The sequence below is a fragment of the Caloramator proteoclasticus DSM 10124 genome (genome assembly GCF_900129265.1).
GTDB classification, from domain to species: Bacteria; Bacillota; Clostridia; order Clostridiales; family Caloramatoraceae; genus Thermobrachium; species Thermobrachium proteoclasticum.
Genome location: NZ_FQVG01000005.1, coordinates 1 through 56,718, shown reverse-complemented (window position 1 = coordinate 56,718; position 56,718 = coordinate 1). Strand labels below are relative to the sequence as shown.

Here is a 56,718-nt window from a genome sequence, read left to right as displayed (position 1 = left end):
CCTTTACATAATTTAAATATTCTTCTACGCTGTCTAATCCCATATAGGGATTTAGTGTTATAAAATCCCCCTCAAAGTCCCCCTCAAAGTGTGCCTTTGCATACATTCTTGCTGTACTTGATATATCGCTTCTTTTTATGTCACATATTGCAATTAGTCCCTTTTCCTTTATATATTTTAGTGTTTCTTTATAAACCTTAAGTCCCTCCACTCCAAGCGCCTCATAGTATGCTATCTGCACCTTATAGCAGGCAGATATATCATAAGTTGCGTCAATTATACTTCTGTTGAATTCAAATAAAGCACTATACTCATCCTTATGTTTTTTTATAAATTCTTCTGGTATATAGTGGATTGAAGTATCAAGTCCTACACACACAGGGCCTCTTTCTTCTACAAATTTATATAACTTGTCTATTATCATCCTCATCACCTCTTTTATAAACAACCCTTCCTGCCTTTATTGTCATTACAACTTCTCCAAACAGTTCCATACCATCAAAGGGTGTATTTTTGCCCTTTGAAACAAATCCTTTAGAATCCACCCTATATTTTTTATTTAAATCCACCAAAATAACATCTCCATCAAATCCTGCATCTATTTGCCCCTTATTAAATCCCATAAGTTTTGCAGGATTTTTAGACATAAGCCTGCTTAATTTTTTTAAATCTATGTGTCCATTTTTTACAAGATATGTGTAGCAAACTGAAAAGGCAGTCTCAAGGCCTGAAATGCCTGGTGCTCCTTTTTCTTTATCCTCCCTTGTATGGGGTGCGTGGTCAGTTGCAATTACATCTACATAATCATTCTTTATAGCATATATTAATCTATCTACATCCTCCTTTTCTCTAATTGGAGGATTAACCTTGTAATCATTATCATATAATGCTATATGATGCGGAGTAACCTCACAGGTCACATTTACTCCCTCCTCCTTTGCCCTTATTATCTCATTTATTGATTCCTTAGTACTAACGTGGGCAATGTGGAGAGGTGTTCCTGTAAACTTAGCAAGGGATATGTCTCTAATAGTCATTATGTTTTCTGATAGCCTCGTATCAATCTTTGAAATTTCCTCATCCTCTGCGTGGGAAATTACAGTTATGCCCATCTTCTTTGCCTTCATCATAGCATCCAGCATAACCTTACTTCTTAATACTCCCCTACCGTCATCTGATATAAACCTTGTTGGGAACCTTAATTCATCAAGATGTGAAATATCTTTGCCTTCCATATTTCTTGTAATCGTAACAGTTTGATGTATGTCAATTAGATTGACTTCCTTAGCCTTTGATATGACGTATTCTAAAATATTGCTATTTGAGCAGGGCGGGTTTGTGTTCCCCATTAAGTTTACCCCTGTATATCCTCCCTTTACAGCAGCTAAGCTTCCTGTTAATATATCTTCTTTATAGGTAAACCCAGGATCTCTAAAGTGACAGTGCATATCCACAAAGGAGGGAAGAAGCACAAGGCCCTTCCCATCAACAACTTTACAGTCCTTCTCAATATTTATTCCAACTTCCTTAATTACTCCATTTTCTATATAAACATCTAATATTTCATCCTTATTAAAATCTACAACCCTAACATTTTTAATTAAAATATTCATACTACACCTCCATATTTGAATAAGCCTCATCACAATATAAACATCTATATTCTCCCTTTTGCTTATCGACAAGGTAGAATATATGTTTTATATTAGGCTCAATGGAGGTTACACATCTTGGGTTTTTACATTTTATGATATTAACAACCTCTTCAGGAAGGTTAAGCTTTATCTTCTTTGTTATAACTTCATCCTCTATTATGTTTATTGTTATATTTGAGTCTATCAAGCCTAAAACATCATAGTTTAATTCAATTATGTTTTCTATTTTTATAATATCCTTTCTTCCAAGCTTATTGCTCTCTGCATTTTTAATAAGTGCAACATTATAATCTGCCCTATCAAGACCTAAATATTTAAATATGTGTATTCCAAGACCAGCTTTAATATGGTCAATTACAATTCCATTTTTAATACTATCTATATTAAGCATTTTCTTCCACCCCCAAAAGCTTCATAATAAGTGCCATTCTAACATACATTCCGTACTTTGCCTGTTTAAAATAGCAGGCCCTTTTATCTTCATCTACCTCATAGTCTATTTCATTTACCCTTGGGAGTGGATGCATTATAATCATATCTTCCTTTGCTCTATTTACCTTGTCCATATCAAGTATATAGCTATCCTTAAGCCTTAAATATTCTTCCTCGTTGAAAAATCTCTCCCTCTGAATACGTGTCATATAGAGTATGTCAAGTTCTCCTATTACATCCTCTAATCTTTCAACCTCTACATACTGTATATTATTTTTATCTAATACCTCTTTTCGTATATAATCTGGTACTCTAAGTTCCTTTGGGGATATTAATACGAACCTATTATTTTCATATCTTGACGTGGCCTTAATTAAGGAATGAACTGTTCTACCAAATTTCAAATCTCCACAAAGACCAATTGTAAGATTTGAAAATTGGCCCTTTAGACATTTTATTGTTAATAGATCTGTTAATGTTTGAGTTGGATGTTGATGTCCTCCATCACCTGCATTTATAACAGGGATAGATGAATACATTGAAGCAAGTTTTGGTGCCCCCTCTTTAGGATGCCTCATAACTGCAATATCTGCATAACAAGAGATGGTTCTAATTGTGTCTCTTATGCTTTCTCCCTTTGCAACTGAAGATGAGTTAGGTTCTGAAAAGCCTATAACGCTTCCACCGAGTCTAAGCATCGCTGCCTCAAAACTAAATCTTGTCCTTGTACTTGGTTCATAAAAAAGAGTTGCTAATAGTTTCCCTCTGCAGGCATCCTTAAATCTGCCTTCGTCCTCAATTATCTTTTCTGCCAGTGAAAAGATTTCATCAAGCTCAGAAGTTGTAAAATCCATAGGGTCAATTAAATGTCTTCCCTTTAACACATTATCTCCTCCTTTTTAGCCTCACGGGGCTAATTTAAAGGTATAAAAAAGCCTTCCCCTGTGGGAAGGCATAATACACCCATTGACTTTCTCAACCTTCCCAGCCTCTCTGGACTGTTTTTAAAGGTTTTTATTATAATACCATATTTTTTATTTTGAGTCAATCTTTTTTGAGTTGTTTTATTGTCTCCTGTATTTTTTTCTTATCACTATCACTTATACTATCATCCTTTAATAATTTTTCTAAGTCATCAACTATCTTTGGCTTTTCTAAATACTTATCTGCAAAGGTTTTAAGAAGCTTTGTCATATCATCAGAATCAAGCTTTAAAATCTCCTTCATAAAGGAATCAGGGTTTTTCTTGTATTTATTGTATATTATATCTGTATAGAGCTGTTTTGCTGAACCTGTTAAATTCTTCCCCTGTTCTATAAACTTATTTAAGCTGTTAAAGTCTATTAGGTCAAAACCTTTTATAATTGATAGAATACTTTCCTGTTTTTCCTTATCAATCTTTGATAAATCAAGATTTTCTGATTTTACAATCTTTTTTACGTCTTCCAATTTAATATCTGAAAGTTTGTTTATTGCCTCTATGTTTAATCCATTATTTTTCTCTATGTTTTTATATACAATCAAAAGCCCAAAAGCCAATAATATAAATACTATTAAATTTATTATCCTTTTCAAAATCTCCACCTCCTAAAAAATTATATGTTTAGTAATATTTATATTATACATTAAATATAATTATAGTGTAAGTAATATTAGGAGGTCCTATTATGAATAAGCTCTACAAGGTTGCCTTTGTTCTTGTACTTATTGGTGCAATCAACTGGGGACTTGTTGGATTCTTCGGATTTGACCTTGTTGCTGCAATCTTTGGTGGTGCAGAAGCTGTATTATCAAGAGTAATCTATGCACTTGTAGGTATCTCTGGACTCATCCTAATCTATAACAAATTAGCAAAGAAGTAAATATGGGCCAAAGGCCCATATTTACTTCTTTATTTCATCTCCTACTTTAATAACTCCATTTTCCAAAGCCCTTATAAAAACAGCATTTCTTAAAGGACAATAGGCTTTTTGCTCTACAAGTTCACATTCAGCAAAGCACTCTTTATTCCTTAAAACTACAAACTCTATATCTCCTATTTTAAAATTCTGTCCTTTATTTAGATTTACCACTTCATCAAACAACAGATTATATTTAAAGCGTCTGCTGCATAATCCCTTTAGGTTTATTTTTTCATCAAAATAAATCACACAGTCTAAAACCTCTTTTCCCTTTTTATATGCTCCCTTTATTCCTCCATCCTTTAAGACCTCAACCTGCTCTACCGATAATTGTATCCCCTCTTTATCCTCATATTTTATACATATCAATCTACTCATTTTATCACCTAAAAATAAAATATTTGTTTTGCATCATATCCCATCTGTTTAAATTTTGAATTTAAAAATTCAACTTTATTTATTTTAACTTTTATCATATTAAGCTTAAACGGTAGGTTTACTATATTTTCAAACTTATATCCCTTTAAATCAACAATTTTTTTATATTCATTTGAAGCAAACTCAACAAAATAGGCTTCACCTTCAATCTGCATTCCAAAGAGTTTATTCATACCCTGATACTTATCATATATTGCAATAGAAACCCTATTATTTAAATAAAGATTAGAAAACTTTTCTCCACCCTCCGTTAAGAAATATAGATAGCCATCTTTATAGGTGTATTCAATCGGAGTTGCCCTAACTCCTATTCCACAAGTGGTTAGGATACAGGTTGTATTGCTATTAATATATTCCTCAACAAAAAATTTTAATTTTTCTGTTGGCATCTCTTTTATAACTAATTTGTCCCTTAATACTTTCAACTCCTTTGATAATTTACATATTATTTCTATATTTTGTCCCTCTAATAATATCTCTTTATCTATATCCTTAAATAGTTGTTTTATTGGAGAGGCTAATTCATTTTCTCCTATGATTAAAAATACCTTATGTTTTTGACTTATATCATTTAAATTCTCTATGAAAAATTTTAAAGCATATTCTTCATCACTATCTAAAATAAATACAAAAAAATTTATTAAGTCGAAGTCAATTCCTTGCCCTTCCTTCAAATTAATGCACATAGAAGGTCCTAAAACCTTTGAAATGACCTCTGCCATCTCCCTACTTTTTTCATTAAAATAGGCAACCAAACACCCCTTCAATTTATTACCTCCTAATTAAGTAAAGTATTAAAACATCATCTTCTACTTCTATAGAAAATTCATCAACCATCATACCAACTAAGTTAGTTTCATCTGAAGTATATGCATCTCCGGTTAAATTCCAATAAAGTTCCTCAACTTCTCTATATCTTTGAACTGAAAATATCTTTTCAAGTTTTTGTTTTACTCTTTCTATCTCCTCTTTATCCTTAAGATGCACCCTAAATCTTATTGTGGTTTCTTTATTAAAATCCAATGTAGAAGTTATATGACACGTATCTGTATTTTCTATAAAATATTTGTTAAGCTCATCCATTATCCTTAAAACTTTTTTTCTCTCTTTGCTCAACATTTTTACGCATTTCTCCTTTCACGATAGGCACTTATTAACGGAATTAAAAACATCGCAACAAGCCCACCCGCAAAACCATTGTTATAAAGATTAAGTCCTGCGTGAAGATAGCCTACACTTAATGCCATTGAAACGTGTAAGAATCCTGCAACCATACCCCATATAGGTCCAAATTCTCCTGCTATTGGTGCCAATGTAGTACAGAAAAGCATTGCCAATAACACAGCTGGAGAAGTTAAACTGTGTACATTTAAGTATGAAGATATCGCTGCACCCAATACAACTGGTAACGTATTATTTAAATGTTTTCCCAGAGCAGAAAATCCAACTATTGTAAACAAACCACCTATAATTGGTCCATTTAAATTACTAATTAATAATGTAAAAGACATATATACAATACCCATAATGCCCATATTTAAAAGTGCTACGTCTTCTCCATATAATACTGTAAAATCTGTAACAAGTTTTCCTGAAGTCTTGTTTAATTCCTTTAATTCATCAACTTTTATTTTACCACCAATCTTAATAGAATATAAAATCATAATTAAGAAAGTAAATAGAAGTATAAATTCTACACCTACATCTCTATTATTATACCATAGTAGCCTTTTGGGTATGTCTCCACCAAAGGCTCTTACATTACTAACTAATATCGTAGCTATAAATCCTGCGGTAAGACCAGTATTGTATAAGCAATAGCCCTGATGAAATTTTAAACAATAGGCCGCAAGGGGTGGAAAAATAAATCCAATAAACATAGATATCAATATGCCAAGTATCATACTAAAATAAGGATGAACTATTTCAAGACCTCTAAATTGAATAAGAGTTGGTGAAAGATTTGTTGAGAATATCGCAATAAGTGCATAGTTTAAAAAGCTCTCCCTTTTGTATTTTGAATAGAGCCATACACCAAACATAATCGGCCAAATATTTACTATGTTCTTACCAAACATAGCAAATCCAACACTTGTCCAAATAGCAGCGGTTATTGCACCGTTTGCCTTTGCCTTTAAGATTAGAAAAATTGAAGTATTTATTATACCAATCAAACCAGCATTAACAAAGGTTGCACCTATTCCACCTACTTCAAAGTAGTCTGTTATTAGTATGTCTGGCTCCTTTATAATCCTTCCTAAGCCATAAACTACATTTATTAATCCATCGTGTACAATTCCAAATACAATAAAGCTTAAAAATATGAAAATAAATAGATAATGCAATCTATAATTCTTGTTCATAGAATCCCCCTTTATACCTTTTGATAAAATTATATCACAATTTTAAATATTTTGATATATTTGAAGGGGAATTTAAATTAATTTTTATATTTCAATCATCAAAGGTCACTGGTGATTCAGTCTCTCTACACCATCTTGTTGTTATACATATACTTAAGTTCCTTGGGCAAAACTTACAAATACAACTTACATCTTCACCATTGCATTTTCCCTCTTTAAAATATATGCATTTTTTACAATTACTATTAACCATAATACCACCTCCAAATTTAAAGGGGTTGAACTTCAACCCCTTAACAATAGCTTCTTCCACCAATTCTAAATCCTCTATAGTCCTTGTTTATTTCGAAATCATTTATAAGGAAGGCAAACTCATTATCAGCCACAAACTTTACTCCTTCATACTCAAATACATCATCATTTTCACGTTGTTCATCCAGAACAACTCCAAACCTTGGGCCTCCTCAACCAAAACCCTCTAATGATATTCTAACAGCTGTTTTTCCTCTTTTTTGAAGTTCATCCTTTAGTTCCTTTAAAACCTCATCTTTTATTTTAACCCTCATACTACACCTCCGTCTATTCATTTTCGTAATAAATAATCATTTTCTATTATTTTATTTAATTATATCACATTATCATAATATTTGAAGCCTTAAAAATTTTAGTGTCAAAAAACAGTGAGGATTATCCTCACTGCAGCTTTATTCTTTTACCCCTACTTGTTTGTCTATCTGATTTAGGTATAGTTAAGGTTAGTATTCCATCCTTATATTCTGCTCTTGCCTCCTCTGCCTTTACCTCTGCTGGAAGAGGCACCACTCTTGAGAAACTACCATAATATCTTTCAACTCTTCTTAAATTTTCATCCTTATACTCATCTGACTTTTTAAACTCACCAGAAATTCTTACCTCTTCATCATAAACAACAATGTCTAAATCATCCTTTGATATGCCAGGTATTTCTGCCTTAACCTTAACTTCATTTTCAGTTTCGATTACATCTATCCTTGGTCTTTCAAAATCTTCAAAGGAAAATAGACTATCCATTTGTCTTCTCAGTCTTTCTATTTCTCTAAAGGGTTCAATAGGTTTTAAATACATAAAGCTGCACCTCCTGTTTGTTATTTCTGAATTTATTTTTTGGAGGGTGCAGCTCTATTAAACAATTAAATTTAGGCTAAAAAAGTTAATTTTTGTAATAATTTTATAGAATATAAAATTGCCAAGATAAGGGGTTGATGAAGCAAATATATTTCAAGAGACCTTCTGCTTATAAATTCAATACATTTAGATTTAACTTCAAAGGGTAAAATTCTATTTCCTCTTTTATATACTAATCTAAAAATAAATATTCCAAGTATATAGTAGATGATGTATGGGAAAATAGGATAATAATCCACCGATACAAATCCATAATATGTAAAACCAAAGGGAATTAAAAAAGGGTTTGTTATCTTTATACTCTGAGTAATTCTATATAGAAAATAGGATATTAATTGAATTAATATTAGCCAATAAGTATTTAACTTGTTTAAAACAACTGAAAGCAAAGTCATAGTAGCTAAAAAATGTAATATACCAAACCTTATATACTCTTCTTTAAAAAAGATAAAGGAAATAATTGTTATAATTGATGCAAATATATAAAGTTTTAAAGCTTTTTTAATTGGACTTTTACCTAAGTTGCTACTTATTCCAGCTACTATGATAAAAAGCAATCCCGATACTTTCCCTATATAACACCAAAACCCAACTTCATAGTTAATATCTATACCCATAAACTCATTTAAATCATAGACTATGTGAAAGATGACCATAAGTAAAATTGCTATAAATCTAAATAAATCTATTTCTGTAATTCTTTTATTTTATCATACCCTTTTTTAATTATACCGCAACTCTACTCCATCTTCCACATTTATCTCCAAAATAACCTATTTTAAATTCTCCTTCTTTTAATTCTACGACCTCACACATATTTGAACACCCGTTGCACTTAAACGTATTTGGCATTATCAAAGTATTGTGAATTCCAAAACCTCTAAAGGATGTTTTTTTGTTTAAAACTACCTGTTCCTTTGCCAAAATTGCTGCACCTATTGCTCCCATAACATCATAATGTTCTGGTACAAAGACCTCCATATCTAATAGTTCTTCAAAGGCCCTTTTCATACCTATATTTGCTGCAACCCCACCCTGGAAGAAAACTTTAGGCTTAATGTTTTTACCCTTTGCAACATTGCTTATAAAATTTCTTGCAAGTGCACTACAAAGTCCTGCTATAATATCAGAAACATCATATCCTAACTGCTGTTTATGTATCATATCCGATTCAGCAAATACAGCACATCTTCCTGCTATTCTAACGGGATTTTGAGATTTTAGAGCATACTCTCCAAACTTTTCAATCGGTATTTCAAGCCTCTCTGCCTGCCTATCCAAAAAGGAACCTGTACCTGCTGCACAAACAGTATTCATAGCAAAATCAGTAACTACACCATTTTCAATAGTTATTATTTTACTATCCTGTCCTCCAATTTCTATTATTGTTCTTACCTCTTTGTCTAAATTGACTGCTGCAACTGCGTGGGATGTAATTTCATTTTTTGCAATATCTCCACCTACTAAAACCTTTGCTAAGTATCTCCCACTTCCTGTTGTTCCAACTGCCTTTATATCACCATCTTTAAAAAATTCACTTAAAATTAAAAGCCCCTCTTGAATTACCTTGATTGGCCTTCCCTTTGTTCTTAAATAAAGTTTATGTACTAATTTTAAATCTTCATCAAGTACAACTATATCTGTACTAACCGAACCTACATCTATTCCTAAATACACATCCTTTTCCTCCCCTCTATCAAATCCAAAAAGGCTTCAATTCTTGTATAGTAACCAGCTTCTCCCGTCATTTCATCTACTACTAAAGAAAGAATTGGTATATTGTATCTTTTCTCTATATCAGGTAGTATCGCCTTAGACACAATCTCCGGCATACATCCAACGGGAAAAATTTGTATAAGACCATCAAATCGCATTTTATAGTTTAGCATTGCTTCTCCTACACACTCCTGTGCGTGTCCACCTATACACATTCCTAAATAATGCTTTGCCTCTTTATATATAGGGCTTCTATTTATTTTAAGTGCAGATAGTGCAGTATTTTTGACCCACCAACTTGGATAAAGGGTTCTTTTTGTTGATACACCTAAATTCATAAGAATATCCTCTATGTATAAATTGGATAGTGAGTCAATTATTGTGTATATTTCACCTATAATGCCTATTTTTATTGGTGTTTTAAAGTTATCTATTTCTATCCTATCCACTTTGTCTTTATAATTTTCTAATACCTTTAAGGTACCTTCTGCTCCCTTTGATTCTATTGCTTCTCTTTTTACATCCTTTAAAAGTTTTGAAAATTCACCTTTGTTTTTTTCATAACCAGCAAAAAATCTACATTCTTTTTCTATTTCATCTATTAAATTGATTGCCTTTAGGGCCATATTTAGAGCCTTTATCTTTTTATAGATTGAAAGCCTGCTATCCTTTGCAACACTACTTAATCTATTTAAAAACTCTTTTATTCCTATTTTTGATGGCTCATCTATTACAATAAAATTTATCTGCCTTCCTAAGGACATAAGCACCTTCTTTTGAAGTTCACAATATTCTCCAAATCTACAGGGCCCACAGCTTCCTGTTATAAGAACAGTATCTGCACCCTTTTCTATACTTTCTATATAATTCCCAATCATTATCTTAAAGGGAAGGCAAATATCATCAGGAGAATGTAGACACCCTATTTCTAATGTCTTTTTAGTAGAGATTGGGGGGATTGTGTATTCAACATCAAGTGCATCAAATAGTACCTTAGCTGCAATATATGTATTACCCAAGTGAGGAAATGTTATATTCATTTTTTGACCTCCTCTTTAATAAATCGATGAATGCTTCTATTCGTGTATCGATACCTGCTTCCCCTGTATGCTCATCAATCTTAAGCACAAGATATGGAAAACTACCTATATCCTTTTTAATCAAGTCTATCGAAAAGGAATCTATACCACACCCAAAAGAGGAAATATATATAATTCCATCTATTTTTCCTGTTTCAACAAGAGAAATTGCACAGTTGTATGTGCTTCTTAAAAAGGTCCAAAATGGTTTTTTAATCAATCTATAGGTATAATCATATGGTTCTATATTATCCTCCGTGAATACTTCTACCCCATTTTGATGTAGCTTTTTTGCCAAATTCATATTAATAAAATCATCGTAGATTAAATAAGGATGCCCAAGCAACAGTACTCTTAAATTAGGGTTAGATATGCTTGTTTTGTTATATTTGTATATATTGCTCTTAAAACCCTTATATGCCCTTTTAAATTTTTCTTTATCAACTCTAAAGGTTTTCGAAAAGTTGTATAGGGAATTTCTTAAAGTCTTTTCATTGTAGGCTGTTATTGTTGGGCAAATTATGTTTTTAATATCAAGTGAGTACTTAACCATTTCAGGTAAACCACAAAATTTAGGACATATAAACTCATTTTTATTTAATTTCATTATCCTTGGGACTAAAACTATATCACACCTATCCCTTAAATATTCAACGTGACCGTGAAATATCTTAACAGGCAAACAAGCCTCGTCTACGCAGTTTAATACTCCAAGGTCAAGTATTTCCTTATTAGTTTTAGGACTTACAACTGTTGTAAACCCAATAGTGTTTAAAAATTCCTGTATTGCATCACGATATTTTATATTCAAAAGTCCATTTGGGATTCCTATAATCATATCATCACCCTTATATCAAAATTCCTTATAAATTGTTCCCCAAAATCACAACTTTTATACAAAAAAGAGTGCCAAAAGGCACTCTTTACTCTCCTTCAACCTCTATCATAATAGGACAATGGTCTGAGCCCATAACATCAGTTAGTATCTTTACATCCTTTACTTTATCTATAAAATTCTTTGAAACAAAATGATAATCAATCCTCCATCCTATATTTTTTTCTCTTGCTTTAAATTTATAGCTCCACCACGTATACTCAACCTTTTCGGGATAAAAATATCTAAAGGTATCTATATACCCATTTTCAATAAACTTGTCTATCCAAGCCCTCTCAATGGGCAAAAATCCTGAATATTTTTCATTTGCCTTTGGATTTTTAAGGTCAATCTCCCTGTGGGCTGTGTTATAATCACCACAAATTATAAGTCTTTTGCCCTTTTCAACTTCGCTATTACAATAGTCTAATACTGCATCATAAAATCTTAATTTATAATCCAGCCTTTCATCACTCATCTGCCCATTTGGAAAATATATATTTAAAAGAGTAAACTCATTAAACTCTGTTATAACTATTCTGCCCTCTTTATCGAACTCCTCAATTCCTATACCATATTTAACCTCGTTAGGTTGAATCTTTGTGTATGTAGCAACACCACTATATCCTTTTTTATCTGCAAAGCTAAAATATGAAAAATACCCCTCGATATTCTTTAATTCGTCCTTTAGCTGATTTTCCTGTAGTTTTGTTTCCTGTATACATAAAATATCTGGATTTTCTTCCTTTATCCATTCAAAAAAATTCTTTTGAGCAATTGCTCTAAGTCCATTAACATTCCAAGAGTAAATCCTCATATCATCACCCCAATCAAAATTATATATTAATGTTACCAAATAAATACTCAAAAGAAAAGGCACCCTTTGGCGCCTTTTACACTCTAATTCCATTTATGAGTTTTAGACATTTCTTCATCTGTTTTTAGGAAATAATCATACCGTATCACATTTTTACTTGAATAACCATACATAATTGGATCATCAAAGGTAACATCAACGTGAAGCCAAGCATCTCCTACCTTTACTTTGTTCCAAGCGTGACCTTCGCCATCTGATGTACCAACTACTATTATAGAATCTATTCCAAAATACTTTGCTAATCTTTGAAAGGCCGATGAATACCCACCACATATAGCCTTATTTGTTGTTAGTGCATAGTATGCGTGGGAGTCCCTTGCATATTGCTGTTCATCACCTGTTTTTAGGAAATCAACGTCATAACTTAAATTGTAGGCAATATAGTCGTGAATAATTTTTATTTTTTCCTCAATAGTATTTGCCTCATTTACTTTTGTTTCAATTTTTGAAGCAGTATTTTTTATTACATCATATAGCCCTAAATTCATCTTTAAAATTTCCTGTTTAGGTAGTGAATATCCAAAATATATTGTCGTCCCCATAGAGTCTGAAGAATATCTTATTTGTCTAAGATATGCAAAATCAGAATATGAATAAAGTACATCCTCTAAAGCAGCCGATAGAATTTTAATATCACCAGAGTAAAGGGATTTATCTATAAATATTGAACTTTTACCCTCAAATATCGCCTTTGCAATTTCATAGTTAAGTTTATCATTTGATTCCTTATGCTTATCCAAAAGAAAAAAATCTAACCTCTGTAAATATGATTGTTGATCTATTGTAGCTTGTCCATTAATTTGATTTAAAATAGATGTATTTTGTACTTTTTTATAATTTATCTTTAATGAATATCCTACAAAAACCCTTTTCTTTTTACTAATACTATAATGTTTTGTTACCCTTATATTTTCAACATTATTAATATCTTTTGTTGTATTTATTGCTCTATTTAGAGCAGCATCTGTTATTTTTTCAGTATATCCATTGGCGGATAACACTATAATCGGAGCCTTTTTTTTCATCTCTAAATTTAAAACTGTTGTATACTTATTTGTTAGTAAACCTACAGGGCTAATTTTTGCAGCATAAACCTTTTTGTTATTTATAGCACTAAATGTTTTAGTAGAAGGGACGTTAGAAATCAATGTAGTAAGCAATATAATCATAAGAAATACTACATTAATTTTAAAGATTTTTTTCATCCCACCACCCCTTTTTATTTTATTTAATTATTATTTTAAATAAATTAATTTTTATATTCAATATTCTGTACACATTATTAACAATGTAATTTTAAACTTAATATCACTTTTTTTCATTAATTAGAATATATTAGTATTAGTTAGGATTTTAAGAGGTGATTATATGCCATTATCCGATAGAGAATTATTCGCAAGGCTTATAAAATGCGAAGCAGAAGGTGAAGGCGAAATTGGTATGAAGGCTGTAGCAACTGTTGTTATGAATAGAGTACACGTAAGTTACGGTGAATATTTTAGAGTCTGCCAAGGTAGTCTTCGCCGTGTTATACTTCAGCCCTTTCAGTTTACTTGTGCATTAACTACAGTATATGGACAATATAATCCACAAAATATATATAATATGCGTCCTGATGATTTTCACTATCAAATCGCAGACTGGGCATTATCGGGAAATAAACTATCAGGACTTGGAAGAGCTTTATGGTACTATAACCCATATAGTTCAGTATGTGCAACCTATTTTCCTAAAACAAAAACAGGAATATACGTAACGAGAATTGCTCAACACTGCTTCTATAATCCAACGCCTTTGTATGCAAAAACTTGATATAAGGAGGTCTTTTATGAGTAAAAAAAATTCTAATGAACCTATACAAGAGAAGAATACAAATTTAGAGGCTGAACCAGTTTATTTTGTTCCAACCTTCTACCGCTATCCTTGCCCATTAGTTGATGACAGACAAGAGGATCTAACATTCCAACCTGTTAATCCAGATGAAGATCCCACACTAAAAAACATAAACTTCACTCAAGCATACTTAAGAACACAAATTGGTAAAAAGGTAAAGATAGACTTTTTAATTGGAACTAACCTTTTTATTGATAAGGAAGGGATTCTACTTGAAGTTGGTGTAAGCTATGTTGTAATAAGAGAAACTACTTCAAATGCAAAAGTTATGTGTGATTTTTATTCAATAAGATTTGTAACAATATTTGAATAGCAAAACAAAGTGGCTAACAAAGGTAATATCATACCTTTGTTAGCCACTAAAAATTACGCACCCTTTTCTTCTTTACTCTTTTTAGTTAGTCCTATTATTTCAAAAATCTTCTTTGCTCTTTCTTTAGTTGAACCATCTAATGTAATGTATGGCACATTTTCAGCATCTAAGAAATGCTTAACCGCCTCATCTACCTTTATAGCAGTCTCTTCATCCTGCCATCTCACTCCATCCCTTTCATATCCAAATTCTCTTGGCAGGAAGAATATATAATCGTACTTTGGAAGGTCTCTTATTGCAAGAGCATAAAGGTCCTTTAAGATTTCAATCTCTTTTGTTGTTCTTTTTTTGTTTCCAAGCATAAACCTTCCATAAATGTAAGGTAGAAATGTAGCATAGTCTGTTATAGCATAGTCAAACACTTCAAGTTCATTTTCAAGCCTTGCTTGGCCAAGATAGATGCCATATTGTTCAGCAAGGTGTTCAATCATTCCCTTGTCCTTAAGATACTCTGTTGAATATTCTGTTGCACATCCAACATTTAGTCCCATTATCTTCATTTCAGCATATAAATATTGGATAAGTGTTGTTTTTCCACATCTTGGACCACCGATAATTGCTATTCTTACAGGCACTTCACTCACTCCATAACTTAATTTTTGTTTTAGAAAAAAGCAATTTCTATTATATCAGCTTAACTTCATACATTCAATAACGAAAATTATTTTATTAATTTTTTTTATAATTTGTTATACAAAGATTAAATTTTTACTCTTCTCTTCTTTTTGGTGGTAGTGGTCCAAAATATTGATATAAATAACAAAGTAGTTTACCATTGTATAATTTCCTGTTTTTATCCGCCTTCCTACCAAACAATTTTTCAAAATCTAAATGATTTGTCAATACAAAATAGGACCAAGAATCTAATTTACTAAATACCTCTCCCATCTTTTTATAAAGCTTTTCAACCTGTCTAATCTCACCTATTCTTTCACCATAGGGAGGGTTACATATAATACATCCATATTTTTTCTTAGAACTTAACTCCTCCATAGGAAGCTTTTGAACAAAAACTAAATCTTCAACTCCTGCCCTTTTTATATTTTCCCTTGCAACCTTTAGAACCTTTCCATCTATATCTTGACCTAATAACTTAAACTCTAAATCATTTATTTCACTCTTTGCTCTATCTCTAATCTCCTTCCATATCCTTTTATCTATATGGTTCCAGTTTTCTGCATCAAATCCTCTATTTAAGCCTGGTGCAATATTTTTACCTATTAATGCAGCCTCAATTAAAATTGTTCCAGAACCGCAGAAGGGGTCAATTAACTGCCTGTCAGGAGTCCATTTACTCAAAATAACCATTGCAGCCGCTAAAGTCTCCTTTAATGGTGCCTCTCCTGCCATAGTTCTATATCCTCTTTTATGTAGTCCTATACCTGATGTATCAAGGCTTATTGTTGCTATATCCTTTAATATTGCAACCTCTATTTTATATGTAGGCCCATCCTCCTCAAACCAATCGGTTTTGTATTTTCTCTTCATTGCCTCAACAACAGCTTTTTTTACAATTGCCTGACAGTCTGAAACACTAAAAAGCTTTGATTTTACAGACTTTCCTATAACGTGCATCTTTGCATTTTTAGGTAAAAAATCAGGGAAGTTTATTGATAGTGTTCCTTGAAAAAGATCTTCAAAGGTTTCTGCCTTAAACTCATTAAGCTTTATGTACACCCTATCTGCTGTTCTTAAATATATATTAAGCTTTGCAATATCTTCATCTTTTCCCTTTAAGGTTACTTTTCCGTTTTCCACCTTGTAGTCGCTATATCCTAATTCTTTAAGCTCGCTTGCTGTAACTGATTCTATTCCAAATGCAGTAGTTATTACTATATCGTACATCTTATCTCTCCTTTTTCAAATTTCTTAATATATCATATCCTAAAAATAACTTATTTTGCAATATTAATGATAATAGTGTAAAATATCTTACGAGGTGATTAAAATGGGAGAAGCTGTTTTAAAATATTTTTTGCATAATGGAAAGGAATATGAAGTAAATAATTTTGATAACATATACAAGGAAGTATCTCCAAGTATATATGAAGTTATAAGATTAATAAATGGTAAACCAATATTTTTAGAAGACCATATAGAAAGGTTAAACAACTCTGCAAAACTTTTAAATGTTGATTATTTTGCTCATATTGAAAAAATTAGGCAACAGATAATACAATTAGCTAAGCTAAACAACATTCAAAATTATAATGTAAAGATTGTTGTAAACAACTTTGATAATCCTGACGTATACCTATTTTTTATAAAATCAGTCTATCCTTCAGAAGATGCCTATGAAAATGGAGTTAAAACAACACTTTTTAAGGCTATTAGAGAAAACCCTAATGCCAAGGTTATAAACGCTGCATTACGCGAAAAAATAAATAGACACCTTGAAGAAAATAATTTATACGAAGCTATCCTTGTAAATAACAATGATGAAATAACAGAGGGGAGCCGTTCAAATATATTTTTCATAAAAGGAAATACATTATACACCGCACCTAAAGAGGATGTTTTAGTTGGGATTACACGAATAAAGGTTATCGAGATTGCTAAAAGATTAGGACTTGAGGTTGTGGAGGATAAAATAAAGGTAAACCAAATAGATGAGTTTGATGCCTGCTTTTTAACAGGAACTTCACCAAAGGTGTTACCTATATCACAAATTGATAATAAAGTCTTTAATGTAAAAAATTCTGTTCTTAAAAAAATAATGCAAGAATACGATAAAATGCTTTAAAAATTGCCACTTATGTGTCTTTTCACATAAGTGGCAATTTCTTAACCCAAGACCTTCTTCACTTTACCTGTATTATATCCTATGTCATCGCCTAACTTTTCGTCAGGCATAATTTTAAACTTTTCCTTAACGTATTCTACTTCTTCCTTTGCTGACATTGACATTACAGTTTTTATCTTATAGATGTAGTGTCTTGACATCTTTAAAGAATTTGTCGGGCAAACGTCCACGCAGAAGGCACAAAAGCTACATCTACCATAATCAACAACAGGCTTTTTTATATCCCTTCCCTGTTCATTCTTACCTATTACCTTCATCTTTATTGCATCAAAGGGACAAATTCTTTTACAGGCCCCACATCCAACGCATTTTTCTAAATCGTTTGTATGAAGTCCTCTATATATAGGAGATACGCCCTCTTTAGGAAAAACTCTTAAAATCTGTTTTGGGTACTTTATTGTAACAGGTTTTCTAAATAAATTCTTTAACGTGGTCAGTGGAGAATAAACACTCTTATCACCTAATGCCATAGAAGCACCTCCTATTTATCAATATCAGGTGGACATATTGCAAGTGATGCCATCCACGCTGCTACATCATCTATCTTCATCTTTGGCAGGTGTTTTTGTGCATATAAAAGTCCTGCTGGAAGCGATGGGCCTCTAACCCCTACTCTATATGGCTTTAATCCTCCATCTGACACAACATAGTATCCAAACTCACCTTTTGATGACTCAACCTTTGCATATGCTTCACCCTTTGGAACCTTTAGCATTGAAAGGTTACCTAAGTTTAATCTAACATCACCCTCTGGCATTTGCTTTAATGCCTGTCTTATCAATTTTATTGTTTCTTCAAATTCCAATCTAACTTGAACTGCACGAGTTAAGGCATCTCCACCCTCTTGAGTTATAACCTTTACATCAAGATATGGATATGCTGCATATGGATCGTCAACTCTAACATCATAGGCAGCACCAGATGCTCTAAGATTTGGCCCTGTTATTCCAGTCTTTATAGCCTCATCCTTTGATATATATCCTAACCCCTTTAATCTCTTATGGATTATTGGATTTTCAAACACAAGCTTATCATATTCAATCAATCTTCTTTCAAGATGGTCTAAAACCTCATTTAACCTTTCTACCCATCCATCTGGCAGGTCATTTCTTACACCACCTGGAATATTAAATATGTGATAAATTCTTGCACCTGTCAGCCATTCAAATAAGTCCAGCACTAAATCCCTATCTGCCATCATTATATACATTGGTGTGTAAAGCCCAAGTGCTGCACCAAGTGCTCCCATTCCCATTAAGAATGAAGTTAACCTGCTCATCTCAAGAGTTATTGTTCTTATAAACTTTGCTCTATCTGGTATTTCAACTCCCATAATTTTTTCTATTGCAGTACAGTAGGCAACTTCGTTTGGATCAGGGTCAACGACGCATATTCTTGGGACAAGGGCTATATTTTGTACCCAAAGTTTTTGCTCCATTAACTTTTCAAAACCTCTATGAAGATGACCTGCATTTGGTCTTACCTTAACTATTTCAGTTCCTATCATCTCTAGAACATATCCAAAATTTCCGTGCATACCTGGGTGGTTTGGACCAAAGAATAAATCGTATACAGCCAAATTATCCTTTTCAGCTATTTTGCTTAGTGTATATGATGGTGCATCCATTATCTATCACCTCCATCTACTTCTGCATCATAAAGCCTTATTGAAAATTCCCTTGTATCAAAATCCTTTCTTAATGGCGGTATATCTACCCAGTTTTCTAAGAATAGAGGTGATAGGTCATTATTTCCTTCAAATTTAATTCCAAAAAACTCGTGAACCTCTTGTTCATAAAATTGTGACTGCTCCCAAAGATCAATTACTGTTGGAACTACAGGATTATTTCTATCTACCCTAACCTTTACTAAAATATGAATTTTATGTGTATAGGACCATATATGATAAACAACTTCAAACTCACCTTCGTCAATAAAATCAACAGCTGTAATAAAAGACAGATGCTCAAATCCTATGCTTCTTAAAAATATAAGGTCATTTAATAGATTTTCTTTCTTTACAGCAAGGGCTATTTGATTATGGTACAAGTCAAAAACACTATATCCTCTATCCACCAATATATTTATAATATCACTCTTTTGCATCTTCATTTTTTCCCTCCAAATCATTTTTAGGAGTTTGTCCTAATATTGGTACTGTCTTTTTTAGCACCCTATCCTGATTTGCTTTATAGTATTCATAATTCTCCTTGTACTTTTTATAGGCCCCTGCTTCACCCGATTGAATCATCTTCATTAATGTCTGTAGTGCATCCATTACTGCCTCTGGTCTTGGCATACATCCAGATACAGTAATATCAACTGGTATATACTCTGCTAAGTTTGTTATTGTGTTGTATGAATCCCAATAGATTCCTCCATTTACAGTACAAGAACCAAAGGCCAACACCCATTTTGGTTCAGGCATTTGCTCATAGGTTCTTATTATTCTCTTTAAAGTCTTCAAAGAAACATATCCTGTTACAAGAAGTACATCCGCCTGTCTTGGTGTAGCCATAGGCCCTATTCCAAACCTTTCAACATCCCACCTGGATGTCATTGACGGTGGCAACTCCACCGCTCCACAGCCTGTTCAGTAATGAAGCATCCAAATTGATCTTTGTCTAAAAAAATCTATAACATTGTCTATACAGCTTCTCTTCTTTTCCACCTTTAATTCTTGCATATAGAACACCTCCTATTTAAGAAGAATAAGTATAAGCTGAAGCACAGCTATTCCCATTGGTACAGTCCATAGAAACTTAACAGCCTGTTCGATTTTAAATCTTGGAAATACTGCTTCAATAAATACAGTTATAAGATATATCTCAAATTGCTTTAATACAAATGTAAATATATTGCTTGCACCACCCATAAAAAGATTTACTATTATTGCAGTTTCAACAAATATTGATACTGCGTGGGTTAAAAAGGCAAGACCTAAGTATTTACCGCTTAATTCAACCATAGGCCCTGATGCTATTTCAGCAGGTGCAATCATTGCATCAAAGGGCTTTTCACCCATCATTGCCTGAAGTGCTATTTCTGCCGCAATAAAGGAAAGCGGAAACCTTATCATATTCCAATTTAAGATTGAGCCTGCTTGGGATTGTGAAATTAGTTCAAGTGATGAAGTACCATTTACTATGATAAGCCCAAGCATAACTGTAAAAAATGGAACTTCATATCCAAGCATCATTGTAAGGGCACGGGATACCCCTATTGTCGCATTTGGATTACCACTGGCTGCAACAGCCATAGCCATTCCTAAATATCCTATCGCCATTAGATACATAATAACTATTAAATTTGTACTTGTCTTAACAGCAACGTGTCCTGCAATTGGTACAAACAACATTGTTGCTAAAAGTCCACCAAGTGACATTACCATACCTAAGTCCATTACAAAATTATGTGTTATAGATTTTCTTGAAAATAACTTTCCTACATCAAGAAAGGCTTGATAAAATGGTGGGCCATATCTTAACTGAATTCTTGCAATAACCTTTCTTCCAATTCCCATAAATAGTAGTCCTATAAATATTGCAAATAGACTAAATAAAAACACCCTTAATACTGCCATCATATAATCAACCCTCCTAATATCAATAGGAGAACTCCTATACTAAATAGAAGTACTGCACCTTCTCCTCTTTTAAATAGTCCTTGAATTGTAGTGCTTAAATATTCAAAATTTCTACCAACACTTGCAAATAAATCATCTATTGAGATAGATTCAAGTAGAGGATCAAACATCTCCTTAAATGGTTGATAGAAGGAATATGAATAGTTAAATCTATCAGCATCTACACCCCATTCCTCTGGATATTCACCTGCTGTATAGTTATCTTCTTGTGGAACAGTCTCTGATTTATTTCCAAAGAAATACATTAGACCTGATATTATAACTCCTGCAACGAACATATAGAATACTATTTTAAGGTCAATTGTTGCATTCTTTAGGCTTCCCTCAAGTACTGTCCAAGAAGCAATATCAACATTATATCCAACTGCCTTTAACGCTGTTGTTAAAGGTTTCATAACTACACCAGGTACTACACCAACAAGTAGCATAATAACCATCATTATAAACATAGGTACTGCCATAGTTAGTGGTACTTCCTTTACTTCCTTATATCTATCTGGCAGTTGCCCTAAAAATATAGATGCTAAAGCCCTAAATAGGTACATAAACGCACCCGTTGAAGCAAATATCATTGCTATTGCAAAAACAACCATCTTCTTTGACATAAGTGCCTGTATTATCATCCACTTGGAACCAAACCCATTAAGTGGTGGTATGCCTGCTGCGGCTATTATTCCAAGAAGGAATGTCATAAATGTAAGTGGCATTCTGTAAACAAGCCCACCAAGCTTGTGCATTTCACTTTCTCCAGTTCTAAAAACTACTGCTGCAAGTGTTAAAAATATTGCCGCCTTTAAAATCATATGGTTTACTACGTGGAAAAGCGAACCTTCAAATCCAACTATAGTCATTGAGGAAAATCCAAGTAAAATATATCCCATATTTGAAACTGAAGAATATGCAAATAGTTTTTTCATATCTGTTTGGAATATTGCAAGTAATGTTCCAAGTACAGCACTTATTGCTCCTAAGTAGCCTATTACATATTGAAGCACATTACCTGTGTTTAATATTCTTGGAAGATTTACACTACCTACTACAGGAACAATAAATATAGCCATTGGGTAAATTCCATATTTAATCATTACAGAGGACATAAACGTAATGTAATCCTCTGGTCCTTCTGCATATACCTTTTGCGGCCACATATAAAATGGGAATATGGCTGATTTTATTATAAAAGTTGTTAAAAATAGCAGAAGGATTACTATTCCTAATTTTGTTGAAGAATTTATTATTTGAAGAAGTCCAAAGGCTGATGGAAGTATTTCAAAGGTACCTGTATATGCACCTAAAAGTGATATTGCAATTAGCAGCAATGCAGCACCAAATAATGATAGTGATAGATAATATTTTGCTCCATCAAGGGCCTTATCCTTACCGTTTGTGATGGCAAAGAAACTTGTCCATCCCATAAGTTCCCACATCATAAAGAAGGTTACCCAATCCTTTGCAAAGAAAATACCTAAATTTGAAAATATAATTAACATCCATATAACCGATACATTGCTCTTTGAATTTTTATTAAATCCTATTGAAAATATTGAAATAATTAATGTTATCAAAGCAGAGAAAAATGCAAAATACCATCCTATTGGGTTGTTGGAAACTCCTAAGTTAAATTTTGCCCCCAATATCTCATAGCCTGTATTGAAGCTATAGCTTAAACTCCACATTCCATATATACTGTAGAGCTTGTATAATATAAAGCCATTGGAAGCTAAAAACAGCGTCCAAGTAACTCTTTTATACTTTATAAAAAATGCTATAGAGAGAGTTGTAATTAAGGGAACTAAAAGCAGCTCTATCATATTCTCTACCTCACTTCAATGATAAAATTATGTTTATATACTTATTTGGTGCATTCTTTATTTCATCAATTACGTTAAATAGCATCTGTTCAATTGAATTTGGGTATATACCTACAACCAAAATTAATAGGGCTAAAGCAAAAGGAATTATGGAGTAAACCCTTGAAATATTCACACTATTCACATCCTTCTCTACAAAGAATGTGTGTGAAATTCTTAGGTAGTACACTCCCTCAATAACTGATGCAATTAATATAATCGCTATACCTAAAGTAGATAATCTATCTAATGATAGTGCACTTATAACTATTGAAAACTTTCCCCAAAAACCTGCAAAGAAGGGCATTCCCATTAGGCTTAAGGCTGCTATTGTAAATGAAATTGCAAGTATTGGGTATTTCCTTCCAAGGCCCTTCATATCAATATAATTTTTACTATCTACAGCCCTTGAATATTGCTTTGTAACTATAAACATTACTAATTTTGCAAGATAATTTGAAACTACTATATATAAAGAACCCTTAATTGACTCAAAGCTGCCTAAGGCTATACCAAACATAAATATTCCCATTTGAGCCATAGAAGAAAAGGCAAGTACCTTAACAAGATTCTTTTCCTTAAGTGCTCCTATTTCGCCTATTAAAACTGTAAATACTGAAAGTATAACTAATACCTTTGAGATATTAGTGTTATACATATTTGGAAATACTATTAAAAGAATTCTTATAGCACCGTATATTCCTGCTGTTCCAAGCATTCCGTGTGTAAACATATTTACTGAAGTAATTGAACCCTCATAAGACTTAACAACCCATAGATTAAATGGGAATATTTTAAGTTCTACAAGCATACTTGCTAAAAATAAAATTAAAATTAAATTATAGGATGCTTGGTTTAGTTTAGTAAGTTTTAAAGCAATATCAGCAAAATTTAGTGTTCCTAAGGTTTTATAAATAAGCCCAATGGAAGATAGGCTAAACAATGAAGCTGTTGATGATAAAATTAAAAATTTAAGTGCTGCACCTGTTGATAGCCTGTCTCTTTTATAGGCAACAAGTCCTGCAATTGCAAACGTTGATAACTCTGTAAATAGGTAGAAGTTAAACATATCACCAGTTAAAACCATACCATTTGTAGCAGCTAAAAGTACAAAGTAGAAGGAATAGAATTGATATTCCTTTATATCCTTAACCATAGTTATAGACATTAGGGCTGCTATATTTACAAGAAGTAAAAAGTAAATTGTAATGTCAGTTACAACAAAGTTTATTCCAAAGGGTGCCTTCCATCCTCCTATTGCAACATTAAAAGGAATCTTTCCACTCATAAAAACTGATATTGAAAATATCAAGTTAAACAATGTAACGATATACATTGTAATCTTATTTAAGTTTCCTAAGAAAAGGGATAAAAATGCTGCAATTAGAGGGATTACTACTAAAAACACTATGCTATTCATACATTTACCCCCTCTTCATCTGTTGCTCTAATTGAAATTGAGTTGTGTGTATCTTTGTATCTCATTGCAAGCGATAGAGCAAAGGCTGTTGTTCCAAGGCCTATTACTATTGATGTCAAAACCAGTGCCTGTGGAACAGGGTCAACCATTTTATCTAAATTCGCAATGCTTAAATCTGATTGTAGTATTGGTGTAATTCCTCCTTCAACATACCCAAAGGCTACTAAGAGCATATTGATTCCTGTTTCTATTATGTTAAGTGCTATTAGTATTTTAACTATGTTCTTTCTTGTTAAAACTCCATATAGACCAACAAACACAAGGGAAAGTGAAGATAATATAAAAATTTTTGTCATAATCAACACTCCTCATAAAATTCAAAATAAATATTTGAAAGTTCCGCTGCAACTTTAAAAGCTATAAGAGCATAAAATACAGGTATTAAACCACCCGAGAATAAATCCCCTATTTTATCACCTGTTAAAAAGTTTTGGAAGAATACACCCTTTATAATGAAGGATGCTATTCCTATACCAAATATTGATATACCTGCAATTGCTTCAACTACCTTTAGAGTTTTATGGTTTACAGTCTTTCTACCAGCTAAAACTCCTATCAATACTGCTGTTGATATAATGGCACCTGCTGGGAAGCCTCCTCCTGGTGATAGATGCCCATTTATAAACATATATCCACCAATCATAAGCATTAAAATCATAAGTATTGGTGACCATCTATAAAGAATTACAGAAGGCTTCAAGATTCTTCTTCTATCCTTTGGTATAACAAAACCAAATCCTAATATAGTTACAAATAGAACTATAACCTCTAATGTTGTATCAAATAATCTATAATCTACAACAATTGATGTAACTATATTTGCAGATGTATCCTCTGCAGTTTGAGAAAAATTATAGGTGCTATTTTCATCTAACACATTCTTTTTTAAGAACCTGTCTGCAACCCTCATCTTTGGAGTAATATTGTCAGTAATCTTTATTCCTTCTCCTGTATCTATTGAAACCTTATAGATATAAAAGGCCATAAATGAAAGAATCAAAAGGGCAACTATATTTATAAACAAAGACTTTTCATCTTTCATCTTTTCTTTCCTCCATTTTCTTATATGTGAATATAAATAATGCTGTTGTTATACCTGAACCAATTGCAGCTTCAGTTATGGCAACATCTGGTGCCTGCATTAATAGGAACATAACAGAAGACATAAGGGATACTATGCCAAAAATAACAATTGCCTTAAAAACATCCTCTGTCAAAACTGTCCATACTGCTCCTAAAAACATAATTAAAGCTATAAATATTGCAAGATTATTCATTTGCTTCTCCCTCCTTTAAAAGAGGATTTGAATCTAATATAAGCTTCGCTTTATTTCTCCTAAGTGCCGCCTTACATATCGTGTGGGATGCAATAGGAGATGAGAATAGGAAAAATAGTGCCATTAAAATAAGCTTTGGGGAAACATTAGGGTTTATAAAGGAAAATCCTACAAGTAATGCTAATATCCCAAGCGTTGAAGCCTTGGTTCCAGCCTGTGACTGATTAAGTACATCCGGCATTCTAAATATTCCAAGGCCTGCAAGAAATGAAAATGTTGCTCCAACTAATACAAAGAACCAACCAACGTAATGCATATTAAATTCCTCCCTCTAAATAACGTGCTACCGCTACAACACCAACAAAGGATAAAAGACCATAAACAAGAGCAACATCTAAAAGAAGCATATTATCTGATATAAAGGCAAATACAATAATTAAACTTGATGTTATAGTTGTTAAAACGTCTATAGCAACAACTCTGCTTTCTATTGAATCTCCTTTTACTAATCTAATTATGCTAAGGAGCATTCCTAATACAATAAGTGCTATTGTTACATAAAACATTATTCAAATGCCTCCTTCAATATTTTTTCAAAGGGTCCCTTTAGCCCCTCTACATCATCAACCTTTGTACCTTCAACAACGTGTATATATATTGTGTCATCCTCTAAATCAACTGAAATGGTACCTGGAGTTAATGTTATTGAATTTGCAAGAAGGGCCTTTGCAATATTTGATTTTAGTTCTGTTTTTACCTCATAAATCTTTGGTGAAATAGGAAGTGAAGGAGTTATTACTATCCTTGCCATATTAAAATTTGCCTTAACTAATTCAATTAAAAATACAATGAAATATTTAATTAAATGATAGAGGGATTTTATTTTAAAACTCTTACTCCTTTGGTTATAGTATTGAGTTAAAATTGAGATGAATAAGGATAAAATTAAACCAAAAATTATTTCTTGATTTGTAAGTGGATAGCTTAGTGCAGACCATATTAAAAAAAGTGAAAGGAAAGTAAAAATAAAATTATTCAATAGGCTCACCTCCAAAATTAACTTACTCCTCTATTAGGGAAAGAATCATATTCTTTACACCATCATCGACTATGCTGTATATTACCTCAAGTCCATTTCTCTCTCCCTCAATTACACCTGCATTTTTTAAGATACCTAAATGCTTTGATACGGTTGATTGAGGTATGCTTAAGCAGTCTTGAATCTTAGTAACATTAGATTGTCCATTTAATAGGCACAGTAATATTGAAATTCTAATTGGATTTGATAGAACTTTAAACTTATCTGCTAATTTTTGAATCTTCTTACTCACGTCTATACCTATACCCCCTTTAAGCATCTTTATATTATAATATTACAATATTATGCTTGTTATTTCAATTTAATTATTTTTTTAACAATAAGTAACAGGTTTTAGGCATATGCTATAAAATCATATGATTTAATTAAATTGGGTAAGATATTTAAAGAAAATCCTTAATAACCAACTACACATACCCCTATATGGTATTTGAGAAAATCTCCACATATAAATATAATTGAATTTGTTGAAGGGAGGAATTGGAATGATAAAAAAGATATTTTACTATCCATCAAAAAATCTTGTTAAGGTTATACCCCTTGTTTTATTACTTGGATTTTTAACAGGGCTTAAATTCGATTTGAATTTTATGAAAAGCTATATCCTGATATTTACTGTATTTATGATTTATCCAACTATGATTGGATTTAATTACAAAAGTGCCTTTGATTTGTCCCATTCAAAATTAGTTCTTTTATCTTTACTTATAAACTTTTTAATTATACCTGTTATAGCCTACTTAATTGGAATTACATTATTTAAGGACAATATGGATATGTTTGCAGGACTTGCGATAGCATCACTATTACCTACAAGTGGTATGACTATTTCTTGGACAATGTTAAATAAGGGAAATGTGTCGGCTGCGGTTAAAATAACTGCACTTAGCTTGTTTATCGGTTCCCTTGTTGCACCTTGGTATTTACTTCTTATGGTTGGAAAGTATATACCTATTGATATTGTAAAAACGTTTATTACAATAATTCAAGTTGTTGTAATACCATTAATATTAGGTACAATAACTTATAAATTGCTTCTTAAGAAGTATTCAGTTGAGGAGTACAACAAAAAAATAAAACCTATACTACCAGCTATAAGTATATGGTTCCTTCTTGGAATAGTGTTTATAAGCATTGGAATGAAATCTAAGGTTATTATTTCAAAGCCTGATTTAATTCTATGGTCATTAGTTGTTCTTACTGTATTCTATTTATTAAACTATACTATAAGCACAATTATAGGAAAAATCTTTTTAAACAGAGAAGATGCAATAGCACTTGTTTACAGTACAGTTATGCGTAATCTGTCCTTAGCACTTGGAATTGCTGCATCAAGCTTTGGTTCAAAGGCTGCACTTATTGTAACACTTGCGTTTATCCTGCAAGTTCAAAGTGCATCTTGGTTTGGAAAATATTTTGCAAATAGGGTGTTCAAATAAAAGTGCCACCCAGGTGAATTGTGACATTTCCTATTTATACCACAATAAATCACCTGGGTGGCACTTTTTTATGCCTTCCAAAGTCCGTGGAGGTTGCAGTATTCTCTTGCAAATAAAACTTCTTCTCCATCATTTAGTTTGAAGAACGCCTCTGGCTTATCCCCTGGGTTTAAAAACCTTCTATATACCTTATCCTTAGTGTGTACTTCTATCCATTCAATATAGTGTTTTTCCTCCATTGGGTGTTCTACACTTCCAACCTTAACAAGAACTCCACCATCCACAAGTTCTACAACAGGCACGTGTTTTTCCTTTGATGCGTCTACTGTATTTTCCTCTCTAAGTGTCATTGGTTTATTACAGCAAACTAAAGTACCTGCCCCCTTATGAAGAACCTCTACAATATTCCCACATATTTCACATTTATAAACTTGCCTAACCTCAGTCATTTTAACCCCTCCTTAAAGGATAATTATTTTCTATTAATAATATTATATCATTTATTATTAATATTACAAGTAATGTTTTTATAAAATTTTCTGAAAAATAATTTATCTTTTATCTACAATACATTATTAATGACCTAACCAACAAGAGAAATATCTTTCCATAAATTGAATAATTTCACATTTCACCTGGGTGGCACTTTTTGAAAAGGAGGTGTTTCCAATTTTTGATACAGGAAGCACTCCTGCAACACTGTTTGTAAAAAAGGCTGAATCGAAATTTTCAAGCTCATCTAAGGTAATATTAGTTTTTACCACTTCTACCACCTTTGATTTGAGATGCTCTATTAATTTTTTTCTTATAATTCCAGGTAGTATTGAACAGGTTATACTTGGAGTATAGATTACTCTATCCTTTATAAAAAATAGGTTTCCATAGGCTGCCTCACTTATAAATCCCCTGTGGTCTAAAAATATGCAGGAGTCATATCCTTTATTTTTTGCCCTTAAATCCTCAATGTAGTTTTGCCCATAATTAAAGGTTTTTATATAGTTTAAAATGCTTTTAGGCCTTCTCTCCCTTGAAATTGCAAGCTTAAGCCCTCTATCATAGTGTTCTTTAGTGTATGAGGGAGTTCTTAATTTTATATTTAGCTTATCGTCTATATATATAATCTTAATTGCAACAGGATTATTTATACCTTTAATTGAATTTAGTACATCTTCTTTAAACTTTTCAAAGGTTAAGTTGTTATCTATCCCAAGTATTTTTAAGCTTCTTTTAAGCCTTTTGTAGTGTTCATCTAAAAAAAGGACTTCTCCCTTATATGCAAATAATGTTTCAAAAGGAGTAAGCCCAAAGGCTACTCCCCTATCAAACAAATCAATCATCTTTTTCCTCCTTTAACAAGGGAATTGTAAATAGCCCTTCCCTTATGGAGTGTTTCTTCATATTCATCTTGAGGGTTAGAATCCCATACAATTCCTCCACCTACATTGTATATTATATTTTCTTTATCCATAACGGCTGTTCTTATTGCTATATTAAAGTCCATATTACCATTGTTTGAAATGTAGCCTATACAACCTGTATATATTCCTCTATTTACCTTTTCAATTTCATTTATAACCTCCATAGACCTAAGCTTTGGAGCACCTGTTATAGAACCTCCTGGAAACATAGCCTCTATTATCTCTTTAAACCCAACATTCTTTAACAATTTTCCTTGTATAGTTGAAACAAGGTGGTTAACAGTTGAATATTCCTCTACATCAAATAGGCTTTCAACCTTTACTGTCCCAGGTATGCATATCTTTGATAAATCATTTCTTTCTAAATCTATAATCATTAATAATTCCGAACGACATTTTTCACTTTCATAAAGCTCCCTTTTTAAACTTTCGTTTTCTTCTTTATCCTCAACCTTCTTAACCGTCCCCTTTATTGGCCTTGTAGTTATTGTATCTCCTCTTTTTCTTAAAAACTGCTCTGGTGAAGTTGAGAGTATGTATTTATCCTCTACTCTTATTAACGCATTATAGGGGCCATAGTTTGCCCTTCGAAATTTAGAATAGATATGTATTGGGTTTAATTTACCTCTTCCATAAAACTGCTGTGAAATATTTACCTGATATACATCACCACACCTTATATACTCCCTAACCCCTTCAACTGCCCTACAGTATTCCTCAAATTCAAAGTTAGATTTTAAATTTATGTCAATATCATCTATAGTCTCTACATAATCAGTAGTTTTAATTCTATTTATAATCTCCTCATCGTCTGTAACTACATATGTAAGATTATTTCTGTTATCTACAACTATATAGTCCTCAAAATACTCAAAGTAGATGCTTGGTATTTTTATAGGAGAGTTGTTCTTACCCTTTATCCCCATAATCTCTTCACCAAAGTCATAGGAAAGATATCCAACAAATCCTCCATCAAAAATCAGACCTGTATTAAGTTCTTTACTTTTTTTAATATATTCATCTAAAACCTTTAAAGGTGGCTCCTTAATTATTTCAACTCTGTCCCCATAATTAACAGATGTTTTCCCATCTAAATAGCTTATACTATATTTTGGCTTAAAGCACAAAATAGAATAATCTCCAGTATCCTTAACCATATAGCTACTTTCTAAAAGCTGTGGCTTAAAATCTATGAGCAAATTATAGAGCTTAAAAACGTCTAACTTATAGTCTAATCTAATCATTTCTGCTCCTCCTTAGGAAGTTTTGAAGCATTTCAAGACCATTTTCTGTTAAAATTGCTTCAGGATGAAACTGTACTCCCTCTATATCAAATTCCTTGTGTCTTATCCCCATTATTTCTCCCTCTATAGTTCTTGCAGTAACCTCAAGGCAGTTAGGCAAAGTAGCTTCATCTATCACTAAAGAATGATACCTTGTTACATTTAAGGGACTCTTTAACCCCTTAAAAACACCCTTCCCTTCGTGAAATACCTTATGAACCTTTCCGTGAACAGGGCTTTTTCCCTTCACAACCTCTGCACCAAAGAAGTGTCCTATGCACTGATGCCCAAGACATACTCCAAGTATTGGTATCCTTCCCTTGTATTTTTCAAGTATTTCTAAAGATAAAATAGACTCATCTGGTCGCCCTGGCCCTGGTGATAAAACAATATAATCGGGATTTAGCTTTTCAATATCGTCAATGCTTATCTCATCCCTTGATTTAACTATAGTCTTCTCTCCTAATATTAAAAAATAATGATATAGATTATATGTAAATGAATCATAGTTATCTACTATTAGAACCATAATATCCTCCTTAAACTTTTTATAATGTTATTTAAGAGGTTAACTTCGTACATAAGCAATAAAAAGTCTAAAACTATTATTTATACTAATTACTATGCCCATAATAATTATAATTTTAGCATAAAAATAAACAGCTGCCACCTTTGTGACAGCTATTTAATAAACTAATATTCAACATATGCCTTTGCAACATCCTTAAAACCTTCTCTGTTTAATGTATCTGCTATCATTCTTCTTATTATTTCAAAGGAAACCTCTTCTTTTCCAAGTCCCTTTATTTCGCCCTCTATATCCTTTGCAATATTATGTAAATCAGATTCATTGAGTGGTTCTCCTATATCATCTGATGCTGCTCTTATACTCTTTATAATCTTATCAATAGTAAATTCCTGTAAACTGCCATCCCTTTTTATAACCTTCACAGTATCACCCCTTATATATTTATTAATTTAATACTATATTATTTTTCAGAATTTTTCAACTTTATATTAGCTTAACGTTTAAAGGTTTTACATCTGCTAATCTTTTAAAAATCATTTTCAAAGTTTAGACATTCTAAATTGAATACCTACTCTTATCTTTAACAAAGAACCAAAATAACAGCCACATAGAATTATACTATGTGGCTGTTATTTTTATCCTTGGTCTAATCCTGTTAATACCTTATCAAAGGCGTTTACTGTGCACTTATAACCATCAAAGTTTACACAGTTTTCACAGCTTTTATCAACTGCCCCTGCGGAAGATGTAAATCCTTCTGCTTGATATTTAGTACAAGATGCTGCAACTGCTTTTAGCTGTTCTCTACTTGCCATAAGACCCCTCCTCTCAATCACTATTATTTTCCCTAAAAAAACATTTATTTATACCAACTTCTCATAAAGTTATAAGTGATATGGCTGCCAGTTATACCCCTCTTTTATCCTTATCCCAGATAATTTTATGAAGTTGCAAATTGAGCCTTACATCTAAATTATTTTCAGCAAAAAATTTATTTATTATCTTTAGATAATCTACAATTTGGCTTGGTTCTATCTTTGAAAATACAGGTGAAAAATTTAATGTAACTCCTTTGAAATATTCTTTATACCTTTTTACTACATCTATTGAATAATCCAAATCATCAACATTTCCCACAACAAACTTTATTTCATCACCCAATATTAACCTTTTAAAGTTTTCTTCAAATATATTAAACTTATCCATATTTGAGGAGGGGCATTTTATATCTAATGTGTAAAAGAGATTTTTCCTTTCTTTTTTACTGGTAAATTGATATATTTCATCCTCGTCATAAAGTCTTACACTTCCATTTGTTTCAATTCTAACCTCATAACCATTTTGTGCAAGATAAAGTGGAATATATCTTTTTATTTTTTCTTCCTCAAGTGGTTCTCCACCTGTAACAATAACTCTTTTGCAGTTTAATCTATTAACCTCACCTAAAATTTCAATAGGTGCCATTAGACTATATTCTCCATCATAGCTGTATTTTGTATCACAATAGCTACATCTTAAATTACAGCCATATACCCTTACAAATGTTGTTAAAAAACCACTTGTTATTCCTTCTCCTGATATACTGTTAAATATCTCAACCATAGGTATTTTTTCATTTAAAAATTCTTCTCTTTTCAATTAACCTACCACCTTTGCAAAGCTTGTTTGTGTTTCATAAAGTGTTATAGATACAACCCTTATCCCTTTATCCGCTAACTTGTCATTTAAAATATTATAAAAATCTGTTGCCATATTTTCTGCAGTAGGTCTATAATTAACCTCAAATACCCTTTTTCCTGACTTCTTTAAAATATCTGCTATTTTGTGTTCTACCTCATCCTTTGAAGCATTAAAATAAATAAATGAATGGTCTATTTTATCTATAATAGTTTCTTTTACAATATTTTTTAAATCCTTAAAATCTATAACCATACCATCTTTCATATCACCTGTAGCTTCAACTATCATTTTGTAGCTGTGTCCGTGTAGATTTTTACAATCTCCCTCGTGTTCTGATAGCATATGGGCAGCCTCAAAGGCAAATTCTTTAGATACAGTAAGCATCATCTTTCCTCCTTATATTCTATTGGGTCCTCAAATCCTGCTTCTTTAAATGCCTTAAGCCTTAAAAGACAGCTATCACATACTCCACAGGCCTTTTCTTCCCCTTTATAGCAGGACCAAGTTAAAGAATAATCAACCCCAAGCTCCATTCCAAGCTTAATTTCCTCTGCTTTAGTCATATTTATAAATGGTGCATTTATCTTTATTCTTCTTCCCTCAACTCCACAAACAGTGCCTTTGTTTATAGCCTGCTCCATTGCATCTAAAAACTCCTGCCTACAATCAACATATCCTGAATAATCAACTTCACTTACACCTATAAATATGTCCTGTGCACCTATCTTTTCTGCATAGGATGCCGCAAAGGCTAAAAATATCATATTTCTTGCTGGAACATAAGTTATTGGTATATCACTTCTATTTATATCACCCTCTGGAACATCAATGTTTTTGTCAGTTAATGCTGATCCTCCCCAAGCATCCATATTAGTTTTAACTATAATATGTTCCTTAACACCTGCTGCCTCTGCTACCCTTTTAGCACATTCAAGCTCCTTATCGTGCCTTTGACCATAGTCAAAGGATATGGCATAGGTTTCAAATCCTTGTGATTTTGCAAGATACAATGCAGTCGTTGAATCTAATCCTCCTGATAAAAGTACAACAGCCTTTTTCATTTTAATCCCATCCTTTCTCCATAATAACAACATCCTATTGCACCATTAAACTGTGCATCCTCTAAAATTATTACTTCATTATAATCATTCTTTAAATACTCTATTAAAGCACTATTAAGTGATGCTCCACCAGATAGAACTATTCTATTTGACTTAAACCTTGTAAGCATTGGACTTAACCTTTTATATAATGAATAGTTTACACCTGCACAAAGATTTTCTATAGGTACTCCCTCTGCTATTTTACCTATAAGCTCAGATTCTGAAAAAACTGCACAGGTAGAATTTAAGTGAACTGGCTCTTTATAAAACCTTGTCATATAGTCTAAATCAACCTCTAAAATGTTCGCCATATTTTCTAAGTATCTTCCACAGGATGCGGCACACTTGTCATTGAGTTCTATATCTGTCATTACACCCTTTTCAACCCTTACAACCTTAACATCCTGTCCTCCTAAATCTAATAAAATAAAATCATTAAGTCCAGTTTGAAATAATGCACCATATATATGTGCCTTTACCTCATTAATTGGAGTAAAGTCCTTTATATTTATATTATTTCTTCCATATCCTGTTGAAATTCCAACATCAAACTCACCTATATCAAGTTTTTCTTTATCTATAATTAAACCATTATCCTTAATGCAGTAATCTCTATAAAATCTCATTGTACTAATCTTATTTTTTCTAACAATCCTGCCATTTTCAAAAAAAACAATTTTAACTTCTCTGCTTCCTAAATCTATTCCTAATATCCTCACCTTCTCCATCCCCTTCTGTCCTTTAACATATCCACAAATGCCTCAAGCCTTAATTTTGTTCTTGCATCAAGTTCATTTAATTTATCTCCCTCAATGTTTATAACAGGAACATCCAACTTACTCTTTACTATAATATCCTCTATTCCCCTATAACAAAAGGCTTGAGTATAGTGTATAACACCATCTATTTCCCTTTCTTTAATCTGCCTTTTTATTTCTTGAAGTCTAAACTCAATATCATAGGGATATGTGTAGTCATAGTACTGCTCATATATGTCCTTATTATTCTTAAATCTTGGGAAGGAGAATTCCCTTTGAACCTCATTATAAACAATCTTTGCACCTATACTTTCTACAAAATCATATATGTCCCCCATCATAGGTGGAACTCCAATGTAGGCAAGTCTTATAGGATAATCTTTTTTGTTTCTATCTTTTATTTTTTTTATCTTTTCCTTTAACATATTTTCAAACTCCAAATAATCTCCATTAAAATCACTGGATGAAACTAAATATAGGTGATTTTCAAAGCCTGTAGCATATCCATCTACAGTTAAATTATCTACTTCAATTAAAAACTCCCTTACTTTATTTAGTCTATTCCTAACATCCTCAACATCAGATTTTTTAACATTAAACATATCCATAAAATCATCTAATGATTTCTTTACATCCTCTAATTTATGTGAGTTAGGATATGCAAAGGGATATATCTTTATTCCCTTTAACTTTAAAACCTCCACCAATGCCCTTGTATTTGAACAATCCCCCTCAACTACGCCTACAACCTCATCTATTCCTTCCTTTATACAAACACCATAGAGCCCCTTAATCCAAGCACACATACTCTTTGGGAAACCGTCCTTCTCTGCTATGTCTATATACTCCATATAGTTGTTTGATGTAACGAATATATTGTTTAAGTCAATAACCTTATATCCTGCCGCAATTAATACCTCCTGTGGTACTGTTGTTGTTATACCAATTCTTTTCATAATTCACCTCCAAAAAATCAAAAAAGGGGCTACCAGCCCCTTAAAAGCTACAGATTTGTAGCTAAAGCCCGTAGTTTTGTTTAAGGACAGGATGGTTTCGAACTGTCCTATTTAGTTTTAAATTATAATAAAGTATTGAATAAAAAAACATATATATGCTATAATAGTAATAGGAGAGAGAAACGATTAGGAGAAAATAATGGGTTTTATTTCATTAGCTGCTTTTTATTAGCAGCTTTTTTCTTTATATTATACATATATATCGTTTTGTTGGTGTATTTTTTTGTCTCTTTATTAACTCTATAGAAAATAACGTTAAAATTTTAAACTTTATATAATCATAATTAGCTAAACTACATATTGGTATAAACAACAAAACGAATGTAAAAACTATCAAAATAACATTATCCAATTTTGCTTCCCTCCCTTCATCTTTAGTATGGCATTTTTAACGTTTCTCTCTCCAGAGTAGAGAGGGAAGCAAAACCCATCATTTTCTTACCAAAGCCATACCTGCTATAAATTTTTGATTTAGTAACAAGTAATATTATAATACAAAAATATATTTTTTAAAATATAAAAAGCATATCTTCTAAATTTTACTATTCTGTAATCAATAAATATATATTTTTTAACCTCATTTATTGTATAATAAAAATATACAAAGATTGGAGGGATAATATGAAAAGGATTGAAAAAATTATTTGTATTGCTATATCGAGTGTTTTAATATTGTCTTCTTTTGCATCCTGCTCAAAATCTAATAAACCTACAGATACAACACCTAAAGATAACACCAAACTTACAGTTAAAGATTATTTCCCCTTTAAAGAAAACGTTTTTATGAAATATCAAGGTATTGGTAATGAATATGCCGAGCACGAAACCTATGTAGACTACATTGAAGGAGATAGGATACAAATAAGAGATGTAAACCCTGGAACTACGCTATCAAAGGTGTATGAAATAAAGAATGGAGAATTAAGATTAATATCTTCAAGAGAAGAATACTACTATAAGGAAAATCTGCTTTCATCTACGAATTCAAACTATGACATTCTATTGAAGGAGCCCATAGAAAAGGGAACAACTTGGACAACAAAAGATGGATTAAAGAGGTATATCTCAAATACAGAAGCAAAAATAACTACCCCAAGTGGAGAATATACAGCTATAGAAGTTACCACAGAAGGAAACGACTATAAAAATTTCGACTACTATGTAAAAAATGTTGGTCTTGTAAAAACAGTTTATAAAAGCGGAGATGTATCGATAGAGAGCAATCTTGAAAAGATAACTTACAATGTACCATATGTCCAAACAATAAAATTCTATTATCCAGATTTCAATAACGAAAAACTTGCCTTTAAAGCTGAAAAGGTTTTACTCTATACAAATGAAAATGTTAATACCACAATAGAAAAATTTTTAAAAAACCCTCCAAAGGAAGATTTGAATAAAGTTTTTGGGCCAAATACAAAAATAAACAAACTTTACTTTAACAACAGTCAAAACAAGGTATATGTAGATGTTAACAGTAAATTCATCGAGGAGATGAATGCAGGTTCCTCATTAGAATCAATGATATTGCAAAGCCTTGTAAATACACTTGGTGATTACTATAATGTTGATAAAGTTTATATTTCAGTTGATGGAAAGCCCTATGAATCAGGGCATATAGCAATAACAGAAAATGAGGTTTTCTATGTAGATTATAAAAACATATACGAGATAAAGTAAGAGAGGCATCTATGATGCCTCTCTTTGAGATTGTTAACAAAACTACTTGTTAGCTAAATTATGAAAAAGCCCTATGAATGGATTTCAATGGGCTCTTTAGTGAGCTTTAGCAATTCTTAGCTTTTCGACTTTGAAAAAGTCCGTAATTCGGCACAGGACGTGCCGAGCCGAGCGGCCATCAGGACGATGGCATCGCGAGGGTAGGACTTTTCAAACAAAGAAAAGCTTAGAATTGATTAGCGAAATGAACGAATGCCCAAGAAATCATTCATAGGGCTAATTAAAAGATAACTTTTTCAATAACCTGAAGAGAGGCATCTATGATGCCTCTCTTTGGTTTATCATCAACTTATTTAGCTTTTCTGGATAATTTGTTATAATCCCATCTACCCCAATACTCATCAAATACTTCATATAATTTGTATCATTTACCGTAAAGGTATTTATCATTATGTCTTCCTTTTTAATTTGACCTACAACATCCTTTCCAAGAGAATAGAAATAGGGATGAAGTGCATCTACACCTACATATTTTGCATACTTTTCTGGACAATATAGGTTTTCCATATATAATAACCCTGTTTTTATTTCACTTGAGAGCTTCTTTACCCTTACAACAGAATAATGATTAAAACTTGATATAATAACATTTTTCTGCATACCATAACGATAAATTAGGTCTAAAAGTTTCTCCTCTATCCCCTCATACTCAATTATAGTATTTTTAATTTCAAAATTTACAACCACCTTTTTCCCCTTAACAAGAAGCAACAATTCCTCAACAGATGGAACCTTTTCGTTTAGATACTCCTTAGAAAACCAAGAACCTGCATCTAACTTTTTTATTTCAGAAAAGGTATAATCCTTTACAAAACCTATTCCATCTGTAGTTCTATTTACCATCTCATCGTGCATTAAAACAAGTATTCCATCCTTAGTCATTTGAACATCAGTCTCTATTCCATTTGCTCCAAACTCAAGTGCCTTTTCAAAGGCAAGTATTGTATTCTCTGGATAACGACCACTTGCACCCCTATGAGCAAAATTAATCAAGAAACCCACCCCCTTATTTTGTAATTATTCTTCATAAAAATTAAAATTCCTCTATTTGCAGATTAAAAATTAGTAAATAAAAGCTCCATATATGAAATAATCATCTATGCTAATTGTTAACAAAACTGTTTGTTAGCTAAAGTATTAAAAAGCCCCGTGAAAGGATTTAAAAAGGCTCTTTCATAAGCTTTAGCAATTCTTAGCTTTTCGACTTTGGAAAAGTCCGTAATTCGGCACAGGACGTGCCGAGCCGAGCGGCCATCAGGACGATGGCATCGCGAGGGTAGGACTTTTCAAACAAAGAAAAGCTTAGAATTGATTAGCGAAATGAAGGAATGCCTTAAAATCCTTTATGGGGCTAATCGATATATAACTTTTTTCAACAGCTTGATAGATGAAATAATTATCTATAGAGCATATATCTTTATATATCATTTCTTAAAATATCATCATAGGTCTCCCTTTTTACAATTAATCTGTCTTTTCCATTATTAACTATAACAACCGGAGGTCTTGGAATTCTATTGTAATTGCTTGCCATAGAATAGTTGTAGGCACCTGTACTCAAAACTGCAAGTATATCCCCCTTTTCTAATTTAGGAAGACTTATATCCCTTATCAAAATATCCCCTGATTCACAGCACTTACCACATATGGTTACAACCTCTTTATCATCAATATTTAATTTATTTGCAACAACTGCAGTATATTTTGCAGAATAAAGGGCTGTTCTTATATTATCAGTCATACCACCATCAACACTAACATATTTTCTAACTCCTTTAATATCTTTTATTGCACCTACCTTATACAAAGTAACTCCAGCTTCTCCTACTATCCATCTTCCTGGTTCTATAAAAACAGTTGGTTTTTTAAGATTATATTTATTAAAAAACTCATCTACTGCTTCGTGGATTACATCCGTAAAAAAGCTAATTGGTAATCGCTTATCCTCCTCATTGTAAAATATACCAAATCCGCCTCCACAATTTATTTCATCAATTTCATAGCCAAATAAATTCTTAATATCCCCTACAAACTTTGCAAGTATTTCAACTTCAAGCCTATATATATTATTTTGATGTAGCTGTGAACCTATATGGGCATGCACACCCCTTAAATTTAAACCTTCTGAATTTAATATCCTCTTTACAGCATATAATGCACTTTCATCGTGCATTGGGAAACCAAATTTTGAATCCACCTGACCTGTTCTAATAAATTCGTGGGTATGGCCATCTATACCAGGAGTTACCCTTATTTGAACATCTATTGTTTTTTTATTTTCTTTTAAAATATCCTCTAAAATGTCTATTTCATTAAAGTTATCTATCACAATTCTTCCTACACCATACTCAACTGCCATACTAAGCTCTTCATAGGTTTTATTATTTCCGTGGAAGATTACATTTTCCATAGGAAAATCTACAGATTTTGCAGTATAGAGTTCTCCGCCTGAAACAACATCAAGCCATAACCCCTCTCTTTTTATTATTCGACACATCTCTTTGTTTAAAAAGGCTTTGCTTGCATAGGCTGCAACTCCATTATATTTTAAAATGTGATTTTGTTTTATATCCCTTATTCTCTCTAATATCTCCTCCTCATTCATAACATAAAGAGGAGTACCATATTTTTTAACCAAATAATCACATCTTACATCAGATATTTTAAGCATACCATCCTCTGCCATCGTTAATCCTCTATACCCAAACATTTTCATCCCTCCAAATTTTTCAAAATCAAATTGATTTTATAAAGTCACTATATCCCATCAATTCAGCCATATGTAAAACACTTTTAAATTATAATTATTTCCCTCTTCTCTAAATTTCGAAATTAAATGATATTATTTACATTAGGTTTTCACATTTTTTTATATTTCCCGGGAAATCGTGTGATTATAACTTATAATATACAATATTCGATATTTTGTATGTAAAATCCTCCTTAAAACTTCTTATAAGAATTATACATAATTTTTAAGATTTTAGCCAATTATATTTTTAAATAAAAATATTAGAGGTGTTGAATATGGAGCATCTCAGCAAAAACATATACCAAAACATAAATAAAATTATATCCTATATGCCTAATTCTTCAACATTGGTAAAACGAGAAATACTTATAAATAAAAGAACAAAATGTTTTATACTCTATGTAACTAACCTTTGTAATCGCAAATCCATAGAGCTACATATTATAAGTCCCCTCTTAAATAAAGTAAAGGAAGACTTAGAAACAATAGATAACCCCGCAGAATATATAATGCAAAACTATCTATCTGTAAGTGAAGCTACAATAATAAAACACCTTGACAATATAACTGTAGAACTCCTGCGTGGAAAATGTCTGATATTAATAGATAAAACAAATCAAGCAATACTTTGCGATACCTCCGATATACCTCATAGGAACATACAGGAATCCAATATAGAAAAAACTTTAAGAGGCGGTCGTGAATGTTTTGTGGAAAACATAGAAATAAACTTAGCACTCATTCAAAATAAAGTGAAATCAAACAAGCTAAGAATAGAAAGGCTAATTCTTGGAACTGAAAACAATGCCGATGCCGCAATAATCTATTTAGATGGAGTAATCGATCCTGTTGTACTTGATACTATTAAATTTAAATTAAATAGAATAAAAAAACTCCCATATATCCTTTGTACAGGTTATATAGAGCAGCTTATTGAGGATTTCCCCTACGGTTTTTTCCCTCAACTTAAAAATACTGAAAAGCCAGATAAGGTTGTATCTGACCTATTTCAGGGAAAGGCTGCGATTTTAATATCTGGTGCACCCTATGCCTTAATTGCACCAGCAGTGTTTATCGAATTTTTTCAGGGATTTGAAGATTATTCTCAAAGGATTTTAACTTCTGTTTTTGTTAGACTTACAAGGACTTTATCTGCAATACTTGTTCTTTTAGCAACACCTATATATCTTTGCGTTTTATCCTATACATCTGCAATCGTTCCAATTAAACTAATTAAGGTTATATATAACTCGAGGCTTGGAATACCTCTCCCACCCTTCTTAGAAATTTTAACTATGGAGATTGCTGTCGAACTTCTCCGTGAAGGTGGACTAAGACTCCCAACTCCAATTGGTCAAACCCTTGGTATAGTTGGAGGTATCGTAATAGGAGAAGCTGCAACAAAGGCAGGATTGGTAAGTCCAACAACTTTAGTTGTTGTTTCTACAACCGTTATAGCATCCTTCTTAATTCCTAATTACGAAATGGCACTTTCTATTAGATTTCTTAGGTTTCCAATGCTAATATTAGCTCATATGTTTGGCCTTTTAGGTGTAATACTTGGATTTTACCTTATAGTAATAATACTTATTAATATGAACTCCTTTGGAATACCTTATTTTGCTCCCTTTGCACCACTTAATTACTCTGACCTTAAAGATACCGTAATTAGGTTCCCATTAGATAAAATACTTAGAAAGCCTAAAAGTTTAAAAATAAAGAAGGGTAAAATATGAGTAAAGTAATTGAAAATAAAATTACCAAGAGGCAATATATATTTATCCTAATAAGTGCTGTTGTTGGAATTGGTATTCTTTCTGCTCCAAATTCTATTTGCCAAAAGGCAGAACAGAGTGGATGGATTTCTATGTTTATAGGATGCATATATCCTTTGACAATAACCTACTGTGCCTATTTATCTTATAAAAATTTAGGTTTTATTGACTTTTATACCCTAAACGAAAGGATATATGGTAAATTTTTTACTAAAATTATATTTATATTTTTTATGTTAACTCTAACCATTTATGCATCTTCTGTTTTGTCAGGATTTTTTAATGTTTTAAGTAAGGAAATTTCTTTTTTCCTTCCCCCCTCAATGATTGTTACAGTAGTTTCTTTAACAATTGTTTTTACAGCAAGTTTTGGGCTTCAATCATTAGGAAGGCTGTCTGAAATTGTATTTTATTTTTCATCAATGCTTTTTCTTTTTCCTCTCTTTACAATTAAAAAAGGAGATACAACTAATATTCTTCCCATTATATCCTCTTTTGAAAAAATTATATCATCTATACCTGCCTCCTTTTACTCCTATGCAGGAATAGAAATCTCATTTTTTATATTACCTTATGTTGTTAGCAAAAAAACTATAAAAAACGCAGGTTTTATATCTTCCATAATTATAGCACTAATATATACTTCTTTAACTTTTTTAACCATTTACTACCTTGGGTTTGAACTTACAACCAAAATATATTATCCTGTGCTTTTTATAATGGAGACTATAGAAATTAGCATAATATCTGATTTTAAAATAGTATTCATCTTCCTTTGGAGTGGTATTATTTTGAAGATTTTGGCCTGTGATTACTTTGTTATTGCCCATACCTTTTCAAGACTTACCCATATCCCCTATAAAAAAAGCTGCCTTATTACTTGGCCCTTTGTTATGATGTTTACAATTTTTATGATACCTGAACACGGAAGAAATGTATTCCTTGACAACACAATACCATATATTGTATATATTGTACTTTTATATTCTATTATAACGGCTATACTATCTAAACTAAAGGTGATGAAGGGTATATGAAAAGAAATGTACTTATAATTTTATTAATTGCATTAACTACTTTTACAGGATGCTATGAAATGGAACCTATTGAAAATCTATCAATAATTATTGGGATTGGGTACGACGTTCAAAAAGAAGGTCAAAAAAAAATAGTTGATCCTATCGAGATGTTCGTATTTAAAGGTGATGGAGAAGTTGAAAGGCTTATATCTCCTGGTATCGCCGAAACAATTTATAATACTATAAACGATAGGCAAACAGTAATGAGTAAAAAATTTTTAGTTGGAACAGAAAAACTATACCTTATTAGTAGAGAATGGGCAGAATATGGAATAGAGGATTTACTTGACACATTAGTTAGAAATGAGAATAGAAATGAAATCGCCTATGTTTGTATAACAGAAGGTGATACAAAACACTTTTTTAGTATGGTTCCCATTGATAATACAAGTATGTCTGAGGCAATATCAGGCATATTAAAATTTTCATATTTAGCAAATTTTTTCCCAAAAGAAGTAACCATAAAAGAACTTTTGTTTATGTATCATCAAACAGGTAGAAGAATAATACTTCCATATATAGTTGATGATAAGGGGAAGCCTAAAATTGCTGGGATTTGTGTATTTGATGGTGCTAAACTAAAACATATTATTCCATTAGAGGAAGCCTTTTATATAAATATGATAAGAAGTAGAAAAAGCGATGGATATATAAGCATAATAAAGGATAACAATCCTAAAATATGTTATACCATTAAAGCAAAAAATTATGTAAACGTAGAAGTTGATTATGATGATAAGCTTATTTATACAATAAACATAACATTAAAGGGCAACTTAAAAACCGATACTATACATAACACTGCAATTACCGCAAAGGAAGCAAAGGAGATTGAAAGGACCTTTGAGGAATATATTACAGAGCAACTTAATAAAACAATCGAAAAGGTACAAAATAAGTATAAAATAGACTGTTTTGATATTACAAAATATGCTGCTGCAAAGTTAGGTAAGCACAGCCCCCTTTTAACAGATGAAGAATTTCAAAGGGCTCAAATAAATGTAAAGGTAAAGGTTATACTTGTTGACTTAGGAAGAAGTATGAAGTAGATATTCCCTTATTATTTCATTTTCCTGTATGTGTGCTTTGTCAATTTCCTCTACAATCCTCCCCATATTCATAAATATTATCCTATCACATAGTCTTATTGCTTGATAGATGTTATGTGTTACAACAACAATACATCTATCATCTTTTTTGCTGTTTAAAATAGCCTCTTCTATTATTCTTGTATTTTTAGGATCTATACTTGCTGTTGGTTCGTCAAACAGCATAAGCCCCTTACTTTGAGCAATTACCCTTGCAATTGCAACCCTCTGCATTTCTCCTCCAGATAAACTTGTGGCATTTCTTTTTAATAGATTTTCTAATTTTAACATCTTAACTATTTCACTTAATTTATCTAAACTTGTATTTGCCCACTTTATACTCATTTTTATGTTATCTTCAACAGAACAGTTAAAAAGATAGGGTTTTTGTGATAAGACAGATATATTGTTATAAATTTTATTTTCATCTTCACAAAACTCCACTTTACCCTCATATCCCTTTAAATTACCACTTAATATCCTTAAAAGTGTACTTTTACCTGAACCATTTTGGCCTAATATTCCATATATATTAGCATTTTTTAAGGATAAATTTTTTATATTTAAATAAAATCCATCCTTTTTATATACTAAATCCCTTATTAAAACCTCCATTATTTTAACTCTCCCTATTTAAATTTGATATTAATAGGTTAACTAAAAATGATATACATAAAAGTATTATACCAACAGCAATTGCCTCTTCAAAATTACCCATATTAGTTTGTAGTACTATATAAGTAGTCATAACTCGGGTTTTGTGTTCTATATTACCACCAACCAACATAACTGCACCAACTTCTGATACCGCTCTTGAAAAACCTAAAAATACAGTTGCTATAATATTAAACTTAAGCTCTCTAAAAAGTAAGATATACCTACTTATTTTATCGGCATTTAAATTATTAAGTTCCTCCAATATTATACTTCCTTTGGTATTTACAATATTTATAGCTGTGCCTGCAATTAGTGGAACTATAATTATTATTTGAGCTATAATCATAACAGTCGGTGTAAAGAGAAGTCCTAAACTTCCAAGTGGTCCCCTTTTTGAAAAGAGAATATATACTAAAAGCCCTGCAACAACAGGTGGAATAGCCATAAATGTATTTATTATTCCCTTTAAGCCTTTATTAAATTTAAAATCTTCAATTGTAATAAATAGTGATAAAAAAATACCAATAACACTTGATATAATTGTTGACATAAAAGAAACATAAAGAGATAGTAGAACTATCTCAATTATGTTTCTATCAAAACCTAATATCAAATTAAAGGCACCTACAGTTCCCTGCCAAATAGACCTCAATAAAAACAACTCCTTCTTTTACTTTTTGGCATTAGGTATAAATAAACTCTGTCCAAACTTTTCTTTTCCAAACTCACCAATTAGCCTCTGTGACTTTTCTGATAAAATCCATTCTACAAAACACTGTGCTCCATCCTTGTTTATTCTGCTGTTTTTACTTGAATTGACAGCTATAACTCCATATTGATTTTTTAAATCCTCTTTTCCTTCTACTAATACCTCTAAATCTAATTTTTCCTTTAATGTAAGATATGTTGCCCTATCCGATATCGTATAGGCTCCTTTCTCACTTGCCATTAAAAGAGTTTCTGCCATCCCTTTTCCTACCTTTACATACCAATCACCCTGAGGATTTATCCCTATTTTTTCCCAAAGCCTCTTTTCAAACTTATGAGTACCTGATTCGTCACCTCTTGAAACAAACTCTGCCTTTGCACTATAGATTTTTTTAAGTGCATCTTTTGCAGTAGAAATTCCTTTAATCTGTGCTCTATCATCCTTTGGTCCTAATATTACAAAATCATTATACATAACATCAAAACGTTCAATACCGTATCCTTCCCTCACAAACTTCTCTTCATCTTCCTTTGAATGAACTAGAAGCACATCGGCATTACCATCCATACCAAGTCTAATTGCTTGTCCTGTACCTACTGCAACCACATTAACTTTATAACCATATTCTTTTTCAAACTCTGGTAGTATGTAATCTAAAAGACCTGAATCACGAGTACTTGTTGTGGTTGCTAATATAATCTCCCTATTATTAACTTGTTTTCCGCAGGATATAGTAATCAATAAAATTAAAAATATAAAATATAATGATAAACGTCTTTTCAATATATACAACTCCTTTCCTATATGGGAGGCATATTCGTTTCCAAATATACCCTATCGGCTGTCATCCATAGCAAAGCCTTAGGATGTTCAGCTCGAAGCTATACCTATTATATCATTCTCCTATTATTTTAACAAGAACACGTTTTTTTCTCATACCATCAAATTCACCATAGAAAACCTGCTCCCAAGGCCCTAAGTCTAATTTACCATCAGTTATTGCAACAACAACCTCTCTACCCATTATAGTTCTTTTCAAATGTGCATCTGCATTATCCTCAAATCCATTGTGTTTATACTGGCTATAGGGTTTTTCTGGTGCAAGCTTTTCCAGCCAAACCTCAAAGTCGTGATGTAATCCTGATTCATCGTCATTTATAAAAACACTTGCTGTAATATGCATTGCATTACAGAGAAGAAGCCCCTCCTTTATGCCGCTTTCTCTAACACAATCCAGAAGAGTATGTGTTATGTTGACAAAACCTCTTCTTCTTGGTATTTCAAACCAAAGTTCTTTTCTGTAACTCTTCACAATAACCCCTCCTTTTTAATTCTATATATTCTATTTTACTAAATTTACAAAGTTTAAAATACCCCATTAATGGATTTTATAATTGTTTATAGATACAAAAAATAAATACTTACCAAAAATCCATTAATAGGGCTAAAAATTAATATTAAAATTTATTACTGTTTTAATGAACCCGTCATACCTTGTACAAAATAGTTTTGCAATGTAAAGAAAATTATAATCATAGGTAATGTTGCAATTACTATTGCCAGCATTATTGCTCCATACTCAGGAAAATATGCCGACGACATAGATGAAATTAAAAGCGTCATCGTCTTTTGCTTGTCGCTTTGAAGTATTATAAGTGGCCAAAGGTAAGCATTCCAACTTGTCATAAATGAATAAATAGCAGCTGCTGCATAGGTTGATTTCATAGATGGCACAACAATAGAAGTAAATATTTTAAACTCACCTGCTCCATCTACTCTTGCAGCCTGTATTATTTCCTTTGGAAAGCTCTTAAAGCTTTGTCTAAAGAAGAATATTATAAATACCGATGCTAAAGATGTAAGAATTAATCCTCTGTGGGTATTTAAAAGATTAAGCTTAACTATTAATCTAAATAGAGGTATCATTAAGGCTGCAAAGGGAACCATCATTGATAAAAGTATAATGGCATAGGTTTTTTCCCTTGCTTTAGAGGGGTAAAATTCAAATCCATAGGCTGCCATTGAAGATATAGCTAAGGAACCAAGAACTGTTAATGTAGATATCTTTATTGAATTAAAGAAGATTCTTTTTACATCATAATTACTAAATAATACCTTTGCATTATGAAAAAATTGATTCCCAAAGGTCATTTTTCCCTTTATAACATCTACAGCTGAATTTGTCATACCTACAATCATCCAATAAAATGGAAAAACAGAAATAAGGAACATTAAAATTAAAAACAGATATATAATTATCCTTGATAATCTAATTTTTTTCATTCTTTATCACCTGCCACTTTAAACTGAATAAAACTTAATATTGCGACTATGAAAACTATGACATATGCAATTGTTGCCGCATAACCAAAGTTTGGCATATACTTAAAACACAAGTTGTAGATATAAACCGATAATGTAAGTAAAGAATTACCTGGTCCAGTAGTTGCACCTGTTACGCCACCCTGTGAAAGATTCATAGGTTCATCAAATAGTTGAAGCGTACCTATTGTAGACATTATAGTTGTAAAAACAATTATTGGTTTTAACATTGGAATTGTTATGTGGAAAAATTGTTGCATTTTACTTGCACCATCAATTTCGGCTGCTTCATATAACTCATCTGGAACACTCTGAAGTCCAGATAGATAGAAAACCATATTATAACCTGTCCAACGCCAAGTCATTGCAATTATAACAGTTACCTTTGCCCAAAATGGATCCATAAGCCAAGGAATTGGCTGTTTTATTATATGCAGCCTCATAAGGCTTAAGTTTATAAATCCATCTACACTAAACATCATTTTAAATAGGATAGTATAGGCTACAAGAGAGGTCACTGCTGGTAAAAATATACCTGTTCTAAATAAACCTCTAAATTTTATAGTCTTATCATTTAGAATTGCAGCCAAAATTAAAGCCAATAATAACATTATAGGCACCTGTATAATTAGAAATATAAATGTATTTTTTAGGGCTTTAATAAACATTTCATCTTTAATTAACTTTTTATAATTCCCTAATCCAACAAACTTTTGTACTATACCCTTTGACGACATAGTAGATAAAATCAAGGAATAGATAATAGGATAGAACATAAATACTGCTAATAAAATTACTGCTATAGATATAAATAACCATCCATATCTATCAAGTGATCTTTCGTATGATTTTGTTGCTTTTCTAAGTTGCATTAATAACACCTCGCTTTTAACATAAACAGCAATAGAAGTCGCCCACTTCTGTAGTGGGTGATGAATGTTGCGAAAATATATAAAAAATGCTACAATTATTATAGCGAAAACCAAGCTAAAATTAGCCATGTAAATGGTATATCTGGGGAAGGAACAGCCCTTTGAGCGTGGGATAACTTGCTCCGCTTTGAGTATTGACCACGAAGCCACTACTTCTATAAGTTGGGGTAGTTCACAAAGAGGAATAATACATATAATTTGCATTATTCCTCTTTTCAATTTAATATTTACTTACCTATTTGATTCTTTAATTGTTCTTCTGCCTTCTTTAATGCCTCTTCTACTGTAATCTTTCCTGAATAAACATCTGGCATATTAGCCATAATTGCAGCATCTGCTTCATATGTGTAAAGACCAAAATCAACTGAAGGTATATTCTTCATCCAATTTGATAGGTCAGCAAATACCTTTTGTCCTCCGAAGAATTCGTCCGCCTTTGAATATGCATCTCCTGTTGCTGCAGGTAAATATTAACCCATTGCTCCTCTTTCTACTAATATCTTTTGATAGAAATCGTTATCTGAAGCATAAATCTTATTTAAGAAATCTATAGCTATATCTTTTCCCTTAGTTCCTTCTAATACATACCAGCTTGAACCTCCAAGATTTGAAACATTAACTGAACCAGTAACATTTAGTCTTGGGGTTGGTGCAACCGCCCATTTTCCTGATTGACTTGCTTCTGCCTTTATTGAACCTATTATCCAAACTCCTGTTACAACTGCTGCTGATTCTCCTTTGTTAAATGCAGCAACCCACTCATTCCATCCACTTGTCTTTTTAATTATATCTGCATCAACAATTGCCTTATATGTTTTTACAGCTTCCTTTAGTGCTTCATTGTTGGACATATTTACATTACCATTCTTGTCAAAATACCATTGTCCTGCAGATTGAAGCATTATTCTCATTAATCCGCCATCGTCTAATCCAAAACCTAACATTGCCTTTCCTGTTTTCTTCTTTACGTCCTTTCCTATTTCAATAAACTTGTCCCAAGTAATATTATTTAAATCTTCTGGTTTATATCCTGCCTGCTCTAAAATATCCTTTCTGTAGAAGAAACCTGAAACACCTGAATCAAATGGTACTCCATAAACCTTACCATCTACTGTCATAAGACCTACTTTGTAGTTTGCAAATTTGCTATGGTCTATTTTTCCTGTCAAATCTGCAAAGGCTCCTGGATATGATTTTAGGTATTTTTGAGCATTATAATCCTCTATTAAAACTATATCTGGAAGTCCATCCTTAACACCTGATGCAAGCATTGTATGTAGTTTCTGTTCAAGGTCTGCCTTTGCCATATCAACTATTTCAATTTCTACCTTAGGATTATCCTTTGTGTATCTTGCTTTAGCTTCATTCATAATTGCAATGTTGAAGTTTGGATCCCAAGCCCAGATTGTTATTTTTCCTGATTTTTCTGCTGGCTTATTATCTTGTCCATTTGTTTGTTGTGTCTTTGAACATCCTGCAAAAATAGAAATAAAAAGACTTAGAATTAATAGGATTGACAAGCTTTTCTTTTTCAATTTCTTCTCCCCCTCTTTTAAATGAGTTTAGAAAACCTTTTCTATATCTATTTTATTATATTTTTTTGAATTTTACAACAATATTTTGAAATTTCTTAATTTTTTTATTAAAAAAAGTATGTCTTTTTCGTATAAAAAGGGCTGTGAAACTTACTTCACAGCCCTTCAACTTTACTTTACAACAAAAATTGCAACTTCTCCGTGCTTTAACACTACATCCTTCTCTTCTTTATCTGCCTTCCTAAAATCTTTAAATATTGTCTTTAATGAAACTATACTAAATCCAAGTGCCTTTTCTATATCTTCCTTTGAAAGCTTTACTGAATCCTCAAAATCTAAATTACCTACAACAAGCAGTACTTCATCATTTACTTTGTATGCAGTTGCAAGTATATTCTCTCTATCAAATCTGCATTTTACATAATTATTAATATCTGTAATATAATCTAAATACTCTTTTCTTATATTTGCTACATCTTCTAATATATTTAGTATTTCATCATTTTCACTGTTTTCCCAATGTAATGCATACTTATCAAAGAAGGCAAGCTTTCCGTATAATGGGTCATTCTTATCAAGTAAAAATCTATTTTCTTCCTTAGCATCAAGTCCTAAATTCATAGGTTGTTTTTCTAATATTTCAAAACCTGAAGTTATGAAAGGAACTCCATTTGGTAAAAATGCATTCATTACTGCTACAAATTTAGAGAACTTCTTTCCACCAAGTCTTGAAGCTGCTCTTGGTGTATCTGGAGTTTCCGCTGCTGCAAATATTGGAGCCTTTAGGTTTTCCATATCCTCTACAAGCTTATTAAACTTACCCTTATAGAATCTTGGTTCTTCTGCCCAAGCTGTTCCTATTATCATATTGTAATTTGCTTCTCTTGCAGCCTTATCTCCCTTATTGTCTAATACCTCTGCAATAAAACAAAAATCCTCATCAAACTCTCTTGGATTTTTTAGAATCATCTCTTCTAATTCCTTTGGTAGTGCGTGTCCCATATCAATACGAGCACCATCTATACCATACTTTCTTTGATAGCTTGGTATAATGTCTGCTATTCTTTCCCAAAGTTCTAAATTCTTTTGCTTTCCTTGGAATAAGTTAGCCTTTATTATATCAAATAATATATATGGTGGCTGATTTTCATCTACATACTTTGCAGACTCCTCAGGATTATCTAAATATAATCTTAAGAAAGTAACATCTGTCCAAGGTGGTTGTGGGTCGTTTATACAATCTGAGAAGGCTGGAGCAGTAGTTATTCCAAACTCCTGTTGTATTAAATCAAAGAAATCTAAACTTTTGTCCTTTAAACATCTTTCCTTAATGCTATTCCACTTCTTTTCATCTATAACATTTGGAGCAGGGCAGAACTTTTTAATATGATTTTTTACACTTTCACTTGAATAAACCTTCGGTAGATTTTCTACAGATGGCTTATCCCCAGCCTTTATTCCTTCTACATAAGGTGGTGCATATGTGTCAAGCTCATCTATCTTTACCCAGTAGAACCATTCTGGATGTTCAAATATAAGGTCACTATCCCTCGCTGAAGTTCTTGGTATAATGTCTATCATTATTCTTATGCCTAATATATGACAAGCCTCTACTAATGCTTTAAACTCTTCATCTATTGAGATATCTTCACCTAACATTGGATCCTTTAAAGTTGGATCAAGCTCAAAAAAGTTCTTAACTGCATATGGGGAACCCATCTCACCCTTTTTATATCTCATACTGTTTTTGGATATAGGTAGTAGATATATTGCATCTATTCCCATTCTCTTAAGATGTGGTAGAAGTGCTATTGTCTTTAGGAAAGTCCCTGTGTCCTTAAGTCCAAATCTGTTATTTAGCTCAAGATTTCCACTTCCATCGTGGTCATAGGCACTTGATGTTCTTATTTGCATACCATAAACATTAGCCTTCTTTATCCAGTCTCCACCTATGTATCCGTCCCATTTTTTTGTCTCTACTAATTTAGATAGTGGATTGCTATAATTATTTTCTTTTTTGTAATATGGTAGTATTGTCTTTTTAATACATTCACTGTAGAATTCATAAGGATTTACTGATATTGTTCCCTTAGTTTCTTTTAAACCTTTGTATCCAAATGAATTCCAAATAGCAGGCACTTTAAAGTCAATCTCTTTTCCCTTGTCTATATTTTCTTCAAGCCTATTTAATATTTTTAATAAACTGCTCATAATATGCCTCCTTATAATTGTTCAAACGATTGCACTACTATATTATAAAATATTTTGACTTATAAAACAACACATTTATGTGAAAAATTTAAAATTTTTAAGAATGAGCCACTATAATTTTATGCTGTTTTATTATGTAATAATTTCTATATTGTTGTAGCAAATTAAATACTTTCAGGTTCTTTTGTAAAAATTTTTCTCTAATTTTTGATACCAATTAAATGATAAAAATGATATAATTTAAATTGTGGTAAAGGGGGTATTATATGAAACTAAAGAAAATAGCCTTAGGTTTATCTTTATTTTTAATTTTTAGTACAAGCCTATCCTATGCAACTCCAATAGAAGAAAAGAAACAGTTAGAACAAAAACTTCAAGAAACAAAAAAAGAATATAATGATGTTTTAGAGGAAATAGGTGAAATAGAATCTAAAATAGAGGAAATAGATGCAGAGGCCTATGAAGTTAGCCTTGAAATAAAAAAGAATGAAGATGAGATTAAAAAAATTAATAATGAAATATTACAAAGACAACAAGAAATCGAAAAGGCTCAACTGGAATTTGAAAATAGAAAAAAGACAGCTGATGAAAGAATTAAAAATATGTATATGAATGGTTCGGAAAATTATATAGAATTAATACTTGGTTTTACCAGTCTTAGTGATTTACTTTCAAGAATTGAAATGGTAAAAACAGTAATACAGTTTGACCTTAATGCACTTGATGAAATCAATAGGGGAATACAAGAATTAAACAATAAAAAGAAAGAACTTGAACTATCTAAAGCAAAGATTGAAGAACTAAAATATCAAAACGAAGAAAAATTAAAGGATATAAACCAAAAGAAAATAGAACAGCAAAAATTAATATCACAGCTTGAGTCTAAAAAGAAGCAGTACGCAGAGCAGATGAAAAAATATCAGGCAAAAATATATCAATTATACAATCAAATAAATGGAAAAACAAATAAATCTACATCAACCTCAAGAGGAAATATTTCAGCCTCCTCCAACGAAATAGTATCATTTGCGTTAAATTTCTTAAATACTCCATATGTATGGGGTGGAAATACTCCATCGGGATTTGACTGTTCTGGCTACGTTAAATATGTATATGCTCATTTTGGTATTAATCTTCCAAGAAGAGCGTCAGAACAGGCAACAGTTGGACAAACTGTTAGTCTTGATGATGCCCAGCCAGGAGATTTAGTATTCTTTTATAGCCCAATTAGTCACGTTGGAATTTACTTAGGAGATGGAATGTTTGTACACGCTCCAAGAACCGGTGACGTCGTAAAAATTTCACCACTTAAAGGAAGAAAATTAACACTAATAAAGCGTATAAGATAAGCCATAGGTAAATTCCTATGGCTTATTTCGTTGATACATACTGCTAACACTTCCAAGTAAATCGTGTATAAAATTTGAACCTCTACTAATTAAAATACCTGTTAAAATTGCCCCTAAATATTTAATAGTAAGAGGCCTTCCTAAGTATGAAAAAATGTCAACATTTGCAGCAATAGCTATTAAAATACCTACAGCTGTTGCACCTATTCTATCATAATTAATTTTATCCTTAGTTTTTATAAGCTTTAATGTTTCCCATATAGCTTCAGTAAACAGTGCCAACATAATTATATCCTGCATAGAAACACCAAAAATATTGCTCTTCTTAAAATATATTATGTAAGCTACAATTTTATAACAAATGAAATATGAAATTTTTATTGACTCATCCTTCATTTTGTGTTATTTTAATATGGAAAGTAACTCCATATTCCCTCATTCCCCATATCCGGATTTATTCCGGATTTATTTTTTTATTCAATCATTATTGCTAAACGTATATGACAGTTCCTACTTAAAAAACCCTATAAAAGAGTTTTGTTTATTACTACAAAATCCAAATTGTTGACAAACCCATTTGTTAACTAAAGTATAAGAAAAGCCCCATGAAAGGATTTCAATGGGTTCTTTCATAAGCTTTAGCAATTCTTAGGTTTTCGACTTTGAAAAAGTCCGTAATTCGGCACAGGACGTGCCGAGCCGAGCGGCCATCAGGACGATGGCATCGCGAGGGTAGGACTTTTTCAAACAAAGAAAAGCTTAGAATTGATTAGCGAAATGAACCGATGCCCAAGAAATCCTTAATGGGGCTAATCAATATATAACTTTTTCAACAGCCTGGATTTCGTTTATTACTACAAAATCCTTTTATGGGACTACACTATATATTACTTTTTTCGTGCCTAAGTGATAAATACAGTAATCTATACTATTACATCCACAATTGTTATATTGGTTTGTTTTGATAAATCAATTTCAATAGGTTGAATTGAATTACCCTTCTCATCATAAATAATTCTAACTACTGGTTTATCCGGCAATCCCTTATTGTGTCCAACCACAAATCCTTCAATTCCATTTGACAACCTTACACATACACCTAAGGGATATATTGAAAAATTATTTTTAAATATCTTTACAAGTTCTACATCAAAGAAGGTACCACTTCCACCTAATATAAACTCATAGGCTTCATTTGCTAAAAATCCCTTTCTATATACTCTATCGCTTATAATCGCATCATAAACATCACTTATACAGCCTATCCTTGCAAACATTGAAATATTTTCTCCCTTTAATTTGTTCGGATAGCCTGAACCATCAAATCTTTCGTGATGTTCAAGAACAACCAATCTTCCTCGTTCATTGATATATCTTATATTCTTTACTATGTCATATCCATAGATGGTATGCTTCTTCATTATCTCAAATTCTTCTTCTGTTAGTTTTCCCTTTTTATTTAATATCTCTGTTTGTATTTTTGTCTTTCCAATATCGTGAAGAAGTGCCCCCATACCTAAATCTAAAAGCATATTCCTTGTATAATTAAGATTTACTCCAAAGAATAGTGCCAATACACAGGTATTTAAGGAATGAATAAAGGTATAATTATCAAAGGTTTTAAGCTCCATTAAATAGGTTGAATTTATATCCTTGTTCTCAAGCAAATACTCTACAATATTCAAAATAGTATCCATTGTGTTTCTTACTTCATTTACATTATTGTATTGAAGCTTAGAAAAAACCGTTGAAACTGATTTTACAGCTTGAGATTTTAATTGTAAAAATTCAGCATCCTGCCCCTTTAGGTCGTCTAAGTGTGCATCCTTTATATACAAAAACTCTACACCTATACTTTTTAATCTTTTTATATAGGTATCTGTTAATATAACTCCCTCTCTTAATAAAATTGCACCATCTGCTCCAAGTATGCTTTGTGCAAGCTCATCTCCTGGTTTTACTCTTTCTATGTTAACAAGTCTCATTAATCTACACCTCATAGCAAAATTTGACACAATTTTATTTTAATTTTTTTTAAAATTAAAATCAATATTAAAATATAACAGAGATTTCGCATCTAATTTCCAGTAAAGCTTTTTTCTTTATAGGAAATTAGATTTTTTCTATTTTATTGAAATTTTGGAAGGGAAAAAGGCCGTAGGCCATGTATATAGATACACCTTCCCCCTCCCCATCATAATGAAAAGCTGTATTTCCAATTTTATTATCGACTATGCGGTGTTAAAAATTGGATTAATCCAATTCATAATTATCAACATTTCATCTTTCAAATCTTCTATTATATTTATCTGCAAAAGCCTTTTTTCTCTGAATCCTCGAATGTTTCTAAAAAAGTATAATTGGGTTAAGTTAAAGGCTATTATCATGAATCCAACTATAGCCTCTATGCCCGTAGGGCTATG

67 protein-coding genes, 2 pseudogenes and 1 riboswitch (1 of these 70 only partly in view) are annotated in these 56,718 nt (G+C 31.9%); of the genes and pseudogenes, 10 read left to right on the top strand and 59 right to left on the bottom strand.

Going from position 1 to position 56,718, the window contains the following annotated elements:
- From pyrF to BUB63_RS02410, 5 genes are all read right to left on the bottom strand, one after another.
- Positions 1-424: the beginning of an orotidine-5'-phosphate decarboxylase gene (gene pyrF, locus BUB63_RS02430; RefSeq protein WP_073247818.1), read on the bottom strand. The gene continues 428 nt to the left of window position 1, outside the view; 424 of the gene's 852 nt are visible here — the first part of the coding sequence; the start codon lies at positions 422-424; its stop codon lies off the left edge, out of view.
- Positions 402-1,613 carry a dihydroorotase gene (locus BUB63_RS02425; protein ID WP_073247817.1) on the bottom strand — a complete coding sequence of 404 codons (1,212 nt, stop codon included), beginning with the start codon at positions 1,611-1,613 and terminating at the stop codon, positions 402-404. The genes pyrF and BUB63_RS02425 overlap by 23 nt, the downstream gene beginning before the upstream one ends.
- Position 1,614: 1 nt before the next feature.
- The gene (locus BUB63_RS02420) at positions 1,615-2,046 is read right to left on the bottom strand and encodes an aspartate carbamoyltransferase regulatory subunit (protein ID WP_073247816.1); all 432 of its coding nucleotides are present in this window, start codon (positions 2,044-2,046) and stop codon (positions 1,615-1,617) included.
- A complete protein-coding gene (gene pyrB, locus BUB63_RS02415) occupies positions 2,039-2,971 on the bottom strand; it encodes an aspartate carbamoyltransferase (protein WP_027307799.1) in 933 nt (310 codons plus the stop codon). Before pyrB ends, BUB63_RS02420 begins: the two co-directional genes overlap by 8 nt.
- 160 nt (positions 2,972-3,131) lie before the next feature.
- Positions 3,132-3,662: a hypothetical protein gene (locus tag BUB63_RS02410; RefSeq protein WP_073247815.1), complete on the bottom strand. Its 531-nt coding sequence runs from the start codon at positions 3,660-3,662 to the stop codon at positions 3,132-3,134.
- 92 nt (positions 3,663-3,754) lie between these two features.
- On the opposite strand from BUB63_RS02410, the gene BUB63_RS02405 reads away from it, so the two are divergent.
- Entirely contained in the window at positions 3,755-3,949 is a 195-nt protein-coding gene (locus tag BUB63_RS02405) for a DUF378 domain-containing protein (protein ID WP_027307797.1), read from the top strand.
- Between the two features lie 21 nt (positions 3,950-3,970).
- On the opposite strand, the gene BUB63_RS02400 is transcribed toward BUB63_RS02405, so the two are convergent.
- From BUB63_RS02400 to BUB63_RS02350, 12 genes are all read right to left on the bottom strand, one after another.
- Positions 3,971-4,366, bottom strand: a complete 396-nt coding sequence (locus tag BUB63_RS02400; RefSeq protein WP_073247814.1) for a hypothetical protein — start codon at positions 4,364-4,366, stop codon at positions 3,971-3,973.
- 8 nt (positions 4,367-4,374) lie between these two features.
- Positions 4,375-5,193 (bottom strand): pyridoxamine 5'-phosphate oxidase family protein, encoded by an 819-nt coding sequence (locus tag BUB63_RS02395; protein WP_073247813.1) that lies wholly within the window; start codon positions 5,191-5,193, stop codon positions 4,375-4,377.
- A gap of 4 nt (positions 5,194-5,197) precedes the next feature.
- On the bottom strand, positions 5,198-5,545 hold the full coding sequence (locus tag BUB63_RS02390) for a hypothetical protein (RefSeq protein ID WP_073247812.1): 348 nt from the start codon (positions 5,543-5,545) through the stop codon (positions 5,198-5,200).
- A 2-nt stretch (positions 5,546-5,547) separates the two neighbouring features.
- Positions 5,548-6,789 (bottom strand): DUF1576 domain-containing protein, encoded by a 1,242-nt coding sequence (locus BUB63_RS02385; protein WP_073247811.1) that lies wholly within the window; start codon positions 6,787-6,789, stop codon positions 5,548-5,550.
- Between the two features lie 91 nt (positions 6,790-6,880).
- On the bottom strand, positions 6,881-7,042 hold the full coding sequence (locus tag BUB63_RS13705) for a hypothetical protein (protein WP_200790136.1): 162 nt from the start codon (positions 7,040-7,042) through the stop codon (positions 6,881-6,883).
- Between the two features lie 440 nt (positions 7,043-7,482).
- Positions 7,483-7,893, bottom strand: a complete 411-nt coding sequence (locus tag BUB63_RS02380) for an Hsp20/alpha crystallin family protein (protein WP_073247810.1) — start codon at positions 7,891-7,893, stop codon at positions 7,483-7,485.
- 71 nt (positions 7,894-7,964) lie between these two features.
- Positions 7,965-8,609, bottom strand: a complete 645-nt coding sequence (locus BUB63_RS02375; RefSeq protein WP_084106435.1) for a heparan-alpha-glucosaminide N-acetyltransferase — start codon at positions 8,607-8,609, stop codon at positions 7,965-7,967.
- Positions 8,610-8,679: 70 nt separating this feature from the next.
- Entirely contained in the window at positions 8,680-9,630 is a 951-nt protein-coding gene (locus BUB63_RS02370; RefSeq protein ID WP_073247808.1) for an acyl-CoA dehydratase activase, read from the bottom strand.
- Positions 9,621-10,709 carry a 2-hydroxyglutaryl-CoA dehydratase gene (locus BUB63_RS02365; RefSeq protein WP_073247807.1) on the bottom strand — a complete coding sequence of 363 codons (1,089 nt, stop codon included), beginning with the start codon at positions 10,707-10,709 and terminating at the stop codon, positions 9,621-9,623. Before BUB63_RS02365 ends, BUB63_RS02370 begins: the two co-directional genes overlap by 10 nt.
- Positions 10,681-11,586: an acyl-CoA dehydratase activase-related protein gene (locus BUB63_RS02360; protein WP_027307788.1), complete on the bottom strand. Its 906-nt coding sequence runs from the start codon at positions 11,584-11,586 to the stop codon at positions 10,681-10,683. Before BUB63_RS02360 ends, BUB63_RS02365 begins: the two co-directional genes overlap by 29 nt.
- Before the next feature lie 85 nt (positions 11,587-11,671).
- Entirely contained in the window at positions 11,672-12,439 is a 768-nt protein-coding gene (locus BUB63_RS02355; protein WP_073247838.1) for an exodeoxyribonuclease III, read from the bottom strand.
- Positions 12,440-12,522: 83 nt separating this feature from the next.
- Positions 12,523-13,704 (bottom strand): transglutaminase domain-containing protein, encoded by a 1,182-nt coding sequence (locus BUB63_RS02350; RefSeq protein WP_073247806.1) that lies wholly within the window; start codon positions 13,702-13,704, stop codon positions 12,523-12,525.
- 163 nt (positions 13,705-13,867) lie between these two features.
- On the opposite strand from BUB63_RS02350, the gene BUB63_RS02345 reads away from it, so the two are divergent.
- Positions 13,868-14,311: a cell wall hydrolase gene (locus BUB63_RS02345; RefSeq protein ID WP_027307785.1), complete on the top strand. Its 444-nt coding sequence runs from the start codon at positions 13,868-13,870 to the stop codon at positions 14,309-14,311.
- Positions 14,312-14,327: 16 nt separating this feature from the next.
- Positions 14,328-14,705 (top strand): hypothetical protein, encoded by a 378-nt coding sequence (locus BUB63_RS02340; protein ID WP_073247805.1) that lies wholly within the window; start codon positions 14,328-14,330, stop codon positions 14,703-14,705.
- 53 nt (positions 14,706-14,758) lie between these two features.
- Here the strand turns inward: BUB63_RS02340 and BUB63_RS02335 are convergent, their stop codons facing one another.
- Both BUB63_RS02335 and BUB63_RS02330 read right to left on the bottom strand, forming a co-directional pair.
- Positions 14,759-15,340, bottom strand: a complete 582-nt coding sequence (locus BUB63_RS02335; protein ID WP_073247804.1) for an AAA family ATPase — start codon at positions 15,338-15,340, stop codon at positions 14,759-14,761.
- A 133-nt stretch (positions 15,341-15,473) separates the two neighbouring features.
- Positions 15,474-16,610 (bottom strand): THUMP domain-containing class I SAM-dependent RNA methyltransferase, encoded by a 1,137-nt coding sequence (locus BUB63_RS02330; protein ID WP_073247803.1) that lies wholly within the window; start codon positions 16,608-16,610, stop codon positions 15,474-15,476.
- A 103-nt stretch (positions 16,611-16,713) separates the two neighbouring features.
- Between BUB63_RS02330 and BUB63_RS02325 the strand changes: the two genes are divergently transcribed.
- Entirely contained in the window at positions 16,714-17,508 is a 795-nt protein-coding gene (locus BUB63_RS02325) for an aminotransferase class IV (RefSeq protein WP_027307782.1), read from the top strand.
- Positions 17,509-17,549: 41 nt separating this feature from the next.
- On the opposite strand, the gene BUB63_RS02320 is transcribed toward BUB63_RS02325, so the two are convergent.
- The 14 genes and pseudogenes from BUB63_RS02320 to BUB63_RS02255 all read right to left on the bottom strand — a co-directional run bounded on the left by BUB63_RS02320 (position 17,550) and on the right by BUB63_RS02255 (position 27,152).
- Entirely contained in the window at positions 17,550-18,038 is a 489-nt protein-coding gene (locus BUB63_RS02320; protein ID WP_073247802.1) for a 4Fe-4S binding protein, read from the bottom strand.
- Positions 18,039-18,049: 11 nt separating this feature from the next.
- The gene (locus BUB63_RS02315) at positions 18,050-19,195 is read right to left on the bottom strand and encodes an NADH-quinone oxidoreductase subunit D (protein WP_073247801.1); all 1,146 of its coding nucleotides are present in this window, start codon (positions 19,193-19,195) and stop codon (positions 18,050-18,052) included.
- Entirely contained in the window at positions 19,195-19,680 is a 486-nt protein-coding gene (locus tag BUB63_RS02310; protein WP_027307779.1) for an NADH-quinone oxidoreductase subunit C, read from the bottom strand. The genes BUB63_RS02315 and BUB63_RS02310 overlap by 1 nt, the downstream gene beginning before the upstream one ends.
- A pseudogene (nuoB, locus tag BUB63_RS02305) lies at positions 19,661-20,149 on the bottom strand (NADH-quinone oxidoreductase subunit NuoB); the annotation flags it as partial. The gene BUB63_RS02310 and the pseudogene nuoB, both read right to left, overlap by 20 nt.
- Positions 20,150-20,266: 117 nt before the next feature.
- Entirely contained in the window at positions 20,267-21,154 is an 888-nt protein-coding gene (locus tag BUB63_RS02300) for a respiratory chain complex I subunit 1 family protein (RefSeq protein WP_073247800.1), read from the bottom strand.
- On the bottom strand, positions 21,151-23,025 hold the full coding sequence (locus BUB63_RS02295; RefSeq protein WP_073247799.1) for a proton-conducting transporter transmembrane domain-containing protein: 1,875 nt from the start codon (positions 23,023-23,025) through the stop codon (positions 21,151-21,153). The genes BUB63_RS02300 and BUB63_RS02295 overlap by 4 nt, the downstream gene beginning before the upstream one ends.
- A gap of 10 nt (positions 23,026-23,035) precedes the next feature.
- Complete coding sequence (locus BUB63_RS02290; RefSeq protein WP_073247798.1) at positions 23,036-24,484, bottom strand: complex I subunit 5 family protein; 1,449 nt, start codon at positions 24,482-24,484, stop codon at positions 23,036-23,038.
- Positions 24,481-24,840, bottom strand: coding sequence for a sodium:proton antiporter (locus BUB63_RS02285; protein WP_027307775.1), 360 nt, complete (start codon positions 24,838-24,840; stop codon positions 24,481-24,483). The genes BUB63_RS02290 and BUB63_RS02285 overlap by 4 nt, the downstream gene beginning before the upstream one ends.
- Positions 24,841-24,842: 2 nt before the next feature.
- A complete protein-coding gene (locus tag BUB63_RS02280) occupies positions 24,843-25,586 on the bottom strand; it encodes an MnhB domain-containing protein (RefSeq protein WP_073247797.1) in 744 nt (247 codons plus the stop codon).
- Positions 25,576-25,821, bottom strand: a complete 246-nt coding sequence (locus BUB63_RS02275; RefSeq protein ID WP_027307773.1) for a Na(+)/H(+) antiporter subunit B — start codon at positions 25,819-25,821, stop codon at positions 25,576-25,578. Before BUB63_RS02275 ends, BUB63_RS02280 begins: the two co-directional genes overlap by 11 nt.
- Positions 25,814-26,137, bottom strand: coding sequence for a monovalent cation/H(+) antiporter subunit G (gene mnhG, locus BUB63_RS02270; RefSeq protein ID WP_073247796.1), 324 nt, complete (start codon positions 26,135-26,137; stop codon positions 25,814-25,816). Before mnhG ends, BUB63_RS02275 begins: the two co-directional genes overlap by 8 nt.
- Before the next feature lies 1 nt (position 26,138).
- Positions 26,139-26,387 carry a monovalent cation/H+ antiporter complex subunit F gene (locus BUB63_RS02265; protein ID WP_073247795.1) on the bottom strand — a complete coding sequence of 83 codons (249 nt, stop codon included), beginning with the start codon at positions 26,385-26,387 and terminating at the stop codon, positions 26,139-26,141.
- The gene (locus tag BUB63_RS02260; RefSeq protein ID WP_027307770.1) at positions 26,387-26,860 is read right to left on the bottom strand and encodes a Na+/H+ antiporter subunit E; all 474 of its coding nucleotides are present in this window, start codon (positions 26,858-26,860) and stop codon (positions 26,387-26,389) included. The genes BUB63_RS02265 and BUB63_RS02260 overlap by 1 nt, the downstream gene beginning before the upstream one ends.
- A 22-nt stretch (positions 26,861-26,882) precedes the next feature.
- Entirely contained in the window at positions 26,883-27,152 is a 270-nt protein-coding gene (locus BUB63_RS02255; RefSeq protein WP_084424577.1) for an ArsR/SmtB family transcription factor, read from the bottom strand.
- A 253-nt stretch (positions 27,153-27,405) separates the two neighbouring features.
- Between BUB63_RS02255 and BUB63_RS02250 the strand changes: the two genes are divergently transcribed.
- Complete coding sequence (locus BUB63_RS02250) at positions 27,406-28,359, top strand: arsenic resistance protein (protein WP_242947334.1); 954 nt, start codon at positions 27,406-27,408, stop codon at positions 28,357-28,359.
- 68 nt (positions 28,360-28,427) lie between these two features.
- Here BUB63_RS02250 and BUB63_RS02245 read toward each other — a convergent pair whose 3' ends face one another.
- The 12 genes from BUB63_RS02245 to BUB63_RS13545 form a co-directional block, all read right to left on the bottom strand.
- A complete protein-coding gene (locus BUB63_RS02245) occupies positions 28,428-28,808 on the bottom strand; it encodes a desulfoferrodoxin (protein ID WP_027307767.1) in 381 nt (126 codons plus the stop codon).
- A gap of 126 nt (positions 28,809-28,934) precedes the next feature.
- Positions 28,935-29,696 carry an aminotransferase class IV gene (locus tag BUB63_RS02240; RefSeq protein WP_073247793.1) on the bottom strand — a complete coding sequence of 254 codons (762 nt, stop codon included), beginning with the start codon at positions 29,694-29,696 and terminating at the stop codon, positions 28,935-28,937.
- Positions 29,693-31,021 carry an aminodeoxychorismate synthase component I gene (pabB, locus tag BUB63_RS02235; protein ID WP_073247792.1) on the bottom strand — a complete coding sequence of 443 codons (1,329 nt, stop codon included), beginning with the start codon at positions 31,019-31,021 and terminating at the stop codon, positions 29,693-29,695. Before pabB ends, BUB63_RS02240 begins: the two co-directional genes overlap by 4 nt.
- The gene (locus BUB63_RS02230; protein ID WP_073247791.1) at positions 31,014-31,589 is read right to left on the bottom strand and encodes an anthranilate synthase component II; all 576 of its coding nucleotides are present in this window, start codon (positions 31,587-31,589) and stop codon (positions 31,014-31,016) included. The genes pabB and BUB63_RS02230 overlap by 8 nt, the downstream gene beginning before the upstream one ends.
- Positions 31,590-31,753: 164 nt before the next feature.
- Positions 31,754-32,011, bottom strand: coding sequence for an ATP cone domain-containing protein (locus tag BUB63_RS02225; protein WP_073247790.1), 258 nt, complete (start codon positions 32,009-32,011; stop codon positions 31,754-31,756).
- 213 nt (positions 32,012-32,224) lie between these two features.
- Entirely contained in the window at positions 32,225-32,404 is a 180-nt protein-coding gene (locus tag BUB63_RS02220; RefSeq protein WP_027307762.1) for a hypothetical protein, read from the bottom strand.
- 91 nt (positions 32,405-32,495) lie between these two features.
- Positions 32,496-33,227 (bottom strand): radical SAM protein, encoded by a 732-nt coding sequence (locus BUB63_RS02215; protein WP_084106429.1) that lies wholly within the window; start codon positions 33,225-33,227, stop codon positions 32,496-32,498.
- Positions 33,228-33,653 (bottom strand): 6-carboxytetrahydropterin synthase QueD, encoded by a 426-nt coding sequence (gene queD, locus BUB63_RS02210; RefSeq protein ID WP_073247789.1) that lies wholly within the window; start codon positions 33,651-33,653, stop codon positions 33,228-33,230.
- The gene (gene queC, locus BUB63_RS02205; protein WP_073247788.1) at positions 33,653-34,330 is read right to left on the bottom strand and encodes a 7-cyano-7-deazaguanine synthase QueC; all 678 of its coding nucleotides are present in this window, start codon (positions 34,328-34,330) and stop codon (positions 33,653-33,655) included. Before queC ends, queD begins: the two co-directional genes overlap by 1 nt.
- The gene (locus tag BUB63_RS02200) at positions 34,327-35,091 is read right to left on the bottom strand and encodes an acyl-CoA dehydratase activase (protein WP_073247787.1); all 765 of its coding nucleotides are present in this window, start codon (positions 35,089-35,091) and stop codon (positions 34,327-34,329) included. The genes queC and BUB63_RS02200 overlap by 4 nt, the downstream gene beginning before the upstream one ends.
- A complete protein-coding gene (locus BUB63_RS02195; protein ID WP_073247786.1) occupies positions 35,088-36,086 on the bottom strand; it encodes a 2-hydroxyacyl-CoA dehydratase family protein in 999 nt (332 codons plus the stop codon). Before BUB63_RS02195 ends, BUB63_RS02200 begins: the two co-directional genes overlap by 4 nt.
- 244 nt (positions 36,087-36,330) lie before the next feature.
- Complete coding sequence (locus BUB63_RS13545; RefSeq protein WP_159431443.1) at positions 36,331-36,498, bottom strand: hypothetical protein; 168 nt, start codon at positions 36,496-36,498, stop codon at positions 36,331-36,333.
- Between the two features lie 269 nt (positions 36,499-36,767).
- Here BUB63_RS13545 and BUB63_RS02190 point away from each other — a divergent pair, with 269 nt between their 5' ends.
- On the top strand, positions 36,768-37,826 hold the full coding sequence (locus BUB63_RS02190) for a GerMN domain-containing protein (RefSeq protein ID WP_073247785.1): 1,059 nt from the start codon (positions 36,768-36,770) through the stop codon (positions 37,824-37,826).
- A gap of 318 nt (positions 37,827-38,144) precedes the next feature.
- On the opposite strand, the gene BUB63_RS02185 is transcribed toward BUB63_RS02190, so the two are convergent.
- On the bottom strand, positions 38,145-38,879 hold the full coding sequence (locus tag BUB63_RS02185; RefSeq protein WP_423230476.1) for a glycerophosphodiester phosphodiesterase: 735 nt from the start codon (positions 38,877-38,879) through the stop codon (positions 38,145-38,147).
- Between the two features lie 424 nt (positions 38,880-39,303).
- A complete protein-coding gene (gene lysA, locus BUB63_RS02180) occupies positions 39,304-40,596 on the bottom strand; it encodes a diaminopimelate decarboxylase (RefSeq protein ID WP_073247783.1) in 1,293 nt (430 codons plus the stop codon).
- A gap of 317 nt (positions 40,597-40,913) precedes the next feature.
- Between lysA and BUB63_RS02175 the strand changes: the two genes are divergently transcribed.
- The 3 genes from BUB63_RS02175 to BUB63_RS02165 are packed head-to-tail and all read left to right on the top strand — an operon-like array spanning position 40,914 to position 44,541.
- Entirely contained in the window at positions 40,914-42,374 is a 1,461-nt protein-coding gene (locus BUB63_RS02175) for a spore germination protein (protein WP_073247782.1), read from the top strand.
- Positions 42,371-43,450 carry a GerAB/ArcD/ProY family transporter gene (locus tag BUB63_RS02170; RefSeq protein ID WP_073247781.1) on the top strand — a complete coding sequence of 360 codons (1,080 nt, stop codon included), beginning with the start codon at positions 42,371-42,373 and terminating at the stop codon, positions 43,448-43,450. The genes BUB63_RS02175 and BUB63_RS02170 overlap by 4 nt, the downstream gene beginning before the upstream one ends.
- Positions 43,447-44,541, top strand: coding sequence for a Ger(x)C family spore germination protein (locus tag BUB63_RS02165; protein WP_073247780.1), 1,095 nt, complete (start codon positions 43,447-43,449; stop codon positions 44,539-44,541). Before BUB63_RS02170 ends, BUB63_RS02165 begins: the two co-directional genes overlap by 4 nt.
- Here BUB63_RS02165 and BUB63_RS02160 read toward each other — a convergent pair.
- From BUB63_RS02160 to BUB63_RS02125, 9 genes are all read right to left on the bottom strand, one after another.
- Positions 44,521-45,195: an ATP-binding cassette domain-containing protein gene (locus BUB63_RS02160; RefSeq protein WP_073247779.1), complete on the bottom strand. Its 675-nt coding sequence runs from the start codon at positions 45,193-45,195 to the stop codon at positions 44,521-44,523. The genes BUB63_RS02165 and BUB63_RS02160 overlap by 21 nt on opposite strands.
- 4 nt (positions 45,196-45,199) lie before the next feature.
- Positions 45,200-45,889 (bottom strand): ABC transporter permease, encoded by a 690-nt coding sequence (locus tag BUB63_RS02155; protein ID WP_143290230.1) that lies wholly within the window; start codon positions 45,887-45,889, stop codon positions 45,200-45,202.
- Between the two features lie 18 nt (positions 45,890-45,907).
- Positions 45,908-46,729, bottom strand: coding sequence for an ABC transporter substrate-binding protein (locus BUB63_RS02150; RefSeq protein WP_073247778.1), 822 nt, complete (start codon positions 46,727-46,729; stop codon positions 45,908-45,910).
- Positions 46,723-46,839, bottom strand: a riboswitch (molybdenum cofactor riboswitch). Its footprint overlaps the gene before it by 7 nt.
- Before the next feature lie 2 nt (positions 46,840-46,841).
- Positions 46,842-47,258 (bottom strand): secondary thiamine-phosphate synthase enzyme YjbQ, encoded by a 417-nt coding sequence (locus BUB63_RS02145; RefSeq protein WP_073247777.1) that lies wholly within the window; start codon positions 47,256-47,258, stop codon positions 46,842-46,844.
- Positions 47,259-47,413: 155 nt separating this feature from the next.
- Complete coding sequence (locus BUB63_RS02140; protein ID WP_027307748.1) at positions 47,414-48,229, bottom strand: carbohydrate ABC transporter permease; 816 nt, start codon at positions 48,227-48,229, stop codon at positions 47,414-47,416.
- Positions 48,226-49,140, bottom strand: a complete 915-nt coding sequence (locus BUB63_RS02135) for a carbohydrate ABC transporter permease (protein ID WP_073247834.1) — start codon at positions 49,138-49,140, stop codon at positions 48,226-48,228. The genes BUB63_RS02140 and BUB63_RS02135 overlap by 4 nt, the downstream gene beginning before the upstream one ends.
- 287 nt (positions 49,141-49,427) lie before the next feature.
- Positions 49,428-49,583 carry a hypothetical protein gene (locus tag BUB63_RS13700; protein WP_200790128.1) on the bottom strand — a complete coding sequence of 52 codons (156 nt, stop codon included), beginning with the start codon at positions 49,581-49,583 and terminating at the stop codon, positions 49,428-49,430.
- Between the two features lie 87 nt (positions 49,584-49,670).
- The gene (locus tag BUB63_RS02130) at positions 49,671-50,735 is read right to left on the bottom strand and encodes an ABC transporter substrate-binding protein (RefSeq protein ID WP_200790126.1); all 1,065 of its coding nucleotides are present in this window, start codon (positions 50,733-50,735) and stop codon (positions 49,671-49,673) included.
- A 171-nt stretch (positions 50,736-50,906) separates the two neighbouring features.
- Positions 50,907-52,946 carry an alpha-amylase family glycosyl hydrolase gene (locus BUB63_RS02125; RefSeq protein WP_073247776.1) on the bottom strand — a complete coding sequence of 680 codons (2,040 nt, stop codon included), beginning with the start codon at positions 52,944-52,946 and terminating at the stop codon, positions 50,907-50,909.
- 266 nt (positions 52,947-53,212) lie between these two features.
- Between BUB63_RS02125 and BUB63_RS02120 the strand changes: the two genes are divergently transcribed.
- The gene (locus BUB63_RS02120; protein ID WP_073247775.1) at positions 53,213-54,295 is read left to right on the top strand and encodes a C40 family peptidase; all 1,083 of its coding nucleotides are present in this window, start codon (positions 53,213-53,215) and stop codon (positions 54,293-54,295) included.
- 15 nt (positions 54,296-54,310) lie between these two features.
- Here the strand turns inward: BUB63_RS02120 and BUB63_RS02115 are convergent, their stop codons facing one another.
- The 3 genes and pseudogenes from BUB63_RS02115 to BUB63_RS13760 all read right to left on the bottom strand — a co-directional run.
- Positions 54,311-54,595, bottom strand: coding sequence for a hypothetical protein (locus BUB63_RS02115; protein WP_027307745.1), 285 nt, complete (start codon positions 54,593-54,595; stop codon positions 54,311-54,313).
- Positions 54,596-55,218: 623 nt separating this feature from the next.
- Positions 55,219-56,280: an HD-GYP domain-containing protein gene (locus BUB63_RS02110; protein ID WP_073247774.1), complete on the bottom strand. Its 1,062-nt coding sequence runs from the start codon at positions 56,278-56,280 to the stop codon at positions 55,219-55,221.
- A gap of 246 nt (positions 56,281-56,526) precedes the next feature.
- Positions 56,527-56,718, bottom strand: a pseudogene (locus tag BUB63_RS13760) (transposase); the annotation flags it as partial.

What these genes read in the sequence shown, in the direction of transcription:
- BUB63_RS02425 (WP_073247817.1), bottom strand. Translation starts at nt 1,613, where the DNA reads ATGAATATTTTAATTAAAAATGTTAGGGTTGTAGATTTTAATAAGGAT.
- BUB63_RS02420 (WP_073247816.1), bottom strand. Translation starts at nt 2,046, where the DNA reads ATGCTTAATATAGATAGTATTAAAAATGGAATTGTAATTGACCATATT.
- BUB63_RS02405 (WP_027307797.1), top strand. Translation starts at nt 3,755, where the DNA reads ATGAATAAGCTCTACAAGGTTGCCTTTGTTCTTGTACTTATTGGTGCA.
- BUB63_RS02400 (WP_073247814.1), bottom strand. Translation starts at nt 4,366, where the DNA reads ATGAGTAGATTGATATGTATAAAATATGAGGATAAAGAGGGGATACAA.
- BUB63_RS02390 (WP_073247812.1), bottom strand. Translation starts at nt 5,545, where the DNA reads ATGTTGAGCAAAGAGAGAAAAAAAGTTTTAAGGATAATGGATGAGCTT.
- BUB63_RS02385 (WP_073247811.1), bottom strand. Translation starts at nt 6,789, where the DNA reads ATGAACAAGAATTATAGATTGCATTATCTATTTATTTTCATATTTTTA.
- BUB63_RS13705 (WP_200790136.1), bottom strand. Translation starts at nt 7,042, where the DNA reads ATGGTTAATAGTAATTGTAAAAAATGCATATATTTTAAAGAGGGAAAA.
- BUB63_RS02380 (WP_073247810.1), bottom strand. Translation starts at nt 7,893, where the DNA reads ATGTATTTAAAACCTATTGAACCCTTTAGAGAAATAGAAAGACTGAGA.
- BUB63_RS02375 (WP_084106435.1), bottom strand. Translation starts at nt 8,609, where the DNA reads ATGGTCATCTTTCACATAGTCTATGATTTAAATGAGTTTATGGGTATA.
- BUB63_RS02365 (WP_073247807.1), bottom strand. Translation starts at nt 10,709, where the DNA reads ATGAATATAACATTTCCTCACTTGGGTAATACATATATTGCAGCTAAG.
- BUB63_RS02360 (WP_027307788.1), bottom strand. Translation starts at nt 11,586, where the DNA reads ATGATTATAGGAATCCCAAATGGACTTTTGAATATAAAATATCGTGAT.
- BUB63_RS02355 (WP_073247838.1), bottom strand. Translation starts at nt 12,439, where the DNA reads ATGAGGATTTACTCTTGGAATGTTAATGGACTTAGAGCAATTGCTCAA.
- BUB63_RS02350 (WP_073247806.1), bottom strand. Translation starts at nt 13,704, where the DNA reads ATGAAAAAAATCTTTAAAATTAATGTAGTATTTCTTATGATTATATTG.
- BUB63_RS02345 (WP_027307785.1), top strand. Translation starts at nt 13,868, where the DNA reads ATGCCATTATCCGATAGAGAATTATTCGCAAGGCTTATAAAATGCGAA.
- BUB63_RS02340 (WP_073247805.1), top strand. Translation starts at nt 14,328, where the DNA reads ATGAGTAAAAAAAATTCTAATGAACCTATACAAGAGAAGAATACAAAT.
- BUB63_RS02330 (WP_073247803.1), bottom strand. Translation starts at nt 16,610, where the DNA reads ATGTACGATATAGTAATAACTACTGCATTTGGAATAGAATCAGTTACA.
- BUB63_RS02325 (WP_027307782.1), top strand. Translation starts at nt 16,714, where the DNA reads ATGGGAGAAGCTGTTTTAAAATATTTTTTGCATAATGGAAAGGAATAT.
- BUB63_RS02320 (WP_073247802.1), bottom strand. Translation starts at nt 18,038, where the DNA reads ATGGCATTAGGTGATAAGAGTGTTTATTCTCCACTGACCACGTTAAAG.
- BUB63_RS02315 (WP_073247801.1), bottom strand. Translation starts at nt 19,195, where the DNA reads ATGGATGCACCATCATATACACTAAGCAAAATAGCTGAAAAGGATAAT.
- BUB63_RS02310 (WP_027307779.1), bottom strand. Translation starts at nt 19,680, where the DNA reads ATGAAGATGCAAAAGAGTGATATTATAAATATATTGGTGGATAGAGGA.
- BUB63_RS02300 (WP_073247800.1), bottom strand. Translation starts at nt 21,154, where the DNA reads ATGATGGCAGTATTAAGGGTGTTTTTATTTAGTCTATTTGCAATATTT.
- BUB63_RS02295 (WP_073247799.1), bottom strand. Translation starts at nt 23,025, where the DNA reads ATGATAGAGCTGCTTTTAGTTCCCTTAATTACAACTCTCTCTATAGCA.
- BUB63_RS02290 (WP_073247798.1), bottom strand. Translation starts at nt 24,484, where the DNA reads ATGAATAGCATAGTGTTTTTAGTAGTAATCCCTCTAATTGCAGCATTT.
- BUB63_RS02285 (WP_027307775.1), bottom strand. Translation starts at nt 24,840, where the DNA reads ATGACAAAAATTTTTATATTATCTTCACTTTCCCTTGTGTTTGTTGGT.
- BUB63_RS02280 (WP_073247797.1), bottom strand. Translation starts at nt 25,586, where the DNA reads ATGAAAGATGAAAAGTCTTTGTTTATAAATATAGTTGCCCTTTTGATT.
- BUB63_RS02275 (WP_027307773.1), bottom strand. Translation starts at nt 25,821, where the DNA reads ATGAATAATCTTGCAATATTTATAGCTTTAATTATGTTTTTAGGAGCA.
- mnhG (WP_073247796.1), bottom strand. Translation starts at nt 26,137, where the DNA reads ATGCATTACGTTGGTTGGTTCTTTGTATTAGTTGGAGCAACATTTTCA.
- BUB63_RS02265 (WP_073247795.1), bottom strand. Translation starts at nt 26,387, where the DNA reads ATGTTTTATGTAACAATAGCACTTATTGTATTAGGAATGCTCCTTAGC.
- BUB63_RS02250 (WP_242947334.1), top strand. Translation starts at nt 27,406, where the DNA reads ATGATAAAAAAGATATTTTACTATCCATCAAAAAATCTTGTTAAGGTT.
- BUB63_RS02245 (WP_027307767.1), bottom strand. Translation starts at nt 28,808, where the DNA reads ATGACTGAGGTTAGGCAAGTTTATAAATGTGAAATATGTGGGAATATT.
- BUB63_RS02240 (WP_073247793.1), bottom strand. Translation starts at nt 29,696, where the DNA reads ATGATTGATTTGTTTGATAGGGGAGTAGCCTTTGGGCTTACTCCTTTT.
- pabB (WP_073247792.1), bottom strand. Translation starts at nt 31,021, where the DNA reads ATGATTAGATTAGACTATAAGTTAGACGTTTTTAAGCTCTATAATTTG.
- BUB63_RS02230 (WP_073247791.1), bottom strand. Translation starts at nt 31,589, where the DNA reads ATGGTTCTAATAGTAGATAACTATGATTCATTTACATATAATCTATAT.
- BUB63_RS02220 (WP_027307762.1), bottom strand. Translation starts at nt 32,404, where the DNA reads ATGGCAAGTAGAGAACAGCTAAAAGCAGTTGCAGCATCTTGTACTAAA.
- queD (WP_073247789.1), bottom strand. Translation starts at nt 33,653, where the DNA reads ATGCTTACTGTATCTAAAGAATTTGCCTTTGAGGCTGCCCATATGCTA.
- queC (WP_073247788.1), bottom strand. Translation starts at nt 34,330, where the DNA reads ATGAAAAAGGCTGTTGTACTTTTATCAGGAGGATTAGATTCAACGACT.
- BUB63_RS02195 (WP_073247786.1), bottom strand. Translation starts at nt 36,086, where the DNA reads ATGAAAAGAATTGGTATAACAACAACAGTACCACAGGAGGTATTAATT.
- BUB63_RS02190 (WP_073247785.1), top strand. Translation starts at nt 36,768, where the DNA reads ATGAAAAGGATTGAAAAAATTATTTGTATTGCTATATCGAGTGTTTTA.
- lysA (WP_073247783.1), bottom strand. Translation starts at nt 40,596, where the DNA reads ATGTTTGGGTATAGAGGATTAACGATGGCAGAGGATGGTATGCTTAAA.
- BUB63_RS02175 (WP_073247782.1), top strand. Translation starts at nt 40,914, where the DNA reads ATGGAGCATCTCAGCAAAAACATATACCAAAACATAAATAAAATTATA.
- BUB63_RS02170 (WP_073247781.1), top strand. Translation starts at nt 42,371, where the DNA reads ATGAGTAAAGTAATTGAAAATAAAATTACCAAGAGGCAATATATATTT.
- BUB63_RS02165 (WP_073247780.1), top strand. Translation starts at nt 43,447, where the DNA reads ATGAAAAGAAATGTACTTATAATTTTATTAATTGCATTAACTACTTTT.
- BUB63_RS02160 (WP_073247779.1), bottom strand. Translation starts at nt 45,195, where the DNA reads ATGGAGGTTTTAATAAGGGATTTAGTATATAAAAAGGATGGATTTTAT.
- BUB63_RS02140 (WP_027307748.1), bottom strand. Translation starts at nt 48,229, where the DNA reads ATGAAAAAAATTAGATTATCAAGGATAATTATATATCTGTTTTTAATT.
- BUB63_RS02135 (WP_073247834.1), bottom strand. Translation starts at nt 49,140, where the DNA reads ATGCAACTTAGAAAAGCAACAAAATCATACGAAAGATCACTTGATAGA.
- BUB63_RS13700 (WP_200790128.1), bottom strand. Translation starts at nt 49,583, where the DNA reads ATGAAGAATATACCTTCAGTTGATTTTGGTCTTTACACATATGAAGCA.
- BUB63_RS02125 (WP_073247776.1), bottom strand. Translation starts at nt 52,946, where the DNA reads ATGAGCAGTTTATTAAAAATATTAAATAGGCTTGAAGAAAATATAGAC.
- BUB63_RS02120 (WP_073247775.1), top strand. Translation starts at nt 53,213, where the DNA reads ATGAAACTAAAGAAAATAGCCTTAGGTTTATCTTTATTTTTAATTTTT.
- BUB63_RS02115 (WP_027307745.1), bottom strand. Translation starts at nt 54,595, where the DNA reads ATGCAGGATATAATTATGTTGGCACTGTTTACTGAAGCTATATGGGAA.
- BUB63_RS02110 (WP_073247774.1), bottom strand. Translation starts at nt 56,280, where the DNA reads ATGAGACTTGTTAACATAGAAAGAGTAAAACCAGGAGATGAGCTTGCA.